Here is a 55,932-nt window from a genome sequence, read left to right on the forward strand (position 1 = left end):
GGCAGGTCCAGGCCATTCGCCGTGCACTCGATGAAGCGGGTTTCAGCCAGACCGCAATCATGGCCTATTCGACCAAATTCGCCTCGGCGCTTTATGGCCCCTTCCGCGAAGCCGGCGGCAGTGCATTGAAGGGCGACCGCAAAAGCTATCAGATGAACCCGATGAACCGCCGCGAAGCCGTGCGTGAATCGCTGATGGACGAGCAGGAAGGCGCCGACGCGCTGATGGTCAAACCGGCCGGCGCGTACCTGGACATCATCCGCGACATCCGCGAAGCCTCGCGTTTGCCGCTGTCGGCGTATCAGGTGAGTGGCGAGTACGCGATGATCAAATTCGCCGCCCAGGCCGGGGCAATCGATGAAGACCGAGTGGTGCGTGAGAGCCTGGGGGCGATCAAACGGGCCGGGGCGGATTTGATCTTCACCTACTTCGCGATGGACCTGGCCTTGGCCGGGATCTAACTGTCTTGAATGATCGTTCCCACGCAGAGCGTGGGAACGATCATCAAAAGATCTTCAGCCGAAGAAAGGCCGAATCCCACGGTCCCGGAAGTACCGCTCGATCACCTTCGGATCGGCGCTGTAGTCGGCAATCGCCACATACGTATCCGGCCGCAGCAGGTAAAACCCGTTGCGCGCCAACCCCGCGGTTTCAAATGCCGGTCGCCAGTCGAACACCTGCAAAGGCAGGTGATGCTCGGTGCACCAGGCAATCATTTCGTCGCTGGTGTCGCCATACACATGCACCTGCCAGGTCGGGTCCTTCAGCGATTCGAAATTGTCCCCTTCACCGTCGTGGGCCCAAGGCAGGCGATCACCGCCGTGAACATGGCCAGCAACACCTTCGCTCAACGGCATGCCGCGATAGTTGAGGGTGGTCTGCGACACCGTGCGAAACAGGAATTCCCGGGCCGCCTCAAACGAGATCATTTTCGGGATCAAAAAGGGTGCCACGCGAATACGCACCAAGTCGGCTATTGGCCCATCGGCCGTAACGAAACTGAAGACCCGGTCGGTGGTGGCCACCAGTCGCCGGGCAAAGGCGATGCGTTCGGTTTCATAACTGTCGAGCAGTTTGGTCGTGGCGCCACCGCTCAACACCGCCGCGAGTTTCCAGGCCAGATTGATCGCATCGCCAATTCCGGTATTCATGCCCTGGCCACCCGCCGGGCTGTGGACATGGGCGGCGTCACCCAACAGAAACGCGCGCCCGCTGCGAAAGTGATCCGCAACCCGGTGATGCACGCGGTAGGTTGAGAACCAGTTCACCTGATCGATCTTCAGCTTTAAATTCTCGATGGCCCGGCGGCTGACGTCTTCAAACTGGAGGGTTTCGGCACGGTCGGCGCGTTCGTCGCGAACCGTGCCGATCAGTCGGGCGCGACCTTCGTCGGACAAGGGAAAAACGGCGAGGAAGTCGGCTTCGTCGAGATCCACATGCAGTTCACCGTTGAATGTGGGGCCGCGAGCCTGCACATCCGCCACGTAAAAAATCTGCTGGTAAGTGCCACCCGGAAAACCGGTGTCCAGCGTCTTGCGCACAATCGACCGGGCGCCATCGCAGCCTGCGAGGTAACAGGCCTGACAGGTTTCCTGCTGGCCATCGGGCAAGAGCAGCCGGGCGGTGATGCCGTCGCCGGTTTCCTCGAAGCTTTGCAGTTCGGTATCGCGCTCCACTGTAATACCGAAGGCCTCCAAGCGTTCGATCAGCAGGCGTTCGTGCTCGTCTTGCGGATAGATTTCCAGAAACGCGTAGGGCGTCAGACCCTCGCCGATGGTGCTCAGCGGCAGGCGTGCGACGGGTTCGCCCTTGACCCAGAAATTCGCTGCGGCCACTTTATGGCCGTTTTGCACAACGGCGTCGCTGAGGTCGAGCTGGCTATACAGTTCAAGCGTTCGCGCCTGTACCGCCAGCGCACGTGAAGTGGTGCCGGGTGTCGACGTCTTGTCGATAATCCGTACCCGAATCCCCAGTTTGCTCAACCACAGCGCCAGTACCAGCCCGGTCGGGCCGGCGCCGATGATCAGCACGTCGCTACGGTTCATGAGCCTGTCCTCCTCGGTGTGTGGATCAAGTATGGTTCAGCCCGAATGCACTGACCTCCCGGCTGCCCAACGGAAAACACCCCTGTAGCGCTACAGCTACGGGGGAACAGTCCGCGACTGTCACAGTCATAGCCTGCGCCATGCCATTGATCGTATGGTTAACCCGGCTCAACGGATTTTGATGGAGCACCATGCAAGCTAATCGATTGATCATGAGCGTCGCGGCACTGTTGGTCCTGGCCGGTTGCGGTACCCAGCGTACTCAGGAACCGCCGGCCCGCAAGCCTGCCGAGGTCAAGGCAGAGATCATGCGTCTGCTCCCGGCCAAGACAGCCGACCGCCAGGGCTGGGCCACGGACATCTACGCGGCATTTGCCGCGCAAAAGATTTCGCCGACCACGCAAAACCTGTGTTCGGTACTCGCGGTCACTGAGCAGGAGTCGACGTTTCAGGCTGATCCGCGGGTGCCGGGCCTGGGCAAGATTGCCCGGGACGAAATCGACCGTCGCGCCGCCAAGGCTCACATCCCTGGCCTGCTGGTGAGCGGTGCCTTACAGGTCAGTTCACCCAATGGTAAAAGTTACAGCGACCGGCTGAATGCTGCGCGCAGTGAAAGAGAACTCAGCGCGATTTTCGATGATTTCATCGGCATGGTGCCAATGGGGCGGACGTTGTTCGATGGTTTCAACCCGGTGCACACCGGCGGGCCGATGCAAGTCAGCATCGATTTTGCGGAGCAGCAGGCGCGGGCTTATCCCTACCCGGTGGACGGCTCGATTCGCCGCGAAGTGTTTACGCGTCGCGGTGGCCTGTATTTCGGTATTGCCCATTTGCTCGGTTATCCAGTGAGCTACGAGCAGCCGCTGTATCGCTTCGCCGATTTCAACGCCGGTTGGTACGCCAGCCGCAATGCGGCGTTTCAAAATGCGGTAAGTCGTGCGACGGGCATTCCGCTGGCGCTGGATGGCGATCTGGTGCGTTATGGCTCGATCATGCCGGGCACCACGGAATTGGCGGTGCGCACTCTCGGCAAGCAACTGGACATGCGCAACCTGACCATTCGGGATCAATTGGAGGAGGGGAAAGGTCTCGAGTTCGAGGACACCAAGCTTTATCGGCGCGTCTTTGCCTTGGCCGAACAGGCCGAAGGCCGGCCATTACCTCGGGCGGTATTGCCGGGAATCGTTCTGCAAAGCCCAAAAATCACCCGCAAGCTCACCACGGCATGGTTCGCCAAGCGGGTCGATGAGCGTTATCAGCGCTGTATGAAGCGCGCGGGGATGTGAACGAGCCAGACTGAGAAACCCGGCTGGGGAGGCTAATGCCGGTCAGTTAAGACGCAGAACCTGTGGGAGCGGGCTTGCCCGCGAAGGCGGTGTTACAGACCACATTGATATCGACTGACACACCGCTTTCGCGAGCAAGCCCGTTCCCATAGGGATTGCGCTTACCGACTGGTATTGTTGATGAGGTATTCGAGCGCAATCTTCGGCAACTGCTACAAAGAGAGAGTCGCAGAGGAGATTTAGTCATGTACCAGCTCTACGGGCATCAGAATTCGGGTGCGGCCGCCATCGAAGCCGCGCTGGAACTGTGCGAGGTCGCTTATCGCTTCATCGATGTTTCTGCGTCCCCGGAGGCGTTTCAGGCGCTGGAGAAGCTCAACCCGCTCAAGCAGGTTCCCACCCTGCTGCTGCCCGATGGCGGCGTTCTCACCGAGAGTGCGGCCATTCTTATTCATCTGGGCCTCACGTTCCCGGAGTCGAACCTGTTGCCGGAAAACCCGATCAAGCGTGATCAGGTGATTCATGGCCTGGTGTACATCGTCAACAATTGCTACGCGGCCATTGGCATCATCGATTACCCCGAGCGCTGGCTGGCCAAGGTTGATGAGTCAGCCCGGCAAAACCTCATGGCCGGTGCCCGCCAGCGGCTGCATTGGAGTTGGGAGGTGTTTGCCGATCAGTTCGCCGGCAAGTTGTACCTGGGCGATGGAAAACCGGGTGCGCTGGATATTCTGGCGGCGGTGGTGACGCGGTGGGCGGGCACCCGGGAACACTTGCGTGTTGCGCGGCCGGGGTTCTTCGCCTGGCTCGAACGCTTCGACCGGCACCCTGCGTTGGCACCGGTTTTCGCGCGGCATTGGCCGTAAGAACACCAACAAACTATTGTGGGAGCAAGCTTTTGTGTTGAGTGAGCTTTGTGGCGAGGGGGCTTGCCCCCGTTCGGCTGCGAAGCAGTCGCAAGGCTTTCGGGGGCGCTTCGCGACCCAACGGGGGCAAGCCCCCTCGCCACAGAAGCCCGCTCCCACAGGGGGATTTGCGGTGTGCCGCAATCACTCGCCGCGAATGTACTGCTCCAACTGGCGAATCAGTTCAGCCTGTTCGGCAATGGCTTCCTTGACCAGGTCGCCGATGGACAGCAAGCCGATCAACTCGCCGTTTTCCACCACCGGCAAGTGCCGCAAGCGCTTTTCGGACATGATGCCCATGCAGGTTTCGACGGTTTGATGGGTGTCCACGGTGATGACCGGCGCCACCATGATGTCGCTGACCGGTGTGCCGACGGAGGAGCGCCCCTTGAGCACCAGTTTGCGCGCATAGTCACGCTCGCTGATGATGCCGACGACCGCGCCATCTTTCAGCACCGGTAACGCGCCGACGTTTTTTGCGGCCATCACCATCAGCGCTTCCAGCACCATTTGATGAGGCGCAATGGTGTGGACTTCCTGATTCTGTTGGGCCTTTAACTTGAGCAGTTGGGCGACGGTTTTCATGGCGAATTCTCGGGTGTTGTCGTTGTTCTTGAAGAATCGTAGAGACGCGCTCACAGAGCAAGGCAGAAAGCGGCAGATACCGCGCAAAAAGCGTCATTCAGCGATTTTTCTTTGTAAAAGTCCGCCCCTGATGCCGGTAAGTTGAGGCGCAGAACCTGTGGGAGCGAGCCTGCTCGCGATGACGGCGGTACATCCGGCATCAATGTAGGCTGACACGACGCTATCGCGAGCAGGCTCGCTCCCACAGGTTCTGCGGTGTTCAGTCCTTAACTGACAGGTATCAGGCCTTGCCCCAATGCCAGGTCGATCACGCGTAGAATTACCCCTTGAATCAGATCGTTGAGGTTGCAGTGGTGGATTTACAGCAGGGCTTCGTCCTGACCCGGCATTGGCGCGATACCCCGGCCGGCACGGAAGTCGAGTTCTGGCTGGCGACCGATGCCGGTCCCCGGCGTGTCCGCCTGCCGCATCAACCGTCGGTAGCGTTCATTCCGGCAGCCCAGCGTGAGCAAGCCGAAGGGCTGCTGCACGGCGAAAAAAATGTCGAGCTGAAGCCCTTGGCCCTTCTGGACTTCGAACACCGTCCGGTGCTCGGCCTGTATTGCCAGCAGCACGGTCAGTTGATGCGCCTGGAAACCGCGCTGCGCAGATCAAGCGTCGATGTATTCGAAGCCGATATCCGCCCGCCGGAACGCTACATGATGGAGCGTTTCATCACCGCTCCCGTTTTGTTCGGCGGCACGCCCAGCGCGGAAGGTCTGCTGCTCGACGCGCAAATGAAACCCGACCCCGGCTACCGACCGAACCTCAGGCTGGTCTCACTGGACATCGAAACCACCGCTCAGGGCGAGTTGTATTCCATTGCCCTGGAAGGCTGCGGCGAGCGGCAGGTGTACATGCTCGGGCCGCCCAATGGCGATGACAGTGGGGTGGATTTCCAGCTCGAATACTGCGATTCGCGAACCCTGCTGCTGAAAAAACTCAATGAATGGTTCGCCCGGCACGACCCCGACGCGATCATCGGCTGGAACGTCGTGCAGTTTGATCTGCGCGTACTGCACGAACATGCTCGGCGCTTGGCGGTACCGCTGAAGCTGGGGCGTGGCGGTGAAGAAATGCAGTGGCGCGAACACGGCAGTGGCAACCATTACTTCGCTTCGGCTGCCGGCCGATTGATCATCGATGGCATCGAATCGCTGCGTTCGGCGACCTGGAGCTTCCCCTCGTTCAGCCTGGAAAACGTCGCACAAACCCTGCTGGGCGAGGGCAAGTCAATCGACAATCCGTACCAGCGCATGGACGAAATCAATCGCATGTTCGCCGAGGACAAACCGGCCCTGGCGAAGTACAACCTCAAGGACTGCGAACTGGTGACGCGGATCTTCGCCAAGACCGAATTGCTGACCTTCCTGCTCGAGCGCGCCAGCGTCACCGGTTTGCCGGTGGACCGCAGCGGTGGCTCGGTGGCGGCTTTCACTCACCTGTACATGCCGTTGATGCACCGTCAGGGCTTCGTCGCGCCGAACCTTGGCGGCAAACCACCGGAGGCCAGCCCCGGCGGTTTTGTCATGGACTCGCAACCCGGGCTGTACGAATCGGTACTGGTGCTCGACTACAAAAGCCTCTATCCGTCGATCATCCGCACCTTCCTGATCGACCCGGTGGGCTTGATCGAAGGGCTCAAGCATCCCGACGACAGCGAGTCGGTGCCGGGCTTTCGCGGTGCACGTTTTTCAAGAACCCGGCATTGCCTGCCGGCCATTGTCGCCCGGGTCGCCGAAGGTCGCGAAACCGCCAAGCGCGAACACAACGCGCCGTTGTCCCAGGCGCTGAAGATCATCATGAATGCGTTCTATGGTGTGCTGGGTTCCAGCGGTTGCCGCTTCTTCGATACACGGCTGGCCTCGTCCATCACCTTGCGCGGGCACGAGATCATGTTGCGCACCCGCCAGTTGATCGAAGCCCAAGGCCACGCGGTGATCTACGGCGACACCGACTCCACCTTCGTCTGGTTGCGCCGCGCCCACGGTCAGGCAGAAGCCGCGCAGATCGGCCATGCGCTGGTGGATCACGTCAACCAGTGGTGGCGCGAGCATGTGAAACAGCAATACGGGCTGGAAAGTGCCCTGGAGCTGCAGTTCGAAACCCACTACAAGCGCTTTCTGATGCCGACCATTCGCGGCGCCGAGGAGGGCAGCAAGAAGCGCTATGCCGGATTGGTCACCCGCGCCGACGGCACCGATGAAATGGTCTACAAGGGCCTGGAAACCGTGCGCACCGACTGGTCGCCGCTGGCCCGGCAATTCCAGCAGGAGTTGTACCTGCGCATCTTCAATCGCAAACCCTATCAGGACTATGTGCGTGACTATGTGCGCAAGACATTGGCCGGTGAGTTCGACGAGCGCCTGATCTATCGCAAACGCCTGCGCCGTACCCTCGACGACTATCAACGTAACGTGCCGCCCCACGTGCGGGCCGCGCGAATCGCCGACGACTACAACGACCAGCAGGGACGCCCGCGGCAATATCAGAATGGCGGCTGGATCAGTTATGTCATCACCGTCGCCGGCCCCGAGCCGCTGGAAATCCGCAGCGCACCCATCGATTACGACCATTACGTCACTCGGCAGCTGCAACCGGTGGCGGATGCGATCCTGCCGTTCGTGGATGACGATTTCTCAACGCTGATTGGGGGGCAGCTGGGCCTGTTTTGAGTCCAGCAGCGACAACGTCCAGTCATCCGGTATGCCGTGAAAATACTGATCCAGCGCCTGATGGAACAGGCTGCCTTTTGGCGAAACCTGGGCGAACAGTGTCATCGATGAGTGAAATTTGAGGTTGTCGGGATGGCCGAAAATCTTGGCGATCGAGCTTTGAGGAATGTCCAGAACCAGTTGCGTGCACATACGCAAGCGTGGCCCCAGTAACGGATGCTTCAGGTACGCCGTGGCTTCTTCACTGGAGCGAATGGCGAAGTAACGGGACATCTCGCTGTCGCCCAATCCGGAAAACTGCGGAAAGATAAACCACATCCAGTGCCGGCGCTTCTGGCCGGCGCGCAGCTCTTCCTGCACCCACTCGAACACAGGGTCTTGCGCCTGAACGAAGCGTGGCAAATTGAAAGCGTCGAGCTGATCGGTACTTCTCATGCCGATGCCCTCTGACAAACCGCGATGGCTCAGACCATGGCCAACCGCTGCTTACGTTGTGGCGCGCGAAACGCTTGGTCCAGCGCCTCCAGATCCCCGACTTCAAGCCGCAACTGCGCCGCTTGTGCATTGAGCTGCACATGCTCGGGGCGGACCGCTTTGGGGATGGCGATCACGCCGTTCTGACGCAGAATCCATGCCAGCGCTACCTGCGCCGGTGTCGCCTCGTGACGGGCGGCAATCTGCTTGAGCGTCGAGTTGGCCAGCATGTGCCCGCCCTGGCCGATCGGACAATAGGCCATCACCGGCATCCTGTGATGTTGGCTCCAGGGGAGCAGATCGAAATCGATGCCGCGTTCTTCCAGGTTATACAGCACCTGATTGGTGGCACAGGCCGGGGAGGCCAGTTCTTCCAGGTCATCCAGGTCGAAGTTGGACACGCCCCAACGGCCGATCTTGCCATCTTCGCGCAGGCGTTCGAAGGCTTCGACGGTTTCCGCAAGGGGATAGTCGCCGCGCCAGTGCAACAGGTAGAGATCGATGTAATCGGTATTCAACCGCCGCAGGCTGCGCTCGCAGGCCTGGGGGATGCCTTTGCGGCTGGCGTTGAAGGGATAGACCTTGCTGACCAGAAAAACCTGGTCGCGCCTGCCTGCGATGGCTTCACCCACCACCTCTTCAGCGCCTCCTTCTGCGTACATTTCAGCGGTGTCGATCAGGGTCATGCCTAACTCGATGCCCAAACGCAACGCTGCAACTTCCTTTGTGTGTCGGGAGCGTTCCTCTCCCATGCGCCAGGTTCCTTGGCCGATGACCGGCACTTGGCTGCCGGCCAGCTCAAGAGTACGCATGCATCCTCCTTTCGAAAGTCCGATCGATACTTCAGTTGGCAGCAAAATAGCCCGGTGGTTCCGTGGACATCTCGAAAGATCGCAGCCTCTGCAGGAGCTGCCGAAGGCTGCGATCTTTTGATCTTCTGACCTACAGGGTAGAAAACTTGTACACCGTAGTCTGGCTATAGCGCTTGCCCGGATCCAGCCGTGTGGACGGGAAGTTCGGCTGGTTCGGCGAATCCGGATAATGCTGAGTCTCCAGAGTAAACGCCCCCCAATGCGGATAAACCTTGCCAGCTTTGCCCTTGACCGTGCCATCGAGGAAGTTGCTGGTATAGAACTGCACACCCGGTTCAGTAGTGTAGAGCTGCAAGCGGCGCCCGGATTGCGGATCGCTGACATCGGCGGCGAGTTTGCCCAGATCACCCTTGGCGTCCAATACCCAATTGAAATCGAAACCGCCTTGTTTCGGTTCGGCGAACTTCAGTTGCGGGTGATCAGCCTTGATGTGTTGACCGATGGCGGTCGGTTGGGTGAAGTCCATGGGTGTGCCGGCGACCGGGGCCAGCTCACCGGTAGGGATCAGTTTGCCGGTGACCGGCGTGTAACGGGCTGCATGCAAAGTCGCAAGCTGCTTCAGTACGTCGCCGTTGCCCGCGCCGGCCAGGTTGAAATAACTGTGGTTGGTCAGGTTCAGCACGGTGGGTTGGTCGGTGCTGGCCTTGTACTCGATGCGCAGCTCATTGTTCTCGGTGAGGCTGTAGGTGACTTCGGTTTTCAGGTTGCCCGGGAAACCCATTTCACCGCCCGCCGACAGATACGTCAGGGTCACGCCCACCGAATCCTTGCCTTTGCTCGGTTCGGCTTTCCACACCCGTTTATCAAAACCCTGCGCCCCGCCGTGCAGTGAATTGCTGCCGTCGTTGAGTGGCACTTGATAGCGCTTGCCGTCCAGCTCGAAGGCACCGTTGGCCAGGCGATTGCCGAAGCGGCCGATGGTCGCGCCGAAGTACGCAGTGCCGCTTTGATAACCCTGTACGTCGTCGAAGCCCAGCACCACATCGTCGAGCTTGCCGTTTTTGTCCGGCACTTTCAGCGACTGCAGAATCCCGCCGTAGGTAATGACCGTGGCTTGCAGACCATGGCTGTTGCGCAAGATGTATTGCTCGACGGGCGTGCCATCATTGGTTTTGCCGAAGGCTTTCTGTTCGCTGGACAAGCCAGCGGCGTGAGCGGGGAGGGTGGCGATCATCAGGGACAGTCCGAGGCCGGAGAGCAGGTATCGAGATTGAAGCATGGTTGACCTTCCTTTTTGTTGTTTTGTGAGAAGTAGTCATACTAATAATCGAGTTTTAACGCGATCAAGGAAGGATTTATAGCTTATCTATGCGGTGTTGCAATAATAAAGTATGACTAATAAGGATCCGCTTTCACAGTGATCCGCGTTTACGGACCACCGGCACTGCACTTTTTCGGCTTTCGCGGTTCTATCCTTGGCCAGCCCGCGGCGATCCCCACCGCCGGCCCATGCCCAAGTTCAAGAACCCATGGCTCGAGTTTTACCCCGCTTTACCCCGCACATTCGCCGTTATTGCTGGCTGTTGACAGGCCTGTCGATGCTCTTCGCCAGTGGCTGCAGCCATCAGCCGGGCAACGATATCGTCAGCCAGTTTCGCAACGGCCAACCCCAGGAATTCCTCCAGACCAGCGTCGACCGTATGGCGACCCTGACGATGCGTGACAACCTCGAAAGCCTCTACCTGCTGATGAACAAGCTCTACCTGCGCAACCCGCAGGAGCTGAAGAAATCCGGCTTCCTCGATGTCGGCACCGCGGAAAAACAAGTGCGCATGGCCATCGAACAGCAACAGCCGCTACCCACTCTCGGTGGCAAAAAAGACCTCGCCGCGCTGAGCTACGCCATGAGCCCGGAATTTCTCGGCGACCGGGTCGGTGCCTTTATCTATGCCATCGGCAGCATGCTGGTCACCGCTCATGGCAATCGGCTGGAGTTCTACATGACGGATGCGATCAACCCGACCTTCGTCAGCAATGCCGCGCGCAACATCGAGAAGGCCACCTGGATCTTGAGTCAGCGGCAAAACAAGCAAGGCGAGCCCTTGCTGTTTTCCAACGAAATCTCGGAGGAGGGCAGCAACCTGAGCTTTGCCGTGGAGTTCGGCAAAATCGTCGCACGGCTGGATCTGCTGACCCAGATGCTCGACGAACGCTACCGGCGGATCGGCCTTAACTATGCCCAGAGTTTGCTGTTCCTGAATTTTTTGCCGGTGCAGTAATTCGAGTAGTGAACCCAATCCCTGTGGGAGCCAGCTCCCACAAGGGATTGTGTTGAGGGGGAGATCGTTGTTCCAATCAATAAATAGATATAAATATAGATCGCATCGATATAAGTGGTTATAAGAAAAATCGCTATGCTGCGGGCCAGATTTTTCCTGCGGTCGATGTGGACGGATTAATGGATTTTGTTAACTTCGGGTTGGTCGTTGCCGGGCTGGTGGTCGGTTTTATCGTCGGCATGACTGGCGTGGGCGGCGGGTCGCTGATGACACCGATCCTGCTGTGGTTCGGGATCAACCCGGCTACGGCGGTGGGCACGGACTTGCTGTACGCGGCCATTACCAAATCCAGTGGTGTGCTGGTTCATCGCAAGAACAAGAACATCGACTGGGCGATCACTGGTTGGCTGACCCTCGGCAGTGTGCCGGCAGTAGCGCTGACGCTGTGGTTTTTGAGCAGTTTGCAGACCTCGCCCGACGCGATGAACGCCGTTATCAAACAAGCCCTGGGCTTCGTATTGTTCGCCACGGCGCTGGCGATTTTCTTCAAGAAACGCTTGCTCGATTTCGCCCACAAACGGGCGGGCGGCCACTACAACCCTAGCGGCTCGCGGTTGAATGTGCTGACCGTTATCACCGGATTGGTCCTTGGCACCATGGTGGCCCTGACCTCCATCGGCGCTGGCGCCCTGGGCACCGTCGCGCTGTTCATCCTGTATCCGCTGCTGCCTACTCGCCGCCTGGTCGGCACCGAAATCGCTCACGCCGTGCCCCTGACCCTGGTCGCCGGCCTGGGCCATGCGAGCATGGGCAATATGGATTGGCACGTTTTGGGCTACTTGCTGGTCGGTTCGCTGCCGGGGATTTACCTGGGCAGCCATTTGACCGGGCGGATCTCCGACGAACTGTTGCGTCCATGCCTGGCCACGATGCTAGTGCTGATCGGCTACAAGCTGGCGTTCTGATCCGGCACCGTATAGATCCCTGAATTTAGCGGAATCATGCCCTCACTGGCGTAGTCAAAATTATGACCACGTTCAGATGAGGTCATGACGTCCATGAACAGCCCCGTAAACGATCTTCTACGACGGTTCCGCCGCCCCCGCGGCGAGCCACCCGGCAACGCGGCCGAGGTGCTACGCCGTCATGCCGAGCCGTTGCCTGCACTCGACTCACCTGAATTCGGCAAACTCTTCGACCGCTTTGGCGATGCCAGCGTGGTGCTGATCGGCGAAGCCAGCCACGGCACCCAAGACTTCTACCAGACCCGAGCGGCGATCACCCGCCGCCTGATCGAGCAGCATGGCTTCGGCATCGTCGCGGTCGAGGCCGACTGGCCCGATGCCGGCCAGATCGATCGATGTGTCCGCGACCTGGGCCGCTCTGCCTGGAAAAAACAGGCCTTCGCCCGATTCCCCACCTGGATGTGGCGCAACACCGCTGTGCAGACTTTCACCCGCTGGCTGCACCACCATAATCGCGGCTTGGCGCTTGAGCAGCGGGTGGAATTTCGGGGGCTGGATGTTTACAGCATGCGTCATTCCATCGACGAAGTGCTGGGCTATCTCGATAAGACCGACCCGCAACTGGCGAAAGAGGCCCGTCATCGCTACAGCTGCCTGACGCCGTGGCATGACGACCCGGCGCTGTACGGTCATTTCGCTGAGCGGGGCAACATGGCCACGTGCGAGGACGCAGTGGTCGAGCAATTGAATGTGTTGCTGGGCGAACGGCTTGACCCGATGGTCGCCGACGACGAGGCGTTTTTCAGCGCCACCCAGAACGCCCGCGTGGTGCGGGCCGCCGAACAGTATTACCGCGCCATGTATCGCGGCTCGACCGCCTCGTGGAACCTGCGTGACCTGCACATGTTCGACACCTTGCAAACTCTGATGGAGCATCGCGGGGCAGGCGCCAAAGCGGTGGTGTGGGCGCATAACTCACACATCGGCAACGCCGCCGCCACGCAAATGGGCTGGGAGGGGCAGTTCAACATCGGCCAGTTGTGCCGCACGGCCTACGGTTCACAAGCGGTGCTGATCGGCATGGGCACCGACCATGGCACCGTCGCCGCCGCCGACGACTGGGACGAGCCGATGCAGGTCAAACAGGTGAACCCGGCATTGGCCGACAGCTGGGAACAACTGTTTCTCCAGGCCGGAGTTCCCGCAGCGCTGCTCGACTGGCGGACGTCACCGAGCGAGGAATTGCTGGACGTACTGGCCGGGCCATTACTTGAGCGCGCCATCGGCGTCATCTATCGACCCAGGACCGAGCGCCAGAGCCATTACTTTCAGGCCGTACTGGCAGAGCAGTTCGACGCTTTTGTCTGGATCGAAAAAACCCATGCGGTCTCGCCATTGCCGGCGCCTGAATTCATGGAGCACGAGGAAGACACCTTTCCGTTCGGTATATGACGGATCTCTATTCCCGGGTAAAAATCTCCAGCAGATGCCCGTCCGGGTCATCGAAATACACCCGCCGGCCACCGCCGTAATCATTGATCTCGTTCGGCCGTTGCTTGCCAGGATCGGCCCACCAGGGCTGCCTGCACGCTTGCAGGCGAGCGAAGGCCGCATCGAAGTCTTCGTCGCCAATCAGAAACGCATAGTGTTGGGACGCGATCGGCGGGTCGTTGTTGTAGAAATCCAGCGACACACCATTATCGAATTTGACCACCAGCATCGGTCCGAACGGCTCGGCATCGGGCAGGCCGAGGAGGTCGGTCAGGTAGCGGGCCGACACCTGTTTGTCACGGCACCAGACGATGGTGTGGTTCAGCTGAGCGCTCATGGAAAAATCCTCACGGCGAATCAGGTGGTGCGAGTCGTGCTATGAGATTAGCTCAGGCTGTTGCGCAATGACTGCCCTGACCTAAGCTTGGGGCAAGGTGAACACAAACACGTTGCCTCACCCGGAACGTTCGCCGCGATGCGCAATCATTAGAGCGTGGATATCAAAAGGAGATGCGCATGCTCATCAGGTCTTTGACCCTGGCTACTCTGCTGGCTTTCGTCGGCCCCTTGTTCGCCGCCGATGACGATTCCCCTCTGGTTAAAGACGTGGGCAGGGCCCGTCCCCTGATCGTCATCGCGCCCAGTTCGGTTGATCCCACCTGGGTCAGCCTGAAAAAATCGCTGGATGAACCCGCCAGCCGCAAGGGCTTCACCGAGCGAAACATGGTGCTGTACACCGTGATCAATACGATGGGGCAACGCGACGGCAAAGACCTCGACCCGCAAACGACAATGGCGTTGATCCGTTCGCTCAAGTTGGGCGCCGGGGCGAAGAGCAAAATCATCCTGGTCGGCAAGGACGGCGAAAAGAAGCTTGAAAAGGATGTGGTCGAGCTGAAAGAGATTTTCAGCACCATCGACGCGCTGCCAGCCGCCGAAAAGGAAGCGACAGTACCGGTGCCAGCGCCGGTGGCTGAGGTTGCACCGGCCAAAGGCGCAAAGGGCAAACCGGCGAAGCCCGCCAAACCGCCTGAAATGCCGGATGATTGAATTTCCTCCATGGGGGTGAAAATCCCTGTGGCGAGGGGGCTTGCCCCCGTTGGCCTGCGAAGCAGGTCGCACACCACAGAGTGATCATCGACCAAAATGCCAAGTGATCAGATCGAGAGCGATCAATTCCTCATTGGATAAATAACCAAACGTGCTAGAAAACTATCATTTATGACAGTTGGAATCAGTGTGGGTTTGACCAAACATGGGCGTCATGACGCGCGGTACTGATTGCGTCAAAACTGATCTGCATTCTTGCTTTCGAGGCGAAAAAATGGGCGTAACACTAGAAACGTTAGAACCAGGAGACGGAACAACATTTCCCAAAGGGGGACAGATTGTCTCCGTCCACTACACCGGCACACTTGTGAATGGTGAAAAGTTTGATTCAAGTCATGATCGTGGTGAGCCGTTTAAATTCAAAATTGGCGTGGGCCAAGTAATCAAGGGTTGGGATGAAGGGGTTGCACAGATGAGCGTGGGGCAGAAGAGCAAACTGACTATCTCGCCAGATTTTGGCTATGGCACTCGAGGCGCGGGCGAGGTCATCCCACCGAATGCAACGCTCATATTTGATGTGGAACTAATAAGCATCGAATAACGCTATGCCCAGGAAAGGCTCAGGCGATCCGGCGACCTCATGTCGGTAGCCACTTTGATTTTCACTGCTCAACAAAAAACTGTGGCGAGGGGGCTTGCCCCCGTTCGGCTGCGCAGCAGTCGTAAACCCGGCATCTGAGGTCTATCTGATGCAACGCGTTGATTGGTTTTGGGGCCGCTTCGCAGCCCAACGGGGGCAAGCCCCCTCGCCACAGGGTTTGGCGCAGGTTTAAGTGCCGTAACGAAAATGGGCGACCTCAAGAGGTAGCCCATTTTGTTTGCCTTCAGATATCCGTAGCAGCTGCCGAGCCCGCGAGGCTGCGTTCGGCCGCGAAGCGGTCGTAATACTTGCCACTGCGCTCTTTCAGGCAAACCGCATCCGCCGGATTACGACTGCTGCGCAGCCGAACGCAGCCTCGCGGGCTCGGCAGCTGCTACGGAATCGGAGCGTCCTAGGACGTTATGTATGGGCCTTCGTTTGCTTCGGACATTTCCTGCAAGACGTGGTGCACTCCATGAACTATCGCTCGGCCGGCTGCCCGGATAACCTTCTTCTGCCGCTGCAAAATCAGTGGTCGGATGTGGAAGTCCGGTGGTCAGAGACACTTACCAACGCTCGTAAAGCGCATGGCGACATTTTTTATGTCAACATTGCCGCGTTATGGCGGCTGTGCGCGGGGCACTTTCGAGTGCGCCGGGTTTTGGTAGGTTCCCCCTGGTCTTCCACACCTGCGTACAGCTGTCACCCTCATGTGGAAGTGAGATTGGCAGTTTTCCTAAATTGTTAATGGAGCTTTACATATGAAGAAAGTTACTCCCAATCCCCCCGAATCCCCATCCGACCCCCTTGATCCCGTTCCACTATCTGAAATCACCGAGCCCGCCGTCAGCGCTCGCTTACGTAACCCCAACCACGCTGACCCTATCAGCCATATCTTCACCATCGTCCCCGGCGTCCATACAGAAACCCTGCTAAGCCACGCCTGTGAAACCCTCGCATCCCTGAATGTGCTGATTACCGACCTGGCCTGCAAGCTGGAAAGCTCCAACCGCAACGTGGCGCTGTCGATTCAGCAGTTGGCGGTAGTCGCGCAATTGCTGGTGAACCGCGCACTGGACAACATCGATTCGCTCGAAGGCACGCCTGCTGTTCAGCCAAGCACTCAACATTGATCAGGGAGGTTCAGTTATGGCTCGATACATGCCGATTACGGGCATCGAATGCACAATTGCATCGTTGCTGATTGATACCGAGGCGCCTGTGGACGTGTTGCATGACACAGCGGCCTATCGCATCAGAAGCGTGACTCAGTTGCTGGAAACCCTTTCCATCGGCGAGGGGAACAGCCGCGATGCATTGCTGTTGCAGGACTTCGCGCGGGTGCTGGCGATTCCAATGCGCGACGGTTGTGATTTGATGGATGTGATCGGACGACGATTGCGGGCGCAGGTTTAAGTGCAGTAAAGAAAAATGGGCGACCTTAAGAGGTCGCCCATTTTATTTGCCAACGCCAAACCCTGTGGCGAGGGGGCTTGTCGGAATGCCGCATCACCCCGTTCGGCTGCGCAGCAGTCGTAAATCCGGCATCAGAGGTCTATTTGATACAACGCGGTGGCTGGTTTGGGGCCGCTGCGCAGCCCAACGGGGGCAAGCCCCCTCGCCACAGGTGCGCGGTTGCCCAGCCGTGATGGATTGTCGGGATTATTCCGCCAGGGCACTCAATATTTTGTGGGCGATTTTGATTCGCTCGGGGTTTGGGTAGTTTTTGTTGGCCAGGATCACGATGCCAATGTCCTTCGCCGGGATAAAAGCTACATAGGCGCCAAAGCCGCCGGTTGAGCCGGTTTTGTTGATCAGGACATGATCGTGTTGCAGTTGAGGCGGGTTCAGCGGTTGGACTGCATGAGCCTCAAACGCCGTCTGCGACGAGTTGCCCGCCAGCAATGTATCGAGCGTTACCGGATAGTTGTAGAACTCCCACCCCAACCCTTGAGTCATCTCGCCAACGGTGTAGTAGCCGGTATGTGTGGTGGCGATGGCTTGCTGCAAGGGCTTTTCCAGCGAAGCCGGATTCATGTTCGCTTCAACATAGCGAAGCAGGTCCGAGGCACTGGTTTTCACGCCATACGCTTCGGAATCCAATGCGCCCGGGCCGACCCGCACAGGCTTGTCGTCCTTGTTGTAACCCTGGGCGTAAAGCGCCATCTGATCCTGCGGCACCTTGAGGTAGCTATGCTTGAGGCCGAGTTTCGGCAGCAAGGTTTTTTCCATCAGCTTATCGAACGGCGCCCCCATGCTTTGCGCCGCCAGATAGCCGAACAACCCAAGGCTGGGGTTTGAATACAGGCGATGAGTGCCGGCGGCGTAGGCCGGTTTCCACTGCTTGAAATAGCCGAGCATTTTGTTCTGATGGTCTGCATCGCTGGGGAATTGCAGGGGCAAGCCACCGGCGGTGTAGGTGCCGAGTTGCAGCACGTTGATGTTGTCGAACGCGCTGCCACGTAATGTCGGTAGAACCTTACTGGCGTTGTCCGAGAGGGCCAGTTTGCCTGTCGCCTGGGCATAGGCGGCGAGGGTGGCGGTGAAGGTTTTGCTCACCGAACCGATCTCGAACAGGGTGTCTTCGGTAACGGCTTTGCCGTTTTCTTTCGAGGCCACGCCGTAGTTAAAGTAATGCGGTTGGCCGTTGACTGTAATCGCGACCGCGACACCGGGGATCTGCTGTTGCTGCATCACCGGTTCAACGGCGGCCTTGACGATCGCTTCGATGCGGTCGTCAGCAAAGCTGTGACTGACGCCTAGCAGAAGTGCGAAAGCGCTGTAAGACGCGAGTTCTCTCTGATTTTTTATACGCATGATTGAGTCATTTTCCATGAGTTTCTGTTGTGTTAACCGCTACACTCCGAGCGGTTTTTCAAGCCGGTCCGTTGCTGGGCGAGCCAAATCTATGCAGTTTGGCGAAGACCGACAAACGACGATATTTCGGATGAGCCATTAGAAAATTTTTGGAGTGGGCATGATTCGTCCTCATCTACCGCTGAATGCGCTACGCGCTTTCGAGGCGTCGGCGCGCCATTTGAGTTTCACCCGGGCGGCGGTGGAGTTGTGTGTCACGCAGGCGGCGGTGAGCCATCAGGTCAAAAGCCTTGAAGCCCAGCTTAACGTGACTTTGTTCAAACGCCTGCCCCGAGGCCTGATGCTGACCAACGAAGGTGAAACCCTGCTGCCGGTGTTGCGCGACTCTTTCGACCGGATCGCCGAAACCCTTGAGCGTTTCGAGGGCGGGCATTTTCGCGAGGTGTTGACAGTGGGGGCGGTGGGGACGTTTGCGGTCGGTTGGCTGTTACCGCGGCTGGCGGATTTTCAGACGAAACATCCGTTTATCGATTTGCGTCTGTCGACCAACAATAACCGGGTGGACGTGGCCGCTGAAGGGCTGGATTACGCCATTCGCTTTGGCGCAGGGGCGTGGCATGGGATCGAAGCGGTACGGCTGATCGAGGCGCCGCTGTCGGTGCTCTGCGTTCCCGAGATTGCGCGGCAATTGCACACACCGGCCGATCTGTTGCAGCAAACGCTGTTGCGTTCCTATCGCACGGATGAGTGGCCGGAGTGGTTTCAGGCGACCGGTCTCTCGGCCCATGCCGCACCGCCCCGGAGCATCGTCTTCGATTCCTCGCTGGCGATGATGGAAGCGGCGTTGCAAGGGGCGGGCGTAGCATTGGCGCCGCCCTTGATGTTCTCTCGACAACTGGCGGCGGGCGTAATCGAGCAACCATTTGCCATCGGGATCACCACGGGCAGCTACTGGCTGACCCGCTTGCAGTCGCGCCCTGAAACGTCGGCGATGGCCGCGTTCAAGGACTGGCTGCTGCAAGCTTCGCTTTAATACAAAAACCTGTGGGAGCGAGCTTATGTGGCGAGGGGGCTTGCCCCCGTTGGAGTGCGCAGCACTCCCAATACCATCACCGGGTTTCGTCTTAAAGAACCGATTGGCCATTTTTGCGACTGCTTCGCAATCGAACGGGGGCAAGCCCCCTCGCCACACAGGCTCTCCCACAGGGATTGAGGTGTTTTCAGAGGGTTACCGCACCAGACACGGCCGCTTGTTATCGAATTTCCACCCCGGAATCAGAAACTGCATCGCCACGCTGTCATCCCGAGCGCCCAGCCCCATGCCTCTGTACAGCTCATGGGCCTTGGCCAGTTGATCCATGTCCAGCTCAACCCCCAGGCCAGGTTTTTTCGGCACCTGCACACAGCCGTCGACGATTTGCAGCGGGGCTTTGGTCAGGCTCTGACCGTCCTGCCAGATCCAGTGGGTGTCGATGGCGGTGATTTCACCCGGCGCGGCGGCTGCGACGTGGGTGAACATGGCCAGGGAAATATCGAAGTGGTTGTTGGAATGCGAGCCCCAGGTCAGGCCCCATTCGTGGCACATTTGCGCGACTCGAACCGAGCCTTGCATAGTCCAGAAGTGCGGGTCTGCCAAAGGAATATCTACTGACTGCAACTGGATCGCATGGCCCATTTCCCGCCAGTCGGTGGCGATCATGTTGGTCGCGGTTTTCAGGCCCGTGGCACGACGGAATTCGGCCATGACTTCCCGGCCCGAGTAACCGTTTTCCGCACCGCATGGGTCTTCGGCGTAAGCGAGAACGTGATGCTGATCCCGGCACAGGCGGATCGCTTCTTTGAGCGACCAGGCGCCATTCGGATCAAGGGTGATGCGCGCATCGGGAAAACGTTCGGCGAGGGCTGTGACCGCTTCGATTTCCTCGTCGCCACTCAACACGCCGCCCTTGAGTTTGAAGTCCTTGAAGCCATAACGGGCGTGGGCAGCTTCGGCCAGGCGCACCACGGCGCCGGCGCTCATGGCTTTTTCGTGACGCACACGGAACCAGTCGTTGTCGGCGTCCGGTTCGCTGCGGTAGGCCAGATCGGTTTCATTGCGATCACCGACATAAAACAGGTAACCGAGCATCTTCACTTCGTCGCGCTGCTGGCCTTCGCCGAGCAGGGCCGCGACCGGTACGTCCAAATGCTGGCCGAGCAAGTCGAGCAGGGCGGCTTCAAGGCCAGTGACCGCGTGAATGGTGATGCGCAGGTCGAAGGTCTGCAGGCCGCGACCACCGGCATCGCGATCGGCAAAGGTCTGGCGCACTTGATTGAGGATCTTCTGGTAAGTGCCGATCGGGCTGCCGACCACCAGTGCGCGCGCATCTTCCAGCGTCTGACGAATACGCTCGCCACCCGGCACTTCGCCGACGCCAGTGTGACCGGCGTTGTCCTTGAGGATCACGATATTGCGGGTGAAAAACGGGCCGTGCGCGCCGCTCAGGTTGAGCAGCATGCCATCGTGGCCGGCCACCGGCACAACCTGCATGCTGGTGATGATCGGGGCTTTTGCGGCTTCTTGTGGGTTCATTTTCTTGTCCTTAAAACCAATGTTCAGGCGTGATTAGGTGCTGGTTTGCTCAGGGCAACCACAGGTGCGGTTTTCGGTTTGTTGCGCGCGGCGAAAACGATGATCGCGGCAATGATCGAGGTGGCGGCCAGGCCGTACAGCCCGCCCTGAATCGACCCGGTGTGTTGTTCCAGCAGACCGAAGGTGGTCGGCGCAACGAAGCCACCGAGGTTGCCCACCGAGTTGATCAGTGCGATCACGCCTGCAGCAATCCGAGCATCCAGGTACGCCTGGGGAATTGGCCAGAACAGCGACGATGCCGATTTGAAACCCAGCGCGGCGAAGCAAATGGCGACGAAGGCGAAGATCGGCCCTCCCGTGGTGGACATGAACATCCCGGCGGCAGCGATCAGCAGCGCAGCGGCGACCCAGGCTTGCTGGTGTTTCCATTTGGCCGACAACGTGGCGAAGGCGTACATGCCGACGATTGACAGCAACCATGGAATCGAGTTGAACAACCCGACCTGGATGTCGCTCAGGTCGCCCATCTTCTTGATGATGCTCGGCAGCCAGAAGGTCGCGGCGTAGATGGTCAACTGGATGAAGAAGTAGATCAGGCAAAACAGGATGATCTGACGATCCTTGAGCAGTGTGCCCAGCGACGGTTTGATCGGCGTCGCGGCTTCGCGGGCCAGTTGTTCGTCATCGATGGCTTTGACCAGTGCGTCCTGCTCAGGAAGGGTCAGCCATTTGGCGTCGTGGGGCTTGGAGTCCAGCCAGAACCAGACGAACACGCACAGCCCGACCGAGAACATCCCTTCAATGAAGTACATCCACTGCCAGCCGTGCATGCCCAAACCACTGATTTGCAGCAGCAGCCCGGACAGCGGGCCGGAGATCAGCGACGCTATGGCTGAGCCGCTGAGGAAGATCGCAATCGCCTTGCCGCGTTCGACGCCAGGCAACCAGCGGGTGAAGTAATAAATCACCCCGGGGAAGAAACCGGCTTCGGCGACACCGAGCAAAAACCGCAGAATGTAGAAGTGGGTTTCGTTCTGGATGAACGCCATGCAGGCGGCCACCAGGCCCCAGGTCAGCATGATGCGGGTCAGCCAGATTCGTGCGCCGACTTTTTGCAGGAGGATGTTGGAGGGGACTTCGAACAGCGCGTAACCAATGAAGAACAGACCGGCACCGAAGCCGTAGGCGGCAGCGCCAATGCCCAGGTCATGCTCCATGTGCGCGCGGACGAAGCCAATGTTCACGCGGTCGATGTAGTTGACGATGAACATGATCACGAACAGCGGCAGAACGTGGCGTTTCACTTTCGAGATGGCGGACTTCAGGACCGAATCGGCGCCCTCGGTCATCCCGGATATGGATGTATTCACTGCTTTTTCTCCCACTCGTTATTTTTATGCGGGGTGTGGCTGGATGCTGCGTTGTTGATAGACATCATACAACTAGGCTTTTTTGTCCTACAAGTACCGTCACTCAACAAAATGGTGCTAGGCGGAAGGGTTTTTATTCGTTTTACGGGTTTGTATGGCGTATTTGTTGGGTTGTTCACGGATGTGTTCAGCCGATAATTTTCCCTTTGTCGCGGCGGAGCGCTTGGGTGCGATGGTGTAAATCGTCTTTTGTGCAGTAAATATTGAGTGTTGTCATACAAGTTGAGCGGCGTTTTATTGAGATTCCCGTCATCGAAAAGCGCACACGGTGATACGATCCGGATACCCGCTTTACGGATAAATCACCATGCAAGAAGACATCGACGCACCTGCCCGCAAGCGTGCCCATAACCTGGCCCATGATCTGGTGAGCAAACTGACCCAGAGCATCCTGCTCGGCCAGATGGTGCCGGGGGACAAGCTGCCGTCGGAAAACTCGATTGTTCAGGAGCATGGCGTCAGTCGCACGGTGGTGCGCGAAGCGATCTCGAAGTTGCAGGCTTCGGGGCTGGTGGAAACCCGTCACGGCATCGGCACTTTTGTTCTAGAGCGCGCACCGGATCAGGGGCTGCGTCTGAATGTCGATACGGCGCTGGGCGTGCGCAGTATTTTGGAGTTGCGCATGGGCCTGGAAACCCAGGCTGCGGCGCTGGCAGCGGTGCGTCGCACAGACAGGCAGTTGGCGCAGATGCGTGAAGCGCTGGATGACTATCAAAGCCTGTTGGCCAACAACGACAGTTGCGTCGAGGCGGACAAACGCTTTCATCTGCTGATCGCCGAAGCCACCGGCAACGTCTGCTTCACCGAGATCATGCAGCACCTGGGCAGCGCCATGATCCCCCGGACCCGCGTCAATGCCGCCGAGCGCGGGTCGGCGGATTTGAGCAAGCTGGGGCAACTCGCCAACCTCGAACACGAGGCGATTCTCAACGCCATCAGACGGCAGGATCCGGATGCGGCGCGGGCGGCAATGTGGTTACACCTGACTAACAGCCGCGACCGCTTTTCGGCTGATCGGTAGCCGCCGTTGGTCTCCTCGATAGCACCCCTTTTGCAGATTGTCCGACGACAGGCGATAAACGAAACCCGGCCAATGAGCCTGATGCCGGTAAGTTAAGAGATTTGAGCGACGAAAATCCTGTGGGAGCGTGGCTTGCCCGCGAAGAATGCACCGCGGTTTTTCAGGTACTACGCGTCATCGTTCTTCGCGGGCAAGCCAGCTCCCACAGGTTCTGCGCCTTAACTGACTGGCATTGGCCAATGGGCCGGATTTTTTTGTGGGTACAGGTTTATTACGTCATCGTTCTTCGCGGGCACTATTGGCCTCAATCCCCCTTCGGCAACTCAATCACAAACCGCGTCCATCCCTTATCCGATTCGCAACGAATCTGCCCGCCATGGGCGCGGATGATTGACTGGGTGATGGCCAATCCCAACCCCGCATGCTCACTGCTGCCTTCACGGCGCGCCGGGTCTGCCCGGTAGAAGCGGTCAAACAAGCGCGGCAACAAGTCTTCAGAAATCACTTCCCCGCTGTTTTCAACCGTCAGGCTCAAGCCTGTCGGCTGTTCGATAATCTTCACCCGAACCTCGCCACCGCCCGGGGTAAACCGCAGTGCATTGTCCAGCAGATTGGACAGCGCCCGACGCAACATGCTGCGGTCGCCCTGCATGCGCGCGCTGCCGTCACGACTCAATTTCACCTGAGCGTCCTCGGCCAGCGGCGCAAAAAACTCCAGCAGCACATCGGCTTCTTCCGCCAGTTCCAGCGGTTCGCGCTTGGGCATCAGCAAGCCATGGTCAGCCTTGGCCAGGTACAACATGTCGTTGACCAGTTGCGCCATCCATTGCAGTTCTTCGAGATTGCTGTGCAGTGCCTCGCGGTAATCCTCGATGGGGCGAGGGCGGGTGAGGGTGACCTGGGTGTGGGTCAGCAGGTTCGACAGCGGTGTGCGCAGTTCATGGGCGATGTCGGCGGAAAACGCCGAGAGCCGCTGAAAAGAGTCGTCAAGGCGTCCGAGCATGGCGTTGAAACTGTGGGCCATTTCCGCGAGTTCTGGCGGCATGTCTGCTTCCGGCAGGCGTGCGTTGAGCGATTGCGCCGAAACACCGCTGGCGACCGCACTCATGCGCCGCAGCGGGCGCAAGCCACTGCGCGCCGCCCAGGCACCGAGCAGGGCGGTGGCCAGCGCCGACAAACCGACCGTCAGCCAAATCAGGTGCTGCATGCGTTGCAGAAAGTGTTGGTGATGGGTGATGTCCAGTAGCAGGGTCAGTTGTGGTGAATCGGGTTTATCGAGGAACAGCGGTGCATTCAGGACGCGGTAGTCAGTACCGTCATCACTCACCGTCGATAGGCCCAACTGGCGCGGCAAGTCTTTGGGTAAGCGGGCTGAGCTGTCGTACAAGCGTTGGCCATCGCTGCCGATGATGCGCAGCGAAAGATCGGCTTGTCGGCTCAATTCATCGGCCAGTTTGGTCTCGCTTTCGCTGGACGGAATGTCATCCAGAGCCCGGCGCAAGCCAATCAGTTTGCCGTCGAGCAACTGCTGGTCCAGTTCGACAAAATGCGCCTCGCTCGCGCGGCTGAATAACACCCCGGCGAACAACGACACCACCGCGGTGCAGGCCGCAAACAGCAGCGCCAGGCGATTGCTTAGTGAAAGTCGGCGCATCAGGCAGGGCGCTCTTCAAGGACGTAGCCCATGCCGCGCACGGTGTGGATCAATTTATTCGGGAAGTCGTCGTCGATCTTCAGGCGCAAACGGCGGATCGCCACTTCGATAACATTGGTGTCGCTGTCGAAATTCATGTCCCACACCTGGGAAGCGATCAGCGACTTGGGCAGAACTTCACCCTGACGTCGCAGGAGCATTTCCAGCAGGGCGAATTCCTTGGCGGTCAGGTCGATGCGCTGACCGTTGCGTTCGACCCGGCGACGAATCAGGTCCAGGCGCAAGTCGGCCAGTTGCAGGCTGGTTTCCTGAGGCAGGGTGCTGCCGCGGCGCAGCAGGCTGCGAACCCGCGCCAGCAGTTCGGAGAAGGCGAACGGTTTGACCAGATAGTCGTCGGCACCCAGTTCCAGGCCGTGAACCCTGTCCTCCACAGCGTCTCGCGCTGTAAGAAACAGTACCGGTGTGTCGAGACCCGCGGCGCGCACAGCTTGCAAAATCTGCCAGCCATCGCGACCAGGCAGCATCACATCGAGGATCAACAAGGCGTAATCGCCGCTCAACGCCAGTTGCTGGCCGGTGTTGCCATCGGCCACCAATTCGGTGGTGAAACCGGCCTCGGTCAGGCCCTGGCGCAGGTAATGGCCAGTTTTCGGTTGGTCTTCGACAATCAGCAGTTTCATGGGCGACTCGGGCAGTTGGAACGGTTGCGTTATACCGTGGGCGGCGGCGATACAGGCCAACCTGACAAAGTTGTAATCTGCCTGTCAGGTGGCTGCCAGAGCCCGCGGGTTAAGTTTCCCACAAGCTGAACCTCATCTTGTTGGAGTGCGACTATGTTTTTGCAAAATCGTCTGGTACTGACCGCTTGCTTGCTGACTCTGAGCTTGGGACTGGAAGCTTCACCGGCGCATTCCTACGACTTCGGTCAACCGGCGGTAGCGACCAAGGCTACCCGTAGCGTTGAAGTGGTGATGGGCGATATGTCCTTCACTTCCAAGGCGATTGATATCAAGGCCGGAGAAACCGTGCGTTTTGTAGTGGTGAATAAAGGCCAGTTACTGCACGAATTCAACCTCGGCGACGCGGCGATGCATGCCAGGCATCAGCAGGAAATGCTCCAGATGCAGCAAAGCGGCATGCTGATGCCTACAGGCATGAAGGTTATGGATCACGGCTCCATGGCCACAATGGACCATTCCTCCAAAGGGCATGGGATGAAACACGATGACCCGAACAGTGTGCTGGTGGAACCAGGCAAAACCGCCGAGCTGACCTGGACTTTCACCAAGGCCACCAACCTGGAATTTGCCTGCAATATCCCCGGCCACTATCAGGCCGGTATGGTCGGCAAACTGACAGTCAGTCAGTAAGCACTCAAAGGCGGGAGCAAAGGCTGGTAGAATCCGCTGATTCTTCAGTCAGGTTTCCGCCATGCATCCCGCAGCCGAACATTCGCCGCTGGGCAAGTCCAGCGAATACATCGCCACCTACACGCCGTCCCTGCTGTTCCCGATCCCGCGTACCGCGAAATGGGCGGAGCTGGGCCTGACGGCTGAAACCCTGCCGTACAAGGGCGTGGACTTCTGGAACTGCTTCGAGCTGTCGTGGCTGTTGCCGTCCGGCAAGCCCGTAGTGGCGATTGGCGAGTTCAGCATTCCGGCGGATTCGCCGAACATCATCGAATCGAAGTCGTTCAAGCTGTACCTCAACTCGCTGAACCAAACAGCGTTTGCCGATACCGCAAGCCTTGAAGCGACGCTGGCAAAAGACCTTTCGGCCGCTGCCGGCAAACCGGTGGGCGTGCGGATTCGCAGCCTGAAAGATGTTGAGGCGGAAGGCGTCGTGGCGTTGCCGGGTGTGTGTATCGATGACCTGGATATCAGCGTCAGCAACTACGAGCATCCGCGTCCGGAACTGCTGCGGTGCAATGAGTCGCTCATTATTGAAGAGTGCGTACACAGCCATTTGCTCAAATCCAACTGCCCGGTTACCAGTCAGCCAGATTGGGGCAGCGTAGCGGTGGAGTATCGCGGCGCGGCGCTGGACCATGCGAGTTTGCTGGAGTACATCGTGAGCTTCCGTCAGCACTCGGACTTCCATGAGCAGTGTGTGGAGCGGATTTTTCTCGACCTGCAACGGTTGCTGAAGCCGGAGAAACTGACGGTGTATGCACGGTATGTGCGTCGTGGCGGGTTGGACATCAACCCGTATCGCAGCACCGAAGACGTGCAACTGCCGAACCATCGGCTGGTCCGTCAATGAAGAACCAATGTGGGAGCGAGCCTGCTCGCGATGAGGGCGGCACATCCAACATTAATGTTGGCTGATACTCCGCCATCGCGAGCAGGCTCGCTCCCACAGGGGATTGCATTTGCAAATCCCGGATATGAAAAAGCCCCGCTACCGATAGCAGGGCTTTTTTGTACATGGCGGGTTCAGATCCCCATGTTGCCCAGCGCTTGTACGATGTTGCGCAAGGTGCCGGCAAGGGTCGGGTGTTCGAGTTCGAAGCGCTCGACGGCCAGGTTCACATTGTCGGCGAGGTTGGTGTCCTGGGTTTTGGTTTCCAGCTCAAGTTCGAGTTCGATCTGTTGCATCAACGCGTGCAGGTCGTCGCGCTCGGCTTCGGTCAGCGGTGGATTCTGTTCCAATTGCTCGCGCAGTTTGTTGAGCTGTTCTTGCAGTTCGCGGGCAGGCATGGCGTTCTTCCTTTTATCGATAGGCACTGGCATAGACCGCAGCGGCGCGCCAAAGGTCTATGGCTGACCTGTAGATTAATCCACTCCCGGGCAAACTGCATGATCTCGATCAGGGCTTCTCACCCTTGAGCCGGCGCAGACTGATATCGGCCAGGCAGGTGTCGAGTTCGCCCAAATGATCGATCACCGAATGCACGCCCAGGCCGAACAACTGCATTGTCGCCTTGCCGCGCAGATGTTCCCGTTCCCTTTGGCTCAAGACCTGCCATTCGCTGGGGGCCAGCCCGCACAGCGAGCCGCAGGACGCCAGGCCAATGGTCCACAACCCGGCATTCAGGCCCGATTGCAGAAGACGCGGTTCACCGCTGACCAGCACGCAACCGTCCAGGCGTTCGACATTCAACGCCATCAACGCTTGCCAGCAGGCGTTCGGGGCCGGCCATGGATTGATTGTTGCCAGGTGTTGCGAAGGTTTAATCCAGTCCGGAAGTGCCGCGGCCAGAGAGTGGCTGAGGGCGGGGGGCAGTTCGTCGAGCCAGGCGCAAGGAATCTGTTGGTGCTGCAAGCTGGACAGGCTGTCCAGAGCGCCAAGCGTGACTTCGGCATGCTCGGCAGTCAGTTTGCCGGCTTGGCGAGTACGTGCGCCGAAATCCACCAGGCATCCGCTGAGGCCGAACAGTACAGCGGTCAGGCTGGGGGCGACGAGAGGTGTGTTTTCGGCGCGTGGCATATCAACATCCTTGAAATAGTAACAAGGCTATTCGTGGACGGTGACAGTTGAGTGACACTGATGTGAATCGCTTCCAGCCAGGAGAATCATCCGGAGGCCATCGCGCACGATGCTGCCTAAACCGGGTTTTCCGTCATATACTAGCGGCCTTTGCGCCTGGGCCAAGCCCCCGCGCCAGTACGAATCCAAGGAGTTTCTCTATGCGCTGGAGCAATCAGCTCGCTCAGCTTTGTATGTGTGCCAGTGTATTGCTGGTTCCGTTCGCGGCCCAGGCGGCCACGGAAGAAGACCCTTGGGAAAGCATTAACCGCCCGATCTACAAGTTCAACGATTTCGTTGACACTTATGCACTGAAGCCATTGGCTCAGGGCTATCAATTCGTCACGCCGCAGTTTCTGGAAGATGGCATCCACAATATGTTTCGCAACGTCGGCGACGTGACCAATCTCGCCAACGACGTGTTGCAAGCCAAGCCCGCTGCGGCAGGCGTCGACACCGCGCGTTTGATCTTCAACACCACCTTCGGCCTGTTGGGCTTCTTCGACGTGGGCACCCAAATGGGCCTGCATCGCAATGATGAAGACTTTGGCCAGACCCTCGGTTACTGGGGCGTGGGCAGCGGTCCGTACCTGATGTTGCCGCTCATGGGGCCAAGCACCTTGCGTGATGCGCCTTCCAAGTATGTCGACGGCTATACCGGCCCGTACCGCTACATCCACGACGTGCCGGTGCGTAATTCAATCTTCGGCCTGAACATCGTCGACACCCGCGCCAATCTGCTGTCGGCCGAAAAACTGGTCAGCGGCGACAAATACACCTTTATTCGCAATGCATACCTGCAAAACCGCGAATTCAAAGTCAAGGACGGCCAGGTCGAAGACGATTTTTAATCTCGACCGGTAAAAACGAAGAAGGCGGCCATTTGGCCGCCTTCTTTCGTTTGGCTTGCGGGTAAATTCGGGGCTATTTCATTTTCAGGATTGTAAGCCCGAGTTTCTGATTGGAACCGTCCTGTGTTTTCACCCACACCACTTCGGTATCGGCCTCAAGGCCTTTGAGCGCTGCATGATCGGAATCAATCCGCACGCTGAGATGGTCACCGACCTTGAATAAGCGGGGCGCCTCAACTTGCATACCGCTGCTGGAAAGGTCGATGCAGACGGCTGGCACCTCGTCGCCTTCATGAATCAGCGCCACATCGGCATCGACCCGCATGCGGATGAAATCGCGCTTTTCGCTGTAGTCCCGATCAGTTTGGCTCATGGGCTTGATCCTTCCTTTGGGTTACGGTTTTGCCTGTTCTTATAACTCCCGGTGATTTGACAAGTAAAGACGTCAAGCGACCATCGGCGTGAGCTTGAAACGCCTCGCGGATGGGAGTACCGTCTGCGCCTTAGAAGGGCACCTTTGGTGTACCTGTAAGTAGGGCTAACGCTCGAAAACGGTGCGGCAGAGAGGCTAGAAAGCGAATCCAGTAGTGTGTGCGGGGGCCAATGCCCAGCCTGCTACGCCAACCTAATTCTGGCGCCGTTTGCCCACATGCCAAAAACCAGTGCCACGCTGCTGATAATCGATGATGACGAAGTAGTGCGCGCGAGCCTCGCGGCCTACTTGGAAGACAGTGGTTTCAGTGTCCTGCAGGCCAGCAACGGCCAGCAGGGTCTTCAGGTATTCGAGCAAGACAAGCCCGACTTGGTCATCTGCGATCTGCGCATGCCGCAGATGGGCGGACTCGAACTCATTCGCCAGGTCACTGAGCTGTCGCCGCAGACCCCGGTGATCGTGGTGTCGGGCGCGGGCGTGATGAACGACGCGGTCGAGGCCCTGCGCCTGGGCGCGGCGGACTATCTGATCAAGCCTCTTGAAGATCTGGCCGTGCTCGAGCACTCCGTGCGCCGGGCCCTGGATCGTGCGCGCCTGCTGCTGGAAAACCAGCGCTATCGCGAGAAGCTGGAAAAGGCCAACCGCGAGCTCGAAGCCAGCCTGAACCTGCTCCAGGAAGACCAGAACGCCGGTCGCCAGGTGCAGATGAACATGCTGCCGGTCAGCCCCTGGAGCATCAACGAGTTCCAGTTCGCGCACCAGATCATTCCGTCGTTGTACTTGTCGGGCGATTTCGTCGACTACTTTCGGGTCGATGAGCGTCGGGTAGCGTTTTACCTGGCGGACGTTTCCGGCCATGGCGCCTCTTCAGCCTTCGTTACCGTGCTGCTGAAGTTCATGACCACGCGCTTGCTGTTCGAATCCAAGCGCAACGGCACATTGCCAGAGTTCAAGCCTTCAGAGGTTCTTGGTCATATCAACCGGGGCCTGATCAGTTGTAAGCTGGGTAAACACGTCACAATGGTCGGTGGAGTCATCGACGAGGAGACCGGTTTGTTGACCTATAGCATCGGCGGTCATCTGCCGTTGCCTGTGTTGTACACGCCAGACAGTGTTCGTTACCTGGAAGGGCGCGGTCTGCCGGTGGGCCTCTTCAATGAAGCCACCTACGAAGACCACGTACTGGAATTGCCGCCAGTGTTCAGCCTGACGCTGATGTCTGATGGCATTTTGGACCTTTTGCCAGAACCCACACTCAAAGATAAAGAAGCTGCTTTGCCTCAACGGGTGAAGGCAGCGGGCGGCAGCCTGGATGGTCTGCGCCAGGTTTTTGGATTGGCCACGCTAGGGGAGATGCCGGATGATATCGCCCTGTTGGTGTTGAGCAGGAATCTTTAATGAGTACCGGTAGAATCCAGTTCGCCGAGCAGGATGGCACCTTCGTCCTGAAGTTCGTCGGTGAAGTTCGCCTGACCCTGTGTTCGGCGTTGGATGCGACTATTGAGCGGATCTTCACCGCGTTGAATTTCAACGCCATCGTGATCGATCTGACCGAAACCCGCAGCATCGACAGCACCACCCTGGGCCTGCTGGCCAAACTGTCGATCCTGTCGCGGCAAAAGGTCGGCCTGCTGCCGACCGTCGTCACCACCCACGAAGACATCACCCGTCTGCTGCAGTCCATGGGCTTCGAGCAAGTGTTCAACATCGTTGATCGCCCAATCCCATGCCCTGAATGCCTGACCGACCTGCCAGACCAGGATCAGTCCGAAGAAGTGGTGCGGGTCAAAGTCCTCGAAGCGCACAAAATCCTCATGGGCCTGAACGACTCCAACCGTGAGGCGTTCCATGACCTGGTGAATGCGCTGGAGCGGCACTGATCCTTTGAAGTGATGGAGGGGCGCTCTGGCCCCATCGCGAGCAGGCTCGCTTCCACAGCGATCTCAGCCATACCATAAACCCGTGGGAGCGGGCTTGCCCGCGAAGGCGTCCGCACACCCACCACGGCCACCAGCGCGAAGCCAACCTAATCCTCACTACCAAACGCGCACAAAAAAGGGCGAACCCGCTAAGGTTCGCCCTTTTTGCACAGCTTCGAACTAGATCACAGCTTGGCCTGCAACAACGCCTCAAGCTTCTCCTGATCCCGAGCAAACTGACGAATCCCCTCAGCCAGCTTCTCGGTCGCCATCGCATCCTCATTGGACAACCAACGGAACTGCGCTTCATTCAGGCTCAGACGCGCCTCACCAGCATGCCCCGGCGCCAATTTGCGCTCCAGCTTGCCAGTATCAGCCGCCAGCTTCTCCAGCAGATCCGGGCTGATGGTCAACCGATCACAACCGGCCAACTGCTCGATCTGATTCAGATTACGGAAGCTCGCACCCATCACCACAGTCTTGTAGTCATTGGCCTTGTAGTAGTTGTAGATACGCGTCACCGACTGCACGCCCGGATCATCCGCGCCGGTGTAGTCGTTGCCAGTGGCTTTCTTGTACCAGTCGTAGATACGGCCAACGAACGGCGAAATCAGGAACACCCCAGCGTCAGCACAAGCCGCAGCCTGAGCGAAAGAGAACAGCAAGGTCAGGTTGGTCTGAATGCCTTCCTTTTCCAGCTTCTCGGCAGCGCGGATACCTTCCCAGGTCGAAGCGATCTTGATCAGCACACGGTCACGGCCAACGCCGGCCTTGTCGTACAGGTCGATCAGACGGTGCGCACGCTTCAATACGGCGTCAGTGTCGAACGACAGGCGCGCATCCACTTCAGTGGAAATACGGCCCGGTACAACCTTCAGAATCTCTTGCCCTACCGCAACGCCAAAACGGTCACTGGCCAGGCCCACATCGCCCTTGCAGTCATGAACGCAAGCGTTCAGCAACTCGGCATAAGCGGGAATGGCCGCCGCTTTGAGCAGCAGGGAAGGGTTGGTGGTAGCGTCCACCGGTTTAACGCGAGCGATTGCTTCGAAGTCGCCGGTGTCGGCAACCACGGTGGTCATTTGTTTGAGTTGTTCCAGCTTGGAAGTCATAAGCGTGCTCTGTCCTATGGGTCTAATGACATTACCCGAGCGCTTGCAGCCACTCAAGGGCGCGTACGTGTATCGATAGCCCCAGCGGCAACAACCTGAAAACGGATGTTTGAAAGGCGGGGCGTGGTATCGGTAGATACGATGCTGAAATAGGGGACAGGTTCAACGCAGGTGACGGTTAACGCCCCTCCAACAACTCCGCCGCCTGATCCAGCAACGCCAAAGGCTCTTTGGCCTTATGAATATCCACCGACAACAGCTGCCGAAACTTCCGCGCCCCCGGAAACCCGGTGCCCAGCCCCAGCACATGCCGGGTGATGTGGTGCATTGACCCACCCGCCAGCAGATGCTCGGCGATATAAGGCCGCAACTGCGCCAGCGCCTCGGCCCGGCTGATCACCGGCGCCTTGCTGCCGAATAGCTGTTGATCCACCTCAGCCATCACATAAGGATTGTGATACGCCTCACGGCCCAGCATCACGCCGTCAAACGTCTGCAAATGCTCGTGACAGGCCTCCAGCGTCTTGATCCCGCCGTTGAGAATAATCTCCAGCTCCGGAAAATCCGTCTTCAACCGCGCCGCCACGTCATAGCGCAGAGGTGGAATGTCACGGTTCTCCTTCGGCGACAGCCCCTCCAGAATCGCAATCCGCGCATGCACGGTAAAACTCGTGCACCCGGCATCCCGAACCGTACCGACGAAATCACACAACTCCTCGTAACTGTCCCGCCCATTAATCCCGATCCGATGCTTCACCGTCACTGGAATCGACACCGCATCACGCATCGCCTTCACACAATCGGCCACTAACTGCGGATGCCCCATCAGGCACGCGCCGATCATATTGTTCTGCACCCGATCACTTGGGCAGCCGACGTTTAGGTTTACCTCGTCGTAGCCATGGTCCTGGGCCATGCGTGCGCAGGCTGCCAGGTCCAGCGGGACACTGCCGCCGAGTTGCAGGGCGAGCGGATGTTCGGCTTCGTTGTGACGCAGGAAGCGGTCGTGATCGCCGTTGAGGAGCGCGCCGGTGGTGACCATTTCGGTGTAGAGGAGGGCGTGCTTGGAGAGCAGGCGCAGGAAGAAGCGGCAGTGGCGATCGGTCCAATCCATCATGGGGGCGACGCTAAAGCGTCTAGACACTGTAGAGCTTGAGTTTACTGGGTATGTAGCTGAATTCTTTGACATTTTGCTCTACGTGTTTAAAGCCGGTTTTCGGGGGTAAATGGGCGTTTTTTGGAGGGGCGTTGGTACGTACCACCCTCTTTTAGCAATTGTACCAGTTGACCATGGCCACGATCAGAGCAGGAAAACGCATCGACGGCAGCACCAGTTACACGGCACAGATACGCCTGTTTCGCGATGGTGCGCAAGTTTACCAAGAGAGCCAGACCTTCGCCCGAAAAGAGGCTGCCAGGGCCTGGGTTCTAAATCGCGAGTAAATAAATCAGTCCCGCCGTTGCGTGATCTGCCTGATGCATCGCGAGTTCTGATTTTGCGACTGCTGCGCAGCCGGACGCAGGCTTCGCCAGCTGCTACATGGAATGTGTCGCGGCGAGCTATTTAGCCTCTGGCACCGCTATCCACTGACCCAGAATTTTCTGGTAATTACCCGTCACCTTGGCCAAGTGCAGCCACTGATCGACATACAACTTCCAACTAATGTCATCGCGCGGCAGCAGATAAGCCTTCTCCCCATACTGCATAAATTGCGTCGGGTTGACCGCGCAAAGGCCCGGTTTAAGTTTCTGTTGATACAGCGCTTCCGAAGCATCGGTAATCATCACGTCAGCCTTCTTATCCAGCAACTCCTGGAAGATGGTCACGTTGTCGTGAAGCCGCAGCTGCGCCTTGGGCAGGAAGGCATGGACGAAGGCTTCGTTGGTGCCGCCGGCCGGTTCGACCAGGCGAACGGAAGGTTGGTTGATTTGTTCGATGGTCTGGTATTGCGCCTGGTTTTCGCAGCGCACCAGTGGGATTTTGCCGTCGACATCCAGCGTGGTGCTGAAGAAGGCTTTTTTCTGGCGTTCCAGCGTGACGGAGATGCCGCCGACGCCAATGTCGCATTTGCCCGCGAGCATGTCGGGCATCAGGGTTTTCCAGGTGGTCTGGACCCACTCGACCTTCACGCCCAGGCTGTCGGCCAACGAGCGGGCCATGGCGATGTCGATCCCCGAGTATTCGCCGTCTTCACCTTTGAAGGTATAGGGTTTGTAGTCGCCCGTCGTGCAAACGCGCAGTTGGCCTTGTTGCAGGACGGTGTCGAGATGGGAAGGGGTTTGCTCTGCCTGAACGCCGCTGGCTAGCGCGAGCAGGCCACAGAGCATCATGGTGCTTTTTATGGTTTTCATTATTATCGGGCTTTTGTGATGGAGTGGGGTTCAAGCGGGAGTCAGTGTAGTGAAAGCGCTTCTCGGCTGTCATCTACTGTCCCAATACCCCATTCACTCCAGCGCATGGTACGTGTCAGGCAAGGCCCGACACGTATCCCTTCACATTAGTTGTTTATCCACAAGCCAAGGACTTCGAATGCTTAAGATGCGCTTCAATCGAGTTGCTGGCAGAGTGGACTCTTACTCCCTTGAGTTTATCGAGTGGCGGCTCTTTCCAACGCTTTGATGCGTCGATGGGAAGGATGACCTGTATAACAGTTCCTTGGGGCGGATCAGCAACAAAATCGAAGTCTTGAATGCCGTCAGGCGGGAACTGAATATAAACCCGTGGTTCCAGTCTCGGGTTTGTCCATCCAGCAGAACCCATCAGACCAATTGCCGATATATGTAGCTGTGGTGGGTTTTATTTAAGTAATTTTAACTCGGTGTCCACCACTTTCATTACTTCTTAATGCCATTGACGCTTGATTTCCTGCCACTGGTTGTCTGACAGCCACTTATCTGCCACCGGAAAGAAAATATTTTCCTCAGCGTCCATATGATCGTAATATTTTTTGATGAAATCATCGATAGTGTCAGCAATGACTCTCGTTTCCTGAGTTGTGTCCTCCAACATCTTCAGCTGTCCGGCAATGCGCCCAAATGCCTGATGATCTCGCTCTATATCCTTGACCCGTTGGTGGATCGGTGCCTCAGTCGTTAGCAAGGCCAGCCGAATAAGTTCTTCATTTTCATGGTGGTGTCGCTCTGCATCACCATGCAAGGCTTCCAGCATCTTGAACAACAGCTTGCAGTCATCAGCACCATCGGATTCATGCCTTATTTTCCTCAGCAACTCTTTGATCTGAGTAATTTTCATAGCCACTTCATGATGATAGGCCTGAAGTTCTTTTAATAAGACGTTCATATTAAATCCTCGTTATGACCAAACCATCACGGGTTCCTGCACCTTTAAATTTCAATACCTTGTCAAACACACTCGCCAGTACTATTTAACCTTTTTAGTATAGGTGAGCACAAAGCACTCACCTCAGGAAATTTGCCGCCCTTGGAAAAAATTGAAATATCAAGTTTATGTTTATATGCACTATTTGATCTGCCGAATATCCGTCAGCGAGAACGGAAGGAAAAAGCAGCGCCCAGAATCGACGCGATCCACTTCTTGACTGTCATCCATCACAATAAAGAGGTCGCAGCGGCCGCACACTGGATGATGATGCCACGACTTCCTCCGATGGCCCGGGCTTCAACGACAGCAACAACCGGCCCCACCGCACCCGGACGTTTTCCTGACCTGCTCGTGACTGTCTGCGGCCAACAGGCTTGCCGGATAACCAGCCTCCGTCAGCGCAGAAATCAGGGTGTTGCTTTGTATATCGCCCGTCACCTTGACCCGGCCATGGGCCAGATCGACCGTCACCTCGCCAACTCCCGCCAGCGGTTGCAGCGCCGCGTTGACGTGTTTGACGCAGCTGCTGCAACTCATGCCTTCGACGTGCAACTCAATACTGTTCATGGATAAACCTCTTTGGTGGCGGCGCCCATCAGCGCTTGAAGTCATCGTTGACCTTGTCACGATGGCAAGGTCAAGCGCTTGTTTCGTGCTCAGTCAATCGAGGCCTGGCGCAGGCGCAAGGCGTTAAACACCACTGAGGCAGAGCTCACGCTCATGGCCAGTGCAGCCACCAACGGGGACAACAGATGCCCGGTCAACGGGTAGAACAACCCGGCGGCGAGGGGGATGCCCATGGCGTTGTAGGCCAGGGCAAAGGCCAGGTTCTGGTGCATGTTGCGTACGGTTGCCACCGAGAGGCTGCGGGCATGCAGAATGCCGAGCAGGTCGCCCTTGACCAAGGTCACCTGAGCGCTGTTCATGGCAACATCGGTGCCGGTGCCCATGGCGATACCGACGTCGGCACGGGCCAGGGCCGGGGCGTCGTTGATGCCGTCGCCGGCCATTGCCACACGGTGCCCGCGTTCCTGCAATCCGGCGACCAAGCGTTCCTTGTCCTGTGGTTTGACCTCGCCGTGGACTTCTTCGATGCCCAGTTGGCGGGCGACGGCGCGGGCGGTGGTGAGGCCGTCCCCGGTCGCCATAATCACCCGCACGCCATCGGCCTGCAGGCGTTCGACGGCGAGCCGGGTGGTGGGTTTGATCGGGTCGGCGACGGCGAGTAGCCCCGCGAGCACGTCATCCACGGCCAGGTACATGATGCTGGTTCCGTCGCTGCGCAGCTGCTCGGCGTGGGGCTGCAGGGCTTCGATGGCGACGCCGGCTTCAGCCATCAGGGCGGTGTTGCCCAGTTGAACACGGTGCCCGTCGACTTGTCCGCGCACGCCGATCCCTGACGCCGATTCGAACGTCTGCGCTGTGCTCAATACCAGTCCGTTGGCGCGAGCGCGCTCGACGATGGCGTGGGCCAACGGGTGCTCACTGCCCTGGTCGAGACTGGCGGCCAGGCGCAGCACTTCGTCAGCACTGTAGCCAGGCGCAGGTTCGACGCTGTGGAACGCCGGGCGACCTTCGGTAAGAGTGCCGGTTTTGTCCACGATCAGGATGTCGACCTTGCGCAGGTTCTCGATCGCCGCCGCATCCCGGAAGAGCACGCCGCTGCCGGCAGCCTTGCCGGTGGCGACCATCACCGACATGGGTGTGGCCAGGCCCAGAGCGCACGGGCAGGCGATGATCAGCACGGCCACCGCATTGATGAGGCCGAACACCCAGCTCGGTTGCGGTCCCCACAGCCCCCAGCCGACAAAGGTCAGAACGGCGATGGCGATCACTACCATGACGAAGTAGCCGGCAATCACGTCTGCCAGGCGTTGCATCGGTGCCTTGGAGCGTTGTGCCTGAACCACCATCTGCACAATTTGCGCGAGCACGGTCGCTGAACCTACTTTTTGCGCCTGCATCACCAGGCTGCCGTGGGTATTGAGGGTGGCGCCGATCAGTCCGTCACCAGGGCGTTTCATCACGGGGAGCGGCTCGCCTGTGAGCATGGACTCGTCCACCGCGCTTTCACCCTGCAGCACCACACCGTCGACCGGGACTTTCTCGCCGGGGCGCACACGCAAGGTGTCGCCGCTGTGCACATGGCTCAGGGCAATGTCCGCTTCGCTGCCATCGGCGTTGATCCGGAGCGCGGTCTTGGGCGCCAGGCCAAGCAGCGATTTGATCGCGGCAGAGGTTTGTGAGCGCGCCTTGAGTTCGAGCATTTGTCCGAGCAGTGTCAAGGAGATGATCACCGCCGCCGCTTCGTAGTACACGCCAACCCGGCCATCCATCATGAAGGTGGCTGGAAACAGGCCGGGTGCCAGCGTGGTGGCAAGGCTGTAGAGGAAGGCTGCGGCGGTGCCGAGGCCGATCAGCGTCCACATGTTGGGGCTGAGCTGGATGATCGAGCGCACGCCGCGCACATAGAACGGCCAGCCGGCCCACAGCACGACAGGCGCGGCGAGCACCAATTCGACCCCGTTCTGTGTGGCACCGTGAAACAGATTCAAGCCATGACCACCCATGGCCAGTGCAGTCACTGCCAGAGTCAGCGGCAGGGTCCACCAGAAGCGCCGGGAAAAGTCCTCGAGCTCAGGATTGCTTGCTTCCTCCAGTTCGGGCAATACCGGTTCCAGGGTCATGCCGCACTTGGGGCATGTACCCGGGCCGCGCTGGCGGATTTCCGGGTGCATGGGGCAGGTGTACTCTTTTTCGGTCGCCGCCGACTCCGGTGCCTGCTCCGTCTGAGCAGGTGACTTGAGGTCATCCGGATGTCCGTTATGGCGATGCATGGGTCAGCGCCTGCCGCCGTGGTGATGGCCAAACAGGTGCATCAACGGGCACAGCAACAGAATCAGGTAGGGCAGAATCGGGGAGATATGGCCGTAATGCTCGCGGGCCAGGTAAAACAGGCCGATTACTAGCAGCATGCCCAGCGCGATGCCGGGTTTACTGCGCCAGAAGGAGGAGGCTGGAGGCGGCGAGGGTGGTGAGTGGTTCATGTGGCGAGCTCCATTCCGACGAAGTGAGATTTATTGGCCCATCGGCATCTTCATCATGCTGGATTGCTGATCCATCATTTTCATCATCATGTCCATCATCGCTGTGCCCGAGCCGTCCTTGCTGCCGGACATGCCCTTGCCCATCCCCATCCCCATGCCTGTGCAATGGTCGTGCATCATGCCCATGCTGTTTTTCATCGTGGTCATGGCTTCCTGCATTGCCGCCTGGCGTTCGGCCGGGGTTTTGGCGGCGATCATTTTGTCGTGGGCCGCCTGCATTTTCTGCATCTGTTCGCTCATGGCCTTGTCTTGCATGGGCATGGCTGGGGTGGTGGTAGTTGCCATCGGTGCTGCTGGCGGCTGGTCGGGGTGATGTTCGTCGACTGCCAGGGCCATCAACGGGCTGCAGACGATCAGAGCGGCGAGCGATTTAATGTAGGCGTGCATGGCAATCTCCAGAGAGTAAGGGCTGATCAGCCGCCGCCAGATGGCCGCTGATCAGAACATGTCGTATTTCCCCATCAAGGGCATGAGCCTGAAATTACGCCATGGCCGCAGCGTGTTATTGATCCATATCAAACGATCTCTTCAGGCTTATTGCGCTGCCATTTCCATCTCCGGGCTCAACGTTCCGAGCCAGGCCACCAACCCCACGATCACCACAGCAGCCACCCATTCCACCAGCACGCTGCGCCGCAACGCATTAGCGGCGACGGCGTATTGCCCGTCCCGCAACGATCGCTCCAATAACGGCCCAAGGTGAAACCGGTTCAACGCGGCGAGCACGAGCATTCCTGCAAACAGCACCACTTTGATGAACAGCAAAACCCCGTAAGTACTGAGAAATACCTCGTCCAGTTTCGGCCCGACAATGAACAGATAATTCACAACCCCTGTCACCGTAATGACCACCACGATGGCCGCGCCAATCACCTCAAATCGATTAACGGCGCGGGCCAGCAACCTGATGCGCGCTTCAGTGTGCAGGGCGTTGATTCTTGCCATCAGCGCAAACGCCATCAATGCGCCAAGCCAGGCCCCTGCCGTCAGCAGGTGCAGAATGTCCACCGTGAAATGCCAGAAACGACGACTGCCTTCATCCATAGCGCCATGCCCGTTCCAGGCCAGGCTGGAAAGGGCAACACCGCCGGCAAAAGCTGCAACCCATAAACTGAAACCAGGTGCACGGAGCATCACCACTAAACCTGCGATGACCAGCGCAACAATGCGAACCCCCCAAGCCAGCCCGACATTCGTCTCGAACAGCATCATCTCGATGTGCGGACGCAGCTCGGCGAAGTCCGATTCCCCGCTCATGGCACTCGCCATCATCACCATGCTCGCGACGGACAACACCACCCCCAGCACTGCCGTCCCCGCCAACATCGGCCGAAACGGCAACACCGCTCCCGACAGCCGCTCCTGTCCTTTAAGGCTGTACAGCCCAAAGAGCGCCACCCCAAACAACAGCATCAAATCCACATACAACGCAAAGCGCAGGGCAATGCTGACCGAGTCGCTCATCAATCACTTCACTTTGAACGTAACGTTGCCGGTGATCGGGTGAGTGTCCGAAGACACGGCGCGCCATTCGACTTTGTAGCTGCCGGTGGGCAGTGGCGAGAGCGGGGTGATGACCATGGTTTTCGGGTCGCTGCCGCCGGAGACTTTGGCCTTCATGGGCATGGGCGAGTGGGCCATGCCGGGCATTTCGGTCATGATCAGTTTGGCGCCGGAGAACTGGGTCACGAGGTTTTCGGAGAAGTGCAGTTCGATCTTGCTCGGCGCCGCGCCTTCCGCGCTTTCGGCCGGGGTAGAGGAGAGCAGTTTCGGGTGGGCTTGAGCCAGTGCGCTCATGAGCAGCCCGGTTGAAAGTGCGATGGCAACAGCGGTGGTTTTGATTGTGCGCATGCAAGGCCTCTTACCGCTTTAAGCGGTTGGTTTTTAGGTTTTTGAGTTAAAGCGTTTAGAACCACAACCGAACGCCGAGCACGAGGCGGGCTTCGCTGCGGTCCTCGCCTTCGTCCTTGGCGTAGTCGGCGGTTTTGCCGTAGGTGCGGTTCCAGGTCACCCCGATGTAAGGCGCGAATTCCCGGCGGATTTCATAGCGCAGCCGCAGGCCGGCTTCGGTGTTGGAGAGCCCGGAGCCGATGCCCCGTTGCGGGTCGTTTTTGCCGTAGACGTTGAGCTCGGCGGTCGGCTGCAAAATCAGTCGGTTGGTGAGCAGGATGTCGTAGTCGCCCTCCAGCCGTGCGGCGGTCTGGCCACCTTCGCCGATGAAGGCCGTGGCCTCGGTTTCGAAGTTGTACAACGCCATGCCTTGCACGCCGAACGCGGCCCAGGTTTGCGGATCGCCGGGTTTGAAATCCTGGCGCACGCCGGTCACCACGTCCCACCAGGGGGAGATGGCGTGGCCCCAGAGAGCCTGGACTTCCGCGTCTTCGGTTTTGCCATTGACGCGTTCGCCTTCGGAGCGCAGCCACAGGCGATCGATGTCGCCGCCGATCCAGCCGGACAGATCCCACGCCAATGCGCTGCCGTCGTCGGCGTCCTGCCATTCGAGTTTGTCGGCGAGCAAGTAATAGTTGAGCGCGGTGTCATGCACGGCGTGGCCGGCGGGGCTGGCGTAGACGGCGGCGCGGTCGGCGTCGGTCAATACCGGGATCGGCGTGCGGCTTTGGGTCGGCGCGGCGGGCTGCATCTGGCCGTTGTCCATGCTCTGCATTTGGCTGTGATCCATGCCCGGCATCTGGCTATGGTCCATGCCCTGCATATCGTCGGTAGCGGCCATGGCCGAAGAAGCCGTGAAGCCAGCGAGTGCCAAAGCGAGGCGGGTAGAGCGAATCAGTCTGGTCATGGGTAGCGCCTCATTCTTCCACGCGAACTTCACGGAACATGCCCATTTCCATGTGATACAGGAGATGGCAGTGATAGGCCCAGCGACCGAGCGCGTCGGCGGTGACCCGGTAGCTGCGCTTTGATCCCGGCGGCATGTCGATAGTGTGCTTGCGCACCATGAACTGGCCGTTCTCGTCTTCGAGGTCGCTCCACATGCCGTGCAGGTGAATGGGGTGAGTCATCATCGTGTCGTTCACCAGCACCACACGAATTCGCTCGCCGTACTTGAGTCGCAGCGGTTCGGCGTCGGAGAATTTCACGCCGTTGAACGACCAGGCGAACTTCTCCATGTGGCCGGTGAGGTGCAGCTCGATGGTGCGACCGGGCTCGCGGCCATCCGGGTCTTCGAAGGTGCTGCGCAGGTCGGAGTAGGTCAGCACGCGGCGACCGTTGTCGCGTAGGCCCAGGCCCGGGTCGTCAAGTTTCGGCGAGGTGCTCATGGCTTGCATGTCCACCAGCGGGTTGTCTTTTTCCGTGTCTGGGTGGGATTGCATACCGGCCATGCCGCCCATGGCCATGCTGCTGTGATCCATGCCGGCCATGTTGTCCATGCCCTGCATGTCACCGCCATCCATGCCCGTCATGCCTTGCATGGTGCTGTGGTCCATACCCGCCATATCGCCGCCCATGCTGCCGTGATCCATCCCGCCCATGCCCATGTCATCCATGGTCACCAGCGGTCGCGGATCCAGCGGAGGCACTGGCGCCGACAAGCCGGCCTTCACCGCAAGGGTGCCTCGTGCAAAACCCGTTCGATCCATCGACTGGGCGAACAGGGTGTAGGCGTCCTGGGTCGGCTCGACGATCACATCGAACGTCTCCGCCACCGCGATGCGGAATTCGTCGACGCTCACTGGTTTGACGTGTTGGCCATCCGCGGCGACCACGGTCATTTTCAGGCCGGGGATGCGCACGTCGAAGTAGGTCATCGACGAGCCGTTGATGAAGCGCAGTCGCAGCTTTTCGCCGGGGCGGAACACGCCAGTCCAGTTCATGTTCGGCGCCTGGCCGTTCATCAAGTAGGTGTACGTGGCGCCGCTGACGTCGGCCAGATCGGTGGGGTTCATCTTCATCTCGGCCCACATCTTGCGATCGGCAACTGTCGAGCCCCAGCCTTTCTCGCTGACGTCGTGGATGAAATCGCCCACGGTGCGCTTGTGGTAGTTGTAATAGTCGGATTGTTTCTTGAGTTTGCTCATCAGGCCGACCGCGTCTTCATCGGTCCAGTCGGTCAGCATCACCACGTAATCGCGGTCGTACTGGAAAGGCTCCGGTTCCCTGGCGTCGATCACCAATGGCCCGTAAACCCCGGACTGTTCCTGAAAGCCGGAATGGCTGTGATACCAGTAAGTACCGTTCTGCCGGACCTTGAATTGGTAGACGTACATGCCATCCGGTTCTATCCCGTGAAAGCTCAACCCCGGCACGCCGTCCATGTTGGCGGGCAGCAGAATGCCGTGCCAGTGAATCGAGGTGCTGTCCTTGAGTTTGTTTTTTACCCGCAGTGTGACGGTGTCGCCTTCACGCCAGCGCAGCAGAGGGCCGGGAATGCCGCCGTTGATGGTCATCGCGGTTCGAGGGTTGCCGGTGATGTTGACCGGGGTTTCGCCGATGTACAGGTCGAACTCGGTACCGGCCAGCACGTTCGGTTCGCCGGGGCTGCTGACCGCCCAGACCGGCGTGCGCCACAGCCCGAGGCCCGCGAGGGCTCCACCCGCGGCCAGGCCCTTCACGAAAGTGCGTCTTGAGGTGTTGGAATGCATGCCGTTTTTCCCGTACGTCAACCTGGTGAAGCCCTCAAGTCCATCCTGAGCGGAGGGAGGAGAACTTAATGAGGTGAAGGCTAACGGGCGGCGCCTTTCAGCAGACTGAGGCCAAGATTACATTTCTGACAGTTTCACTCTGCGTTTAGTGACTTCTGTTCGGCTTGGACGAGTCTGCCACGGTCGCGTTACCGCAATTGATATACGAAGAAGACTTCAACCAGCGCTGATCCGGATAGTAAGAAAACAGCAACTGCCCGTCCTTCATCGAGTCGATCAGCTGATGCGCAATCGCAGGCCTAACAGCCGGGCAACCCAGGCTTCTGCCGATTCGGCCATTCGCCCGCGCCAGGTCAGGACTGACATACGGCGCACCATGAATAACGATCGCCCGCTCGAAAGCGTTGTCGTTGAAACCCGGCTCCAGACCTTCCATGCGCAATGAATAACCGTTCTGCCCGACATAGCTGGACTGAGTTCGGTACAAACCCAGACTGGTGGCGAAGCTGGCATTGCGGTTGGAGAACTGACGGGCCATGTTTTCGCCGCTGTTGCGACCGTGGGCGACCAGTTCGTGGAACAACAACTTGCGTTGTTTAAGGTCGAATACCCAAAGGCGTTGCGCGGTCGAGGGCAGGGAATAATCGATGACTGCTAGTCTTTGCACCGGGGCCGCGCTTTGGGCCCGGCTGCATTGGGAAGCGCGTACGGCCAGGGCAATCACCTTGGCGTTGGCATTGGGGGCCGCTTTGATCAGCGCGGCTTCAAGCGAATCGGCGTAGGCTGCCGGTAATGTAAACGCGGTCAGCAACAGGGCCGTCATTAAAAAGCCGAAGCGGTCTAGGGCCATATGCAAGTCTCATCTGATTGTTTCGAGTCTAGCAGCGCGCACGACGCTAGCCGGTTGAAAACGGGAGATTAAGGATTATCCATGGGGCAGTTAACAAGGTTATTCGTCATAAGCCGCATATTTTTTATGGGCTTTCTGATAAGCGGCATGGCAATTGCGGAAACTTCGCCGATTGAGCCGCCATCTCCCGTTAGCGTCGTCGCGGATGCCGCGCCTGGGGATTATGTCGCCCAGGCGATTCAGGCGGCGCTGGCGCCATTGAGTTCGGCGTTTCCCCCGTTGCTCACGTCACCGGGCCATCAACGGGTCGACGTCAATCGAGCGGTGATGGACTTTTATAGCCATCGTGGCTATCGCGCCGCCTGGACGGACGATGAAGATGTCGTCCAGTTATTGAAAAGCCTGAGCGACACCGGGGTCGATGGCCTGGACCCCGAGGATTTTCGAATTGCCGAACTGGTCACGGCCAGAAACTCGATGCAGAAAACAGCGCCAACCCCCGGGCAACGGGCGGCTTTTGATATCTCGGCGACCCAGACGTTTATCACGGCGCTGCTGCAGTTGCGGCGCGGCAAGGTCGACCCTTCGCGGCTGGACATCCATTGGAATTTCGACCCGGTCGGCATCGACCCTCGGGAGGACGTCAACCTTTTCTTCGCCGCCCTCGACAGCCATGACGTCGCGCGCGCGTTCGCCCAGGCGCCGCCACAAGAAGCGATTTATGGCACGTTGCGACAGGGCCTGGCGCAATTGCGCAGGGTTCGCGACAGTGGCGGCTGGCCAAAGGTCCCGGGAGGGCAGACCCTCAGGCCCGGCATGGACGACGCCTCGGTTGCGCAATTGCGCGCCCGTTTGGTGGCAGGTGGTTATCTAACCGCGAAAATGAACGCGCGCTCCGACTACGACGACACCGTCATGGCGGCGGTGAAGAAGTATCAGGCCGAGCAATACCTCGGGGCGGATGGTGTGGCGGGGCCGGCGACACTCGCGGCGCTGAACGTGCCGGTCGAGGCGCGAATCGATCAGGTCCGCGTGAACATGGAGCGGGCGCGGTGGCTGCTGTACAAACTGCAGGGTACTTTTGTCATCGTCGACATCGCCGGGTACAAGGTTTCGTTCTATCGCGATGGCAAGCTGATATGGCGCTCCCGGGTGCAGGTCGGTAAACCGTATCGCAGCACACCGATTTTTCAATCCGAGATCACTTACATCACGTTCAACCCGACCTGGACCGTGCCGCCGACCATACTGGTCAAGGACATGCTGCCGAAGATTCGCAACAATCCCGGTTATCTTGATGCAAACCGGATCCGCGTGATCGATCGAGAAGGCAACGTGCTCGACCCGTCGACCGTCGATTGGGACAACCCGCGCGGCCTAACGCTGCGTCAGGATGCAGGGTCGGATAACTCGCTGGGGCAGGTGGTCATTCGCTTTCCCAATGACTATGCGATTTACCTGCACGACACCCCGCATCGCGAGTTGTTTGCGCAATCCAATCGCGCGACCAGTTCTGGCTGTATTCGGGTGGAAAACCCGCTGCAATTGGTGGAGCTGTTGTTCAACGACCCGGTTCGCTGGGGCAGCGAAGGGATTCAAAAGCAGTTAGCCAACGGCAAGACAGAGAACATCAGGCTCCCCGTGAAAGTGCCGGTGCTGTTGGCCTACTGGACGGTGGACCTGAGTCTTGATGGGCGAGTGACGTTCAAACCCGATGTGTATGGGTACGATAACCCGGTGTTGCGGGCGCTGAATCTGCCTTCGGAACGGCCAACGCTGGACGGGAGGCGAGCGGCGCCTCCCTCGATGGCGGTGGGGCAGAACGAGCTTTAAAGCCCCAGCCCTTCTTGCACCGCCAGAAGCAGGTTGTGTTCCGTCAGTGCGATCGCATCCGGTTGTTGTCCGGACTGTTCGATCGCCTGAAGCCACCAATGCGTCTTGCCGTGTTCATCCACGGTTCGCAACAGGGCGAGTTCCTTGTCTGTCGAGTGGATTTCGACTCGCCCGGCACCGTCGGTGGTGAAGCGGGCGACAGGGTCGAAGGTGATGCTGTGGTGGTTACCGTCGATCAGCAGTTGGTCGATGGCGTAGTCGTAGGTCGCACCGTCCGGGGCACTCTCGAACACGTGCGTGGAGTTGCGTCGCAGCTTCAGGCCCACTTCGATCAGTGGCTGCAGCCAGGCTTCAATCTGGTGATACAGCTCATAGACCTGGGCGGGCCAGCTGTCGATGGCCTGATCGGCGATGGTCGCGTCGGCACTGGTTTGCCGGGATTGTTTCAGCTTCTCGGCGAGCTCGTCTGCTTTACTCATTTCGATTTCCTGTCGTGATGTCAGTTAATCGTAGCTCCTTCAAGGTCATGCGGTTTTGCCTTGCGTCATGCGATTGAAACACCCGCGGTCCTTAGGGATAAATGCCAGTCAGTCAAACGGTAATGCGATCCTGTAGCAGCTGCCGAGCTTGCGAGGCTGCTACAAAAAAGTGCGTCGCGGCTAATTGCTTAACTAAAGCTGTCGCGGGTGAAGGCGCTGATTACCCCTCGGCTCGTATTTCACTCGTCGGGAAGTCGATCTCTGTAGATCTGGCGCATTTACCCCGCACAACCCCGTAGACTAAGCTCACAAAAAATAAGGGTTTTGGGCCTTCGCCCATGCCTTACCCTTTCAGGACTCGCTTTTGCCTATCCCCATTCCCGATCCGCACCACGCGCCCGATGGTGCCTTGAGGCGGTTGCCCCTGCTCAAAGCCGCGGTGCTGTTTATTGCGGCGGTGTGCCTTTGTCTTTGTGGGCTGCTTTATCTGCAACTGGAGCAGTCGCGCCGTCACGATCTGGCGTTGGCCGAGGTGTCTTCGTCGAACCTGACGCGGGCCATGGCGCAACAGGCCGAAGACACGTTCATGAAAGCCGATCTGGTGCTGACCAGTCTGGTGGACTGGATTCAGGCTGAAGGTTTCGACGCTGTCCAGACGCCACGCTTGCAGAAAACCTTCGCCCGGCGGGTGCAGGCGCTGCATCAGTTGCACGGGATATTTCTGTTCGACAAGCAGGGGCAACGGGTCGTGACGTCGTTCGAAAACCTGTCCCGCGGCCCAGGTGTGGCGGACCGCGAATACTACAGGTTTCACCAGCAGAACATATCGTCCCTGGCACACATCGGCCCGGCGATTCGCAGTCGGGAGAGTGGCGAATGGATCATTCCGGTGTCCAGACGGATAAACGACCAGGACGGCAATTTCCAGGGGGTGTTGCTGGCCGGGATCAAGATGTCGTACTTCGACCAGTTCTTCAAAAGCTTCAGCCTCGATAACAACGGCGCGATGTTTTTGGCGTTGACCGATGGAACACTGCTGGCGCGACGGCCGTTTGTGGATTCGCAGATCGGCACGTCATTGGCTCAGGGGGAGATTTTTCAAAAACTTCTGCCCAGCGCGACATCCGGCAACGCCATGATCGACTCGGTGGTGGATGGCATCGTTCGGTTGTATGGCTACCGACAACTCGATACCTATCCGGTGGTGGTCGCGGCGGCATCTTCCAAAGACGCGATCCTCAAGGACTGGTATGACACGGCGATTCAATCCAGTGTGATCGTCGCTCTGGTCGTCCTTGGCGTGGGGTTGTTCGGTTGGGTGTTCATTCATCAGGTGCGCGCGGGCGAGCGCATCGAGGCGGATTTGCGCGAGGCGCAGAAAACCCTGGAATTGATCGCCACCCACGACAGCCTGACCGGGTTGGCCAACCGTCGATTGTTCGAGCGGGCGCTGGAGATCGAGTTCGGGCGCGGTGCCCGGCGGTCGAGCCCGCTGAGCCTGATCATGCTCGATATCGATTACTTCAAACGCTATAACGACACCTACGGTCATGTGGCGGGGGACCATTGCCTGGCCGAAGTGGCGCGGGCACTGAAGAGTTGCTGTCACCGCAACGCCGATCTGGCGGTGCGCTACGGCGGCGAAGAGTTTGCAGTGTTGCTGCCGGACACCGACATCCATGGTGCGCTGACGATCGCCGAGCAGATCCGTCGCAGCGTCATGGACAAGAACATCATCCACAGCGGCTCACCCACGGGCTACGTCACGGTCAGCCTTGGCTGTTATTCGTTTGTGCCGACAGGGCACGACAGCGCCGAGATGTTGATCAAGCGCGCGGATGCGGCGCTGTACCAGGCCAAGCATTCGGGGCGAAATCGTTCGGCGGTGTTGTCGATGGAAGGGGGCGTCGAGGCACTGATGCGCTCGGACCGCTAATGCTAGTCAGTTAAGTGCAATCCATGTGGGAGCGGCGGTGCGGCGATCCGACTTGCTCGCGAAGTCGGCGGCACAGTCAACATTGATGTCGCCTGACACACCGCCTTCGCGAGCAAGCCCGCTCCTACAGGTTTCGCATTGGTCGTCATGGATTGCTTTTATGCGTCGAACTGCCCGTCCCGCCGCCAGCGCCACCGGTGCCACCACCGGCAGACCCCGTACCGCTGACTTGCGTTATTCAGGGGCGGTGACCGGGCAGGGCTGCTATGGTCAGTGGAGAGCCTGGCTGCCATGACGACAGACCAGACCCCGCCGGCCTCACCCGATAAGGCGATCGATTGACAGGAACAAGTGCATGGATTTGACTGCCGTTACCACCGCTGCACCTGCGCGTCATACACCGATTACCCGTAACCTGATGTTCGTCATCGGCCTGCTGTTTGTGGTTGGGGTGCTGATTGCACTGATCGCCTTGTTCAGTATTGCCGGACGGCTCGATGCTCAGGATCTGAGCAAAACCACGTTCTACACGCAACGCGCACTTGAGAACCGCATCACCGCCTCGAAAAACTACATCGCCAGCTACGCCAACTGGACGACCGCCTACGATCACCTGAACGGCGAGGTCGATGTGCAGTGGGCCTACGTCGATCAGAACGTGGGTAAAACTCTGTTTACCATCGATCACTACGACGCGGTTTTCGTAATCGGTGGTCAGCGAACCAAATACGCCACGGTGCGCGGGCTGCTGGTTCAGGATCAGGCGACAGCCTATCTGTCGACCTCGATGGCGACGCTTGTAGACGAGGTTCAAAGTCAGGAAAGCCTCATCGAGCCCGTCAGCCGGTACACCTTGTTCGAAGGCAAACCGGCGCTGTTGACGGCGGCCGCGATCGTGCCCAATGACGAACGCCCTGCGGTCGATCCCAAGAGCACCTCAGTGCTTATATACGTCGACCAGTTGAACCCTGAAAAGCTCGCTACCTTGAGCGCCGATTACGGTTTGCATGACTTGAGCCTGACGGCCGACGACGTCATTGTTCCCGGTCAACCAGCCGTCGCTCTGACCGGCACCGGTTACAGCCTGGTCTCCCGGCTTGAGCAGCCGGGTCACCAATTGCTTTGGTCGTTGCTGCCGCCACTGGGCGGGGCGCTGTTGATTCTGGCGTTATTGACGGCTTACTTCTTTCGTTATGTCCTGCGCACGTCGGGGCATGTGGATGCGAGTTACACCAGCCTCGATTTGTCGAATCAGGCGCTTGAGGCCAGTGAAGAACGCTTTCGTGCGGTGGCCGAAGCCGCGTCCGACTGGATCTGGGAAACCGACGACCAGCATTGCATCACTTATCTGTCGGGGCGCTTCAGCACCGTCACCGGGTTCTCGGATCAGCAATGGCTGGGGCAGAACATCGGGCAACTGCTCAATTGCGAAACCACGCCCTTGTCGCTGTGGCTGAACAAACTTGATGAAGAACAAGCCGTCAGCCACTTGCGCTGTTCCTACCGTGATCAATCGGCGCAACAACGGGTCTGCCGGGTGTCGGCGCGACCGATCCAGCGCAAGGGCGCGCTATTGGGTTTTCGCGGGACGGCCAGCGACATCACTGATGAAGTCGCCGCCCATGCGCAGATCCAGCATCTATCGATGCACGACGCACTGACGGGCTTGCCGAACCGCAACAAACTGGCGCGCTACCTCGAAGATGCGCTGGCCCTGAAAGAGCAATCGACGGCGTTGACGTTGTTGATGATCGACCTGGATAACTTCAAGCCGATCAACGATTCCCTCGGCCACCCGGCGGGCGATGCGGTATTGCTGGAAGTGGCGATCCGTTTGCGCGAATGCACGCGGGATATCGATCTGGTTGCGCGATTGGGGGGCGACGAGTTCGTGCTGGTGCTCCACGGCATGGACAGCCACGCGGAAATCGACCGCTTTTGCGAGCGCTTGCTCGACAGCCTGCATCAACCGATTCATTACGATCACCACACGCTGCACATCGGTGCGAGCATCGGTATCGCCCTGAGTCGGCGCCAGGGGCATCTTCCGGAAGAGCTGATTCGCTGTGCCGATATCGCGTTGTATCAGGCCAAATCCAATGGCAAGAAGACCTGGTGCTACTTTGCGCCGCACATGAACGATCAGATCCAGCACCGCCGGCAACTGGAAAGCGACCTGCGTCAGGCGATCAAGAACAACGAATTCGTGATGCATTACCAGCCGCGTTATCACGTCGATGGCAAGCAGATCGTCTCGGTCGAAGCGTTGTTGCGCTGGCAGCATCCGGTGCAAGGCTTGTTGAACCCCGACGCGTTTATTCCATTGGCCGAGCAGACCGATCTGATCGTGCCATTAGGGCGCTGGGTGTTGCGCGAGGCGTGCGAGACGGCCTTGACCTGGCCTGGTGCGATGATGGTCTCGGTCAACCTGTCGCCGGTGCAATTTGCCCGTAGCGATGTGATCGAGGACGTCCGGGAGGCGTTGATCCAGAGCCGATTGCCCGCCAGTCGACTGGAACTGGAGATCACGGAAAATGTGATGCTCATTGATGTCGACGGCGCTCTGGCGACCATGAATGCGCTCAAGGAGTTGGGCGTACGGCTGAACATGGACGATTTCGGCACCGGTTATTCTTCGCTGGGTTACTTGCGCACGTATCCGTTTGACGGGATCAAGATCGACAAGCGCTTCATCGCGTCCATGAGCAACGGCAGCAATGATCGCGCCGTGGTGCAGGCGATCATCAACCTGGGCAAGGCCATGGGCCTGACCGTGACTGCCGAAGGTGTCGAGACGCTGGAGCAACTGGACTTTCTGATTTCGGACCAGTGCCATGAAGTGCAGGGGTTCTACCTCAGTCGGCCGGTGGACAGATATGCACTGCTGCCGTTGCTCAAGGCATCATGGGAAGATCACCCGCTGTAAGTCTCGCGCCTTTAGTCGCCTGTTTCGTTCGCCGCGGCAACTGCCGTGGCGCATCCCGGTCACAACTGGATACCGCCCCATCCGTTGCGAGCGTCGGATCATGAAGAACCTGAAAATCGCCACCTTCAACGTCAACGGCATGCGCGCCCGCTTGCCGAATCTGCTGGCCTGGCTTGCGCGAGAACAGCCAGACATCGCCTGCTTGCAGGAACTCAAATCGGTCGACGGCGCATTCCCCGTCGCGGAGCTGGAGGCAGCCGGGTATGGCGCCGTCTGGCACGGCCAGGTGTCGTGGAACGGGGTGGCGATTCTGGCGCGCGATGCGCAGCCGTTGGAGAGCCGGCGCGGTTTGCCAGGTGATGACAGCGATACCCATAGCCGCTACGTGGAAGCCGCCGTGCATGGGGTTCTGGTGGGATGTCTGTACCTGCCCAACGGCAACCCGCAGCCGGGGCCGAAGTTCGATTACAAGCTGGCGTGGTTCGAGCGGCTGATCTCGCACGCCAAGGAGTTGCAGAGCAGCGACCATCCTGTGGTGCTGGCCGGTGATTACAACGTGGTGCCCACCGATCTGGACATCTACAACCCGCGCTCCTGGCTCAAAGATGCGCTGCTGCAACCCGAGAGTCGCGTGTGTTATCAGCGGTTGCTGGATCAGGGTTGGACCGATTCCCTGCGTCATCTGTATCCAGAGGAGCGGATCTACACCTTCTGGGATTATTTCCGGCAGCACTGGCAGAAGAACTCGGGGTTGCGCATCGATCATCTGCTGCTCAACCCGGCACTGAGTCCTTACCTGCAGGAGGCGGGCGTCGATGCCTGGGTTCGCAACGAACCTCATGCCAGCGATCATGCACCGACATGGATTCGAGTGGGTTCGCGCAAGCGGCGATAGGTCTGGCACGTGCGGCGATTGGCTAAATCAATTGTCAGTCCGACCGTGTTATCCCTTATACATGGCGCCCATCGGTGGAGCGATCCGCGGACCCCTGCATAAAGGATTGAGCGATGAGCGAGACACGACTGACGAATCTTGCGCTGTACCTGCAACGCCTGGGCTTCGATGCGCCCCCGGCGCCAACCCTGGAAACCCTGCGCCAACTGCAACTGCGCCACACCGGTGCCTTCCCGTTTGAAAACCTCACCACTTTAATGGGCGAGCCGGTGCTTATCGATCTGCCGTCCATCGAGCAGAAAGTCCTGCACGACGGTCGTGGTGGCTACTGCTACGAACTCAACAACCTGTTCCTGGCCTTGCTTCAGACGCTGGGTTTCGAGGCGCGCGGCATCACCGGCCGCGTGGTCATGAACCAGCCGGAAGGCGGATGGACCGCACGCACTCACCGCTTGAGCCTGGTAACCCTCGGCGGTGTACGCTACATCACTGACGTCGGCTTTGGCGGCATGGTGCCCACCGCCCCGTTGATGCTCGACACCGAGGCCGAACAGCTCACTCCCCACGAACCCTATCGCATCGAACCGCATGCCGACGGCTACACCCTGCGCGCCAACGTCGGTGGTGAATGGCGGGCGATGTACATCTTCGACCTGCAACGTCAGGAAGACATCGACTACACCCTCGGCAACTGGTACGTCTCGACTCATCCAGAATCATCCTTCGTGAAGCAACTGATGGTGGCGCGGACGGGGGAGGGATGGCGACGCACATTGAATAACGGCAGCTTTGCCATTCACCGCATGGGCAGCGAGAGCGAACGGCGGCAGGTGGCGGATGTGGATGAGTTGATCGGGTTACTGGAAAGCGAATTCGGGATTCGAGTGCCGGCGCAGGAAGTGTTGAAGCGGATGCTTGAGCGGTTGATTGAGCCTGTATCGCAGGAAAACTGAGCACCCCGTAAAGGGGCGGATTTGATCAATTCGCTCCTTCTTCTTTTGATCGATCCAGGCGTGGGTGTGTTGGTTTTGGCCTAGGAACGAACTTCAAGCTCCATCACGTGATGGATTTCGCTAAGGGCTTCTGACAATTTTTTCTCCAGGCTTTTCAGCTCGGAAGCGGTGATGCCTTTTTTCAAATGTCCGACATTTGCACCGGCAGTGTTCTGATCGGGCTTCGCCGCTTTGCCTTTATCGCTGAGCAATGCCTGGCGCAAGGTGTTGTTGATCACCGTCTGATAGCCATACCCCTCGCTTTCTGCCAGCGCGCGCGCGGTCTCTATGACGACGTCATCGAGCATGATGGTGATTCGGGTCTTGCCTTTGCTGGAGGCAACCGCTCCACGCTTGGCATTGCTGAAGTCGTATTCATCTTTCATCGGTCAAGCCTCCATATAGTGGCGACGCTCGTTTTTGGTGGCGATGCGCGCGGAAATGATTCGCACGAAATTCGGGTCGCGGTAGGTGTATGCAACGACCAGCAGTCGACCTTTGGCATCCAGCCCGATGATGATCCATCGCTGCTCATCATGGTGGTTGTCCTGAAACATCAGAGCTCGTTCGTCATAAAACACGGGTTCTGTCTCGGCGAGGCTGACGCCTTGATGCTTCAGTTTGTTGGCCGCGTTCTTTGCCTTGTGGTACTGAATTTCGAATGACTTAATTATGCATACTTTATATGTATAAGCGAGGGGCGGCCGTGCCGGCGGTCGCTTGGAAAGCAAAAGATTAGCGGTGGGGAGGGAAAGGGGAGGAAGGATGTATTTCAAGAGTTTTTTAGGCCGGGGGGCTCTACGGCTAAAGGGCAGTGTGAACATCTGTCCGTAATCTGACTGGTTAGTTGTATACAACTCTATAGACATTTGTCCTGACTATTGAATACAGTGTGCGCACAACAAAAACCAGGGAACCCCCCAACCATGAAAACGCCCCATGTTTCACAACAACGGCCCGAGGATGAGAATCTCGGGATCGGCGCGAATATGGCTTACGGCCTGCAACACGTTCTGACCATGTATGGTGGTATCGTCGCGGTGCCCTTGATCATCGGCCAAGCGGCCGGGCTCTCGCCGGCGGACATCGGTTTGTTGATTGCTGCTTCATTGTTTGCAGGGGGGCTGGCGACGTTGCTGCAGACCCTGGGTTTACCGTTTTTCGGTTGTCAGTTGCCGCTGGTGCAGGGCGTGTCGTTCTCCGGCGTTGCGACCATGGTGGCGATTGTCAGCAGCGGTGGAGAGGGTGGCTTTCAGTCGATTCTCGGGGCGGTGATTGCCGCGTCGTTGATCGGCTTGCTGATCACGCCAGTGTTCTCGCGAATCACCAAATTCTTTCCGCCGTTGGTAACCGGCATTGTGATCACCACTATCGGCCTGACGCTGATGCCGGTGGCCGCGCGCTGGGCCATGGGCGGCAACAGCCATGCCCCGGACTTCGGCAGCATGGCAAACATCGGCCTGGCGGCGGTGACGCTGGTGCTGGTACTGCTACTGAGCAAGATCGGCAGTGCGAGCATCTCCCGTTTGTCGATCCTCTTGGCAATGGTCATTGGCACCGTCATCGCCGTGTTCCTCGGCATGGCGGATTTCTCGTCCGTCACCCAAGGCCCGATGTTCGGCTTCCCGGCACCGTTCCATTTCGGCATGCCGACCTTCCACTTCGCCGCGATTCTGTCGATGTGCATCGTGATCATGGTGACCCTGGTGGAAACCTCCGCCGACATTCTGGCCGTCGGTGAAATCATCGACACCAAAGTCGACTCCAAACGCCTGGGCAACGGCCTGCGCGCCGACATGCTGTCGAGCATGATCGCGCCGATCTTCGGCTCCTTCACCCAGAGTGCTTTCGCCCAGAACGTCGGGCTGGTGGCGGTCACCGGAATCAAGAGCCGTTTCGTGGTGGCCACCGGCGGCGTGTTCCTGGTAGTGCTCGGTTTGCTGCCCTTCATGGGCCGGGTCATCGCTGCCGTGCCAACCTCCGTACTCGGCGGCGCCGGCATCGTGCTGTTCGGCACTGTGGCGGCCAGCGGCATTCGGACACTGTCCAAGGTCGACTACCGCAACAACGTCAACCTGATCATCGTCGCCACCTCCATCGGTTTCGGCATGATCCCCATCGCTGCACCGAATTTCTACGACCACTTCCCCAACTGGTTCGCGACGATCTTCCACTCGGGCATCAGCTCCTCGGCAATCATGGCCATCGTGCTGAACCTGGCCTTCAACCACCTCACTGCCGGCAACTCGGATCAACAATCGGTGTTTGCGGCCGGTACCGAGCGAGTCTTGCGTTATCAGGATCTGGCGGCATTGCGGGAAGGGGATTACTTCAGTGAAGGTAAGCTGCGTGACTGCGACGGGAACGAGATTCCGGTGGTGGAGGCAGAGCATGGGCATGCCGAGCCGCGGGCGGTGCATGCGAAAAGCAGTGAGCATGTTTGACGG

General features: G+C 58.8%; 55 protein-coding genes and 1 pseudogene (1 of these 56 cut by a window edge). 26 read left to right on the forward strand and 30 right to left on the reverse strand.

The genetic code is table 11. The annotated features are described in order from the left end of the window. Positions 1-461 carry the 3' end of a porphobilinogen synthase gene (gene hemB / locus ACQKPC_RS10520; protein WP_427624464.1) on the forward strand. Its footprint begins 514 nt before the window's first position, so the window shows 461 of its 975 coding nt (coding positions 515-975); its start codon lies beyond the left edge, outside the window; it ends in the stop codon at positions 459-461. Between the two features lie 54 nt (positions 462-515). Here hemB and ACQKPC_RS10525 read toward each other — a convergent pair whose 3' ends face one another. Next, a complete protein-coding gene (locus ACQKPC_RS10525) occupies positions 516-2,045 on the reverse strand; it encodes an FAD-dependent oxidoreductase (RefSeq protein ID WP_427624466.1) in 1,530 nt (509 codons plus the stop codon). Between the two features lie 191 nt (positions 2,046-2,236). Between ACQKPC_RS10525 and ACQKPC_RS10530 the strand changes: the two genes are divergently transcribed. Then, a complete protein-coding gene (locus ACQKPC_RS10530) occupies positions 2,237-3,331 on the forward strand; it encodes a DUF1615 domain-containing protein (protein ID WP_427624468.1) in 1,095 nt (364 codons plus the stop codon). A 245-nt stretch (positions 3,332-3,576) separates the two neighbouring features. After that, positions 3,577-4,197, forward strand: coding sequence for a glutathione S-transferase N-terminal domain-containing protein (locus tag ACQKPC_RS10535; protein WP_427624470.1), 621 nt, complete (start codon positions 3,577-3,579; stop codon positions 4,195-4,197). 183 nt (positions 4,198-4,380) lie between these two features. Here ACQKPC_RS10535 and ACQKPC_RS10540 read toward each other — a convergent pair whose 3' ends face one another. Continuing rightward, positions 4,381-4,821, reverse strand: a complete 441-nt coding sequence (locus ACQKPC_RS10540) for a CBS domain-containing protein (protein ID WP_038982372.1) — start codon at positions 4,819-4,821, stop codon at positions 4,381-4,383. 353 nt (positions 4,822-5,174) lie between these two features. Between ACQKPC_RS10540 and ACQKPC_RS10545 the strand changes: the two genes are divergently transcribed. Then, the gene (locus ACQKPC_RS10545) at positions 5,175-7,535 is read left to right on the forward strand and encodes a DNA polymerase II (protein WP_427624554.1); all 2,361 of its coding nucleotides are present in this window, start codon (positions 5,175-5,177) and stop codon (positions 7,533-7,535) included. On the opposite strand, the gene ACQKPC_RS10550 is transcribed toward ACQKPC_RS10545, so the two are convergent. The 3 genes from ACQKPC_RS10550 to ACQKPC_RS10560 all read right to left on the reverse strand — a co-directional run bounded on the left by ACQKPC_RS10550 (position 7,500) and on the right by ACQKPC_RS10560 (position 10,100). Next, the gene (locus ACQKPC_RS10550) at positions 7,500-7,970 is read right to left on the reverse strand and encodes a DUF1810 domain-containing protein (RefSeq protein ID WP_008071147.1); all 471 of its coding nucleotides are present in this window, start codon (positions 7,968-7,970) and stop codon (positions 7,500-7,502) included. The genes ACQKPC_RS10545 and ACQKPC_RS10550 overlap by 36 nt on opposite strands. Positions 7,971-7,999: 29 nt before the next feature. Further along, positions 8,000-8,821 carry an aldo/keto reductase gene (locus tag ACQKPC_RS10555; protein ID WP_427624473.1) on the reverse strand — a complete coding sequence of 274 codons (822 nt, stop codon included), beginning with the start codon at positions 8,819-8,821 and terminating at the stop codon, positions 8,000-8,002. Between the two features lie 130 nt (positions 8,822-8,951). Continuing rightward, positions 8,952-10,100, reverse strand: a complete 1,149-nt coding sequence (locus ACQKPC_RS10560) for an aldose epimerase family protein (protein WP_427624475.1) — start codon at positions 10,098-10,100, stop codon at positions 8,952-8,954. A gap of 250 nt (positions 10,101-10,350) precedes the next feature. Between ACQKPC_RS10560 and ACQKPC_RS10565 the strand changes: the two genes are divergently transcribed. The 3 genes from ACQKPC_RS10565 to ACQKPC_RS10575 all read left to right on the forward strand — a co-directional run bounded on the left by ACQKPC_RS10565 (position 10,351) and on the right by ACQKPC_RS10575 (position 13,517). Then, complete coding sequence (locus ACQKPC_RS10565; protein WP_218399086.1) at positions 10,351-11,100, forward strand: hypothetical protein; 750 nt, start codon at positions 10,351-10,353, stop codon at positions 11,098-11,100. Between the two features lie 179 nt (positions 11,101-11,279). After that, positions 11,280-12,065: a sulfite exporter TauE/SafE family protein gene (locus tag ACQKPC_RS10570; protein WP_427624478.1), complete on the forward strand. Its 786-nt coding sequence runs from the start codon at positions 11,280-11,282 to the stop codon at positions 12,063-12,065. 93 nt (positions 12,066-12,158) lie between these two features. Continuing rightward, entirely contained in the window at positions 12,159-13,517 is a 1,359-nt protein-coding gene (locus tag ACQKPC_RS10575) for an erythromycin esterase family protein (protein ID WP_427624480.1), read from the forward strand. Positions 13,518-13,524: 7 nt separating this feature from the next. Here ACQKPC_RS10575 and ACQKPC_RS10580 read toward each other — a convergent pair whose 3' ends face one another. Continuing rightward, positions 13,525-13,893 (reverse strand): VOC family protein, encoded by a 369-nt coding sequence (locus ACQKPC_RS10580; protein ID WP_427624482.1) that lies wholly within the window; start codon positions 13,891-13,893, stop codon positions 13,525-13,527. A gap of 179 nt (positions 13,894-14,072) precedes the next feature. On the opposite strand from ACQKPC_RS10580, the gene ACQKPC_RS10585 reads away from it, so the two are divergent. The 4 genes from ACQKPC_RS10585 to ACQKPC_RS10600 all read left to right on the forward strand — a co-directional run bounded on the left by ACQKPC_RS10585 (position 14,073) and on the right by ACQKPC_RS10600 (position 16,662). Then, positions 14,073-14,606, forward strand: coding sequence for a DUF4174 domain-containing protein (locus tag ACQKPC_RS10585; protein ID WP_192343285.1), 534 nt, complete (start codon positions 14,073-14,075; stop codon positions 14,604-14,606). A gap of 205 nt (positions 14,607-14,811) precedes the next feature. Next, positions 14,812-15,207 (forward strand): FKBP-type peptidyl-prolyl cis-trans isomerase, encoded by a 396-nt coding sequence (locus tag ACQKPC_RS10590; RefSeq protein WP_427624484.1) that lies wholly within the window; start codon positions 14,812-14,814, stop codon positions 15,205-15,207. An 800-nt stretch (positions 15,208-16,007) separates the two neighbouring features. After that, positions 16,008-16,379 carry a DUF6124 family protein gene (locus ACQKPC_RS10595; RefSeq protein ID WP_427624486.1) on the forward strand — a complete coding sequence of 124 codons (372 nt, stop codon included), beginning with the start codon at positions 16,008-16,010 and terminating at the stop codon, positions 16,377-16,379. A gap of 16 nt (positions 16,380-16,395) precedes the next feature. Continuing rightward, positions 16,396-16,662: a hypothetical protein gene (locus ACQKPC_RS10600; protein ID WP_427624487.1), complete on the forward strand. Its 267-nt coding sequence runs from the start codon at positions 16,396-16,398 to the stop codon at positions 16,660-16,662. Between the two features lie 246 nt (positions 16,663-16,908). Here ACQKPC_RS10600 and ampC read toward each other — a convergent pair whose 3' ends face one another. Beyond that, positions 16,909-18,063, reverse strand: coding sequence for a class C beta-lactamase (gene ampC, locus ACQKPC_RS10605; RefSeq protein WP_427624488.1), 1,155 nt, complete (start codon positions 18,061-18,063; stop codon positions 16,909-16,911). Between the two features lie 160 nt (positions 18,064-18,223). Between ampC and ACQKPC_RS10610 the strand changes: the two genes are divergently transcribed. After that, positions 18,224-19,096: a LysR family transcriptional regulator gene (locus ACQKPC_RS10610; protein WP_427624490.1), complete on the forward strand. Its 873-nt coding sequence runs from the start codon at positions 18,224-18,226 to the stop codon at positions 19,094-19,096. 195 nt (positions 19,097-19,291) lie between these two features. Here the strand turns inward: ACQKPC_RS10610 and gudD are convergent, their stop codons facing one another. Continuing rightward, the gene (gudD, locus tag ACQKPC_RS10615) at positions 19,292-20,635 is read right to left on the reverse strand and encodes a glucarate dehydratase (protein WP_427624492.1); all 1,344 of its coding nucleotides are present in this window, start codon (positions 20,633-20,635) and stop codon (positions 19,292-19,294) included. Between the two features lie 23 nt (positions 20,636-20,658). Continuing rightward, positions 20,659-22,005, reverse strand: coding sequence for an MFS transporter (locus tag ACQKPC_RS10620; protein WP_427624493.1), 1,347 nt, complete (start codon positions 22,003-22,005; stop codon positions 20,659-20,661). 367 nt (positions 22,006-22,372) lie between these two features. Here ACQKPC_RS10620 and ACQKPC_RS10625 point away from each other — a divergent pair, with 367 nt between their 5' ends. Continuing rightward, positions 22,373-23,086, forward strand: coding sequence for a FadR/GntR family transcriptional regulator (locus ACQKPC_RS10625; RefSeq protein ID WP_427624494.1), 714 nt, complete (start codon positions 22,373-22,375; stop codon positions 23,084-23,086). A 304-nt stretch (positions 23,087-23,390) separates the two neighbouring features. On the opposite strand, the gene ACQKPC_RS10630 is transcribed toward ACQKPC_RS10625, so the two are convergent. Both ACQKPC_RS10630 and ACQKPC_RS10635 read right to left on the reverse strand, forming a co-directional pair. Continuing rightward, positions 23,391-24,740 (reverse strand): heavy metal sensor histidine kinase, encoded by a 1,350-nt coding sequence (locus ACQKPC_RS10630; protein WP_427624496.1) that lies wholly within the window; start codon positions 24,738-24,740, stop codon positions 23,391-23,393. After that, positions 24,740-25,420 carry a heavy metal response regulator transcription factor gene (locus ACQKPC_RS10635; protein WP_427624498.1) on the reverse strand — a complete coding sequence of 227 codons (681 nt, stop codon included), beginning with the start codon at positions 25,418-25,420 and terminating at the stop codon, positions 24,740-24,742. Before ACQKPC_RS10635 ends, ACQKPC_RS10630 begins: the two co-directional genes overlap by 1 nt. Positions 25,421-25,573: 153 nt before the next feature. Here ACQKPC_RS10635 and ACQKPC_RS10640 point away from each other — a divergent pair, with 153 nt between their 5' ends. Next, positions 25,574-26,110 carry a cupredoxin domain-containing protein gene (locus tag ACQKPC_RS10640; RefSeq protein WP_427624500.1) on the forward strand — a complete coding sequence of 179 codons (537 nt, stop codon included), beginning with the start codon at positions 25,574-25,576 and terminating at the stop codon, positions 26,108-26,110. A gap of 61 nt (positions 26,111-26,171) precedes the next feature. Continuing rightward, on the forward strand, positions 26,172-27,002 hold the full coding sequence (queF, locus tag ACQKPC_RS10645; RefSeq protein WP_427624501.1) for an NADPH-dependent 7-cyano-7-deazaguanine reductase QueF: 831 nt from the start codon (positions 26,172-26,174) through the stop codon (positions 27,000-27,002). Positions 27,003-27,175: 173 nt separating this feature from the next. Here the strand turns inward: queF and ACQKPC_RS10650 are convergent, their stop codons facing one another. Both ACQKPC_RS10650 and ACQKPC_RS10655 read right to left on the reverse strand, forming a co-directional pair. Then, a complete protein-coding gene (locus ACQKPC_RS10650; RefSeq protein WP_427624503.1) occupies positions 27,176-27,439 on the reverse strand; it encodes a DUF4404 family protein in 264 nt (87 codons plus the stop codon). 109 nt (positions 27,440-27,548) lie between these two features. Continuing rightward, positions 27,549-28,169, reverse strand: coding sequence for an HAD family phosphatase (locus ACQKPC_RS10655; RefSeq protein ID WP_427624504.1), 621 nt, complete (start codon positions 28,167-28,169; stop codon positions 27,549-27,551). 200 nt (positions 28,170-28,369) lie between these two features. On the opposite strand from ACQKPC_RS10655, the gene ACQKPC_RS10660 reads away from it, so the two are divergent. After that, positions 28,370-29,059, forward strand: coding sequence for an MlaA family lipoprotein (locus ACQKPC_RS10660; protein ID WP_008071107.1), 690 nt, complete (start codon positions 28,370-28,372; stop codon positions 29,057-29,059). A gap of 73 nt (positions 29,060-29,132) precedes the next feature. Here ACQKPC_RS10660 and ACQKPC_RS10665 read toward each other — a convergent pair whose 3' ends face one another. Further along, entirely contained in the window at positions 29,133-29,432 is a 300-nt protein-coding gene (locus ACQKPC_RS10665) for a PilZ domain-containing protein (protein WP_123497823.1), read from the reverse strand. Positions 29,433-29,708: 276 nt separating this feature from the next. Here ACQKPC_RS10665 and rssB point away from each other — a divergent pair, with 276 nt between their 5' ends. Further along, complete coding sequence (rssB, locus tag ACQKPC_RS10670) at positions 29,709-30,890, forward strand: two-component system response regulator RssB (protein ID WP_008076016.1); 1,182 nt, start codon at positions 29,709-29,711, stop codon at positions 30,888-30,890. Next, positions 30,890-31,372, forward strand: a complete 483-nt coding sequence (gene rssC, locus ACQKPC_RS10675) for an anti-sigma factor antagonist RssC (RefSeq protein WP_007897104.1) — start codon at positions 30,890-30,892, stop codon at positions 31,370-31,372. Before rssB ends, rssC begins: the two co-directional genes overlap by 1 nt. Before the next feature lie 224 nt (positions 31,373-31,596). Here the strand turns inward: rssC and tal are convergent, their stop codons facing one another. Together tal and dusA are read right to left on the reverse strand one after the other, a co-directional pair. Then, positions 31,597-32,523, reverse strand: coding sequence for a transaldolase (gene tal, locus ACQKPC_RS10680; protein ID WP_008007128.1), 927 nt, complete (start codon positions 32,521-32,523; stop codon positions 31,597-31,599). Between the two features lie 178 nt (positions 32,524-32,701). After that, complete coding sequence (gene dusA, locus ACQKPC_RS10685) at positions 32,702-33,712, reverse strand: tRNA dihydrouridine(20/20a) synthase DusA (RefSeq protein ID WP_427624506.1); 1,011 nt, start codon at positions 33,710-33,712, stop codon at positions 32,702-32,704. Between the two features lie 101 nt (positions 33,713-33,813). Between dusA and ACQKPC_RS10690 the strand changes: the two are divergent. Continuing rightward, positions 33,814-33,963 (forward strand): annotated as a pseudogene (locus tag ACQKPC_RS10690) (site-specific integrase); the annotation flags it as partial. A 120-nt stretch (positions 33,964-34,083) separates the two neighbouring features. Here the strand turns inward: ACQKPC_RS10690 and ACQKPC_RS10695 are convergent. The 11 genes from ACQKPC_RS10695 to ACQKPC_RS10745 form a co-directional block, all read right to left on the reverse strand. Next, positions 34,084-34,875 carry a transporter substrate-binding domain-containing protein gene (locus ACQKPC_RS10695; protein WP_427624507.1) on the reverse strand — a complete coding sequence of 264 codons (792 nt, stop codon included), beginning with the start codon at positions 34,873-34,875 and terminating at the stop codon, positions 34,084-34,086. Positions 34,876-35,365: 490 nt separating this feature from the next. Continuing rightward, positions 35,366-35,824: a hemerythrin domain-containing protein gene (locus ACQKPC_RS10700; RefSeq protein WP_427624508.1), complete on the reverse strand. Its 459-nt coding sequence runs from the start codon at positions 35,822-35,824 to the stop codon at positions 35,366-35,368. A 339-nt stretch (positions 35,825-36,163) separates the two neighbouring features. Beyond that, positions 36,164-36,433 (reverse strand): heavy-metal-associated domain-containing protein, encoded by a 270-nt coding sequence (locus ACQKPC_RS10705; protein ID WP_008076002.1) that lies wholly within the window; start codon positions 36,431-36,433, stop codon positions 36,164-36,166. Positions 36,434-36,522: 89 nt separating this feature from the next. Continuing rightward, positions 36,523-38,604 carry a copper-transporting P-type ATPase gene (locus ACQKPC_RS10710; RefSeq protein ID WP_427624555.1) on the reverse strand — a complete coding sequence of 694 codons (2,082 nt, stop codon included), beginning with the start codon at positions 38,602-38,604 and terminating at the stop codon, positions 36,523-36,525. A gap of 102 nt (positions 38,605-38,706) precedes the next feature. Continuing rightward, the gene (locus ACQKPC_RS10715) at positions 38,707-38,913 is read right to left on the reverse strand and encodes a DUF2933 domain-containing protein (protein ID WP_427624509.1); all 207 of its coding nucleotides are present in this window, start codon (positions 38,911-38,913) and stop codon (positions 38,707-38,709) included. A 30-nt stretch (positions 38,914-38,943) separates the two neighbouring features. Beyond that, positions 38,944-39,360, reverse strand: coding sequence for a hypothetical protein (locus ACQKPC_RS10720; RefSeq protein ID WP_427624510.1), 417 nt, complete (start codon positions 39,358-39,360; stop codon positions 38,944-38,946). Between the two features lie 147 nt (positions 39,361-39,507). Beyond that, entirely contained in the window at positions 39,508-40,437 is a 930-nt protein-coding gene (copD, locus tag ACQKPC_RS10725; RefSeq protein ID WP_427624511.1) for a copper homeostasis membrane protein CopD, read from the reverse strand. 3 nt (positions 40,438-40,440) lie between these two features. Then, entirely contained in the window at positions 40,441-40,824 is a 384-nt protein-coding gene (gene copC, locus ACQKPC_RS10730; RefSeq protein WP_427624513.1) for a copper homeostasis periplasmic binding protein CopC, read from the reverse strand. Between the two features lie 55 nt (positions 40,825-40,879). Next, positions 40,880-41,770: a copper resistance protein B gene (locus tag ACQKPC_RS10735; RefSeq protein ID WP_427624515.1), complete on the reverse strand. Its 891-nt coding sequence runs from the start codon at positions 41,768-41,770 to the stop codon at positions 40,880-40,882. A 10-nt stretch (positions 41,771-41,780) separates the two neighbouring features. After that, the gene (locus ACQKPC_RS10740; protein ID WP_427624516.1) at positions 41,781-43,574 is read right to left on the reverse strand and encodes a copper resistance system multicopper oxidase; all 1,794 of its coding nucleotides are present in this window, start codon (positions 43,572-43,574) and stop codon (positions 41,781-41,783) included. 145 nt (positions 43,575-43,719) lie between these two features. Continuing rightward, positions 43,720-44,424: a murein L,D-transpeptidase catalytic domain family protein gene (locus tag ACQKPC_RS10745; protein WP_218399143.1), complete on the reverse strand. Its 705-nt coding sequence runs from the start codon at positions 44,422-44,424 to the stop codon at positions 43,720-43,722. An 81-nt stretch (positions 44,425-44,505) separates the two neighbouring features. Here ACQKPC_RS10745 and ACQKPC_RS10750 point away from each other — a divergent pair, with 81 nt between their 5' ends. Next, positions 44,506-46,257, forward strand: a complete 1,752-nt coding sequence (locus tag ACQKPC_RS10750) for a L,D-transpeptidase family protein (RefSeq protein WP_427624518.1) — start codon at positions 44,506-44,508, stop codon at positions 46,255-46,257. On the opposite strand, the gene ACQKPC_RS10755 is transcribed toward ACQKPC_RS10750, so the two are convergent. Then, the gene (locus ACQKPC_RS10755) at positions 46,254-46,736 is read right to left on the reverse strand and encodes a hypothetical protein (RefSeq protein WP_427624520.1); all 483 of its coding nucleotides are present in this window, start codon (positions 46,734-46,736) and stop codon (positions 46,254-46,256) included. The two genes, ACQKPC_RS10750 and ACQKPC_RS10755, sit on opposite strands and share 4 nt — an antisense overlap. 364 nt (positions 46,737-47,100) lie before the next feature. Here ACQKPC_RS10755 and ACQKPC_RS10760 point away from each other — a divergent pair, with 364 nt between their 5' ends. The 5 genes from ACQKPC_RS10760 to ACQKPC_RS10780 all read left to right on the forward strand — a co-directional run bounded on the left by ACQKPC_RS10760 (position 47,101) and on the right by ACQKPC_RS10780 (position 53,446). Beyond that, positions 47,101-48,672 (forward strand): sensor domain-containing diguanylate cyclase, encoded by a 1,572-nt coding sequence (locus tag ACQKPC_RS10760; protein ID WP_427624521.1) that lies wholly within the window; start codon positions 47,101-47,103, stop codon positions 48,670-48,672. A 160-nt stretch (positions 48,673-48,832) separates the two neighbouring features. After that, entirely contained in the window at positions 48,833-48,967 is a 135-nt protein-coding gene (locus ACQKPC_RS10765; protein WP_427624522.1) for a hypothetical protein, read from the forward strand. Positions 48,968-49,027: 60 nt separating this feature from the next. Continuing rightward, positions 49,028-51,598 carry a bifunctional diguanylate cyclase/phosphodiesterase gene (locus ACQKPC_RS10770; protein WP_427624523.1) on the forward strand — a complete coding sequence of 857 codons (2,571 nt, stop codon included), beginning with the start codon at positions 49,028-49,030 and terminating at the stop codon, positions 51,596-51,598. 100 nt (positions 51,599-51,698) lie between these two features. Then, the gene (xth, locus tag ACQKPC_RS10775) at positions 51,699-52,493 is read left to right on the forward strand and encodes an exodeoxyribonuclease III (protein ID WP_427624525.1); all 795 of its coding nucleotides are present in this window, start codon (positions 51,699-51,701) and stop codon (positions 52,491-52,493) included. Between the two features lie 113 nt (positions 52,494-52,606). Next, on the forward strand, positions 52,607-53,446 hold the full coding sequence (locus ACQKPC_RS10780; protein ID WP_427624526.1) for an arylamine N-acetyltransferase family protein: 840 nt from the start codon (positions 52,607-52,609) through the stop codon (positions 53,444-53,446). A gap of 80 nt (positions 53,447-53,526) precedes the next feature. On the opposite strand, the gene ACQKPC_RS10785 is transcribed toward ACQKPC_RS10780, so the two are convergent. Together ACQKPC_RS10785 and ACQKPC_RS10790 are read right to left on the reverse strand one after the other, a co-directional pair. Further along, positions 53,527-53,871, reverse strand: a complete 345-nt coding sequence (locus ACQKPC_RS10785; RefSeq protein ID WP_427624527.1) for a BrnA antitoxin family protein — start codon at positions 53,869-53,871, stop codon at positions 53,527-53,529. Between the two features lie 3 nt (positions 53,872-53,874). Then, positions 53,875-54,156: a BrnT family toxin gene (locus ACQKPC_RS10790; protein ID WP_427624556.1), complete on the reverse strand. Its 282-nt coding sequence runs from the start codon at positions 54,154-54,156 to the stop codon at positions 53,875-53,877. Positions 54,157-54,411: 255 nt separating this feature from the next. On the opposite strand from ACQKPC_RS10790, the gene ACQKPC_RS10795 reads away from it, so the two are divergent. Beyond that, on the forward strand, positions 54,412-55,929 hold the full coding sequence (locus tag ACQKPC_RS10795; RefSeq protein ID WP_427624528.1) for a nucleobase:cation symporter-2 family protein: 1,518 nt from the start codon (positions 54,412-54,414) through the stop codon (positions 55,927-55,929). The last annotated feature ends 3 nt before the right edge of the window (positions 55,930-55,932 follow it).

Origin of the sequence: Pseudomonas sp. NPDC089918, from assembly GCF_050280605.1 — a bacterium.
Classification (GTDB): Bacteria; Pseudomonadota; Gammaproteobacteria; order Pseudomonadales; family Pseudomonadaceae; genus Aquipseudomonas.

Bases quoted from the DNA above. Each gene is read 5' to 3' on its own strand.
- ACQKPC_RS10530 (WP_427624468.1), top strand. From the start codon at position 2,237: ATGCAAGCTAATCGATTGATCATGAGCGTCGCGGCACTGTTGGTCCTG.
- ACQKPC_RS10595 (WP_427624486.1), top strand. From the start codon at position 16,008: ATGAAGAAAGTTACTCCCAATCCCCCCGAATCCCCATCCGACCCCCTT.
- copD (WP_427624511.1), bottom strand. From the start codon at position 40,437: ATGAGCGACTCGGTCAGCATTGCCCTGCGCTTTGCGTTGTATGTGGAT.
- ACQKPC_RS10765 (WP_427624522.1), top strand. From the start codon at position 48,833: ATGCGTCGAACTGCCCGTCCCGCCGCCAGCGCCACCGGTGCCACCACC.
- ACQKPC_RS10795 (WP_427624528.1), top strand. From the start codon at position 54,412: ATGAAAACGCCCCATGTTTCACAACAACGGCCCGAGGATGAGAATCTC.
- ACQKPC_RS10635 (WP_427624498.1), bottom strand. From the start codon at position 25,420: ATGAAACTGCTGATTGTCGAAGACCAACCGAAAACTGGCCATTACCTG.
- ACQKPC_RS10740 (WP_427624516.1), bottom strand. From the start codon at position 43,574: ATGCATTCCAACACCTCAAGACGCACTTTCGTGAAGGGCCTGGCCGCG.
- ACQKPC_RS10710 (WP_427624555.1), bottom strand. From the start codon at position 38,604: ATGCACCCGGAAATCCGCCAGCGCGGCCCGGGTACATGCCCCAAGTGC.
- ACQKPC_RS10665 (WP_123497823.1), bottom strand. From the start codon at position 29,432: ATGAGCCAAACTGATCGGGACTACAGCGAAAAGCGCGATTTCATCCGC.
- ACQKPC_RS10565 (WP_218399086.1), top strand. From the start codon at position 10,351: ATGGCTCGAGTTTTACCCCGCTTTACCCCGCACATTCGCCGTTATTGC.
- rssC (WP_007897104.1), top strand. From the start codon at position 30,890: ATGAGTACCGGTAGAATCCAGTTCGCCGAGCAGGATGGCACCTTCGTC.
- ACQKPC_RS10750 (WP_427624518.1), top strand. From the start codon at position 44,506: ATGGGGCAGTTAACAAGGTTATTCGTCATAAGCCGCATATTTTTTATG.
- xth (WP_427624525.1), top strand. From the start codon at position 51,699: ATGAAGAACCTGAAAATCGCCACCTTCAACGTCAACGGCATGCGCGCC.
- ACQKPC_RS10585 (WP_192343285.1), top strand. From the start codon at position 14,073: ATGCTCATCAGGTCTTTGACCCTGGCTACTCTGCTGGCTTTCGTCGGC.
- ACQKPC_RS10695 (WP_427624507.1), bottom strand. From the start codon at position 34,875: ATGAAAACCATAAAAAGCACCATGATGCTCTGTGGCCTGCTCGCGCTA.
- dusA (WP_427624506.1), bottom strand. From the start codon at position 33,712: ATGTCAAAGAATTCAGCTACATACCCAGTAAACTCAAGCTCTACAGTG.
- ACQKPC_RS10770 (WP_427624523.1), top strand. From the start codon at position 49,028: ATGGATTTGACTGCCGTTACCACCGCTGCACCTGCGCGTCATACACCG.
- ACQKPC_RS10745 (WP_218399143.1), bottom strand. From the start codon at position 44,424: ATGGCCCTAGACCGCTTCGGCTTTTTAATGACGGCCCTGTTGCTGACC.
- ACQKPC_RS10550 (WP_008071147.1), bottom strand. From the start codon at position 7,970: ATGAGAAGTACCGATCAGCTCGACGCTTTCAATTTGCCACGCTTCGTT.
- queF (WP_427624501.1), top strand. From the start codon at position 26,172: ATGCATCCCGCAGCCGAACATTCGCCGCTGGGCAAGTCCAGCGAATAC.
- ACQKPC_RS10720 (WP_427624510.1), bottom strand. From the start codon at position 39,360: ATGCACGCCTACATTAAATCGCTCGCCGCTCTGATCGTCTGCAGCCCG.
- ACQKPC_RS10580 (WP_427624482.1), bottom strand. From the start codon at position 13,893: ATGAGCGCTCAGCTGAACCACACCATCGTCTGGTGCCGTGACAAACAG.
- ACQKPC_RS10535 (WP_427624470.1), top strand. From the start codon at position 3,577: ATGTACCAGCTCTACGGGCATCAGAATTCGGGTGCGGCCGCCATCGAA.
- ACQKPC_RS10570 (WP_427624478.1), top strand. From the start codon at position 11,280: ATGGATTTTGTTAACTTCGGGTTGGTCGTTGCCGGGCTGGTGGTCGGT.
- ampC (WP_427624488.1), bottom strand. From the start codon at position 18,063: ATGCGTATAAAAAATCAGAGAGAACTCGCGTCTTACAGCGCTTTCGCA.
- rssB (WP_008076016.1), top strand. From the start codon at position 29,709: ATGCCAAAAACCAGTGCCACGCTGCTGATAATCGATGATGACGAAGTA.
- ACQKPC_RS10780 (WP_427624526.1), top strand. From the start codon at position 52,607: ATGAGCGAGACACGACTGACGAATCTTGCGCTGTACCTGCAACGCCTG.
- ACQKPC_RS10735 (WP_427624515.1), bottom strand. From the start codon at position 41,770: ATGACCAGACTGATTCGCTCTACCCGCCTCGCTTTGGCACTCGCTGGC.
- ACQKPC_RS10555 (WP_427624473.1), bottom strand. From the start codon at position 8,821: ATGCGTACTCTTGAGCTGGCCGGCAGCCAAGTGCCGGTCATCGGCCAA.
- gudD (WP_427624492.1), bottom strand. From the start codon at position 20,635: ATGAACCCACAAGAAGCCGCAAAAGCCCCGATCATCACCAGCATGCAG.
- ACQKPC_RS10700 (WP_427624508.1), bottom strand. From the start codon at position 35,824: ATGAACGTCTTATTAAAAGAACTTCAGGCCTATCATCATGAAGTGGCT.
- ACQKPC_RS10610 (WP_427624490.1), top strand. From the start codon at position 18,224: ATGATTCGTCCTCATCTACCGCTGAATGCGCTACGCGCTTTCGAGGCG.
- ACQKPC_RS10640 (WP_427624500.1), top strand. From the start codon at position 25,574: ATGTTTTTGCAAAATCGTCTGGTACTGACCGCTTGCTTGCTGACTCTG.
- ACQKPC_RS10625 (WP_427624494.1), top strand. From the start codon at position 22,373: ATGCAAGAAGACATCGACGCACCTGCCCGCAAGCGTGCCCATAACCTG.
- ACQKPC_RS10560 (WP_427624475.1), bottom strand. From the start codon at position 10,100: ATGCTTCAATCTCGATACCTGCTCTCCGGCCTCGGACTGTCCCTGATG.
- copC (WP_427624513.1), bottom strand. From the start codon at position 40,824: ATGCGCACAATCAAAACCACCGCTGTTGCCATCGCACTTTCAACCGGG.
- ACQKPC_RS10655 (WP_427624504.1), bottom strand. From the start codon at position 28,169: ATGCCACGCGCCGAAAACACACCTCTCGTCGCCCCCAGCCTGACCGCT.
- ACQKPC_RS10525 (WP_427624466.1), bottom strand. From the start codon at position 2,045: ATGAACCGTAGCGACGTGCTGATCATCGGCGCCGGCCCGACCGGGCTG.
- tal (WP_008007128.1), bottom strand. From the start codon at position 32,523: ATGACTTCCAAGCTGGAACAACTCAAACAAATGACCACCGTGGTTGCC.
- ACQKPC_RS10630 (WP_427624496.1), bottom strand. From the start codon at position 24,740: ATGCGCCGACTTTCACTAAGCAATCGCCTGGCGCTGCTGTTTGCGGCC.
- ACQKPC_RS10785 (WP_427624527.1), bottom strand. From the start codon at position 53,871: ATGAAAGATGAATACGACTTCAGCAATGCCAAGCGTGGAGCGGTTGCC.
- ACQKPC_RS10660 (WP_008071107.1), top strand. From the start codon at position 28,370: ATGCGCTGGAGCAATCAGCTCGCTCAGCTTTGTATGTGTGCCAGTGTA.
- ACQKPC_RS10540 (WP_038982372.1), bottom strand. From the start codon at position 4,821: ATGAAAACCGTCGCCCAACTGCTCAAGTTAAAGGCCCAACAGAATCAG.
- ACQKPC_RS10755 (WP_427624520.1), bottom strand. From the start codon at position 46,736: ATGAGTAAAGCAGACGAGCTCGCCGAGAAGCTGAAACAATCCCGGCAA.
- ACQKPC_RS10575 (WP_427624480.1), top strand. From the start codon at position 12,159: ATGAACAGCCCCGTAAACGATCTTCTACGACGGTTCCGCCGCCCCCGC.
- ACQKPC_RS10590 (WP_427624484.1), top strand. From the start codon at position 14,812: ATGGGCGTCATGACGCGCGGTACTGATTGCGTCAAAACTGATCTGCAT.
- ACQKPC_RS10650 (WP_427624503.1), bottom strand. From the start codon at position 27,439: ATGCCTGCCCGCGAACTGCAAGAACAGCTCAACAAACTGCGCGAGCAA.
- ACQKPC_RS10715 (WP_427624509.1), bottom strand. From the start codon at position 38,913: ATGAACCACTCACCACCCTCGCCGCCTCCAGCCTCCTCCTTCTGGCGC.
- ACQKPC_RS10705 (WP_008076002.1), bottom strand. From the start codon at position 36,433: ATGAACAGTATTGAGTTGCACGTCGAAGGCATGAGTTGCAGCAGCTGC.
- ACQKPC_RS10600 (WP_427624487.1), top strand. From the start codon at position 16,396: ATGGCTCGATACATGCCGATTACGGGCATCGAATGCACAATTGCATCG.